We start from the raw sequence: 57,671 nt of genomic DNA on the forward strand, positions 1-57,671 counted from the left end.
GCGCCGAGCAGTGCGGTCGCGGCACCGGCCGGTTGTACCTGCGCGTCCTCGGGGTAATACACGGCCGCGCACACGTCGCGGGTAAGTGCGGGCTCGGCCGCGGCCAGCTGGGCCGTGTCCAGGTGCTCGCACTGCACCCCGGCACCGCGCTGGCCCTGGGCGAACGCGGCCAGGGCGGTGGCACCCGCGTCGGTGGTGGCAACGACGATGCCGCCCTTGGGTTCCCATTCGACGGCCGCCGCGTCGTGCGGTTGCCGCTCGGCGATCCGCGCGAGAACGGTGGGCCACAGTCGCCGGGACAGTTGGGCGAGCGCCAGTTCGGGTCCCGGTCCCTTGTCGGAGACGAGCACATTGCCTTCGCCGTGCGCGGTGGTGCCCGAGGCGACCCCGCCCCGCTCGCAGACGCGGACCGAGGCACCGGCGAGGGTGAGCTGGTCCGCGAGCGCGCACCCGATCACACCGCCGCCGATGATCAGGACGTCTGTTCCCCGCAGGGGAGTGGCGCGGGGCGGGGCTGCCGTCATTGTGCGCGTGCTCCGTTCACCGAGCGCGGCACCGAAAGCGGGTTTTCCGTGCGCAATTCGAGCGGCAGCAGATCCTCGGGCACCGACTGGTAGGTCACCGGCCGGAGGAAACGGGAGATCGCCGCGGTACCCACCGAGGTCGCCGTCGGTGCGGTCGTCGCCGGGTAGGGCCCGCCGTGCTGCTGCGCATAGGTCACCGAGAGTCCGGTGGGCCAGCTGTTCCACAGCACGCGCCCGGCTGCTCCGACCGCGGCGGCGGTGAGTGCGCGGGTGGTGTCGTCGACCTGGTCGCCGAAGATGGAGACGGTCAGCTGACCGTCCACCGAGCGAGCCAGTTCGAGCAATTCGGCGGTGTCCCGATAGCTGACGAGAAGCGTTGCCGGGCCGAACATCTCGTGCATCAGCGCATCGCGGTCGGCGAGCACCGTGCGCGCGGTGGTGGCGAGCAGCAGTGCCTCACCGGGCCCGCCACCGGCTAGCAGTTCCACGTTCGGGTGCGCGCGGACCTGCGCGACGGCACGCGCGAAGCCAGCGGCGATGTCCTCGTTGAGCATGTCCCCGGTCGGTACCGGGTTGCTCCGGATCAGCGCGGCCAGCTCGCTGAAGACCGGTGCCTCCTCGGGGATTGCGACCAGTCCGGGCTTGGTGCAGAGCTGACCCGCGCTGGCGCTCACCGCGGTCAGCAGTCCCGCCGCGATCTCCGTCGCCCGCGTCCGCGCGGCCGCCTCGGTGACGAAGACCGGGTTGATGGAACCGAGTTCTCCGTAGAACGGGATCGGCACCGGCCGACGGGACGCCAGGTCGTACAGCGCCCGTCCGCCCGCGGTGGAGCCGGTGAACGCCGCGGCGGCGATCGCAGGATGGGTCAGCGCCTGCACTCCGGCGTCCCGACCGAAGACGAGTCCGAATGTGCCACCCGGAGCGCCATATTCGCCGAGCGCCGCATCGACCAGGCGGCCGACCGCGCGGGAGAGCGCGGGATGCCCTGGACTGGCTTTGACGATCACCGGGCACCCCGCCGCGAGCGCCGACGCGGTATCGCCGCCCGCGACGGAGAAGGCGAACGGGAAGTTGCTCGCCGCGAAGTTGACCACCGGGCCCAGTGCGATATTCATCCGCCGCAGGTCGGGTCGCGGCGCACCCATCGGCCATTCGGCGTCCGCGGTGTCGATGCGCACGTCGAGGAAGTCGCCGTCGAGCACCAACTGCGCGAACAGGCGCAGCTGGAAACTGGTGCGCCGCAGCTCACCGGTCAGCCTCGGTTCGGACAGGTGCGTCTCCCGCATCGCCGGCGAGATCAGCTCGGCGGCTTGTGCGTCGAGCCGGTCGGCGATGCCGCGCAACACCCCGGCCCTGCTGGTCAGTGTCATGGCCGCCCAGGGGACCGCCGCCGCTGCCGCCGCGGTGGCAAGGGCATCGACCTCGTCGGTGGTGGTGTCGCGAACGGATTCGACCGCGCTTTCGGTCATCGCTGGCTCCTCGTCTTTCGTCTGCACCCGATGATCTACCGACTGCTTACCGGTAGCCCTTGGCGAGCACGTCGCGGGTGTCCTCGGTGAGCTTCGCGATCAGCTCGGGCGCCAGCGGAACCCGCGGCGGGCGGCACTTGCCGCCTTGCTGGCCGGCCAGGTCCATCGACAGCTTGATCGCGTGCACGAACTGCGGCTTCGAGTCCCAGCGCAGCAGCTTGTGCAGTTCGCGGTACAGCGGAAGCGCCTTGTCCAGGTCCCGGCTGACCGCGGCGTTGTACAGCTCGACCGTGGCCCGCGGGATGGCGTTCGGGTAGCCCGCGACCCAGCCGACCGCGCCCGCGATGCCGAGTTCGAGCAGCACGTCGTCCGAGCCGACGAGCACATCGAGTTCGGGTGCGAGTTCCTTGATCTCGTAGAAGCGCCGCACGTCGCCGGTGAACTCCTTGACTGCGACGATCAGGCCCTCGCCGTGCAGTTCGGCCAGGATGTCGGGGGTCAGGTCGATGCGTGTGTCGAACGGGTTGTTGTACGCCACGATCGGCAGGCCGACCGCGGCCACCGTGCGGTAGTGATCCAGCACCGAGTCGCGCCCGCCGCGATAGGTGTTGGGCGGCAACAGCATCACCGCTTGAGCCCCGGCCGCTGCGGCCTGCTCGGCCCACTTGCGCGCTTGCAGCGCACCGTAGGCGGCGATGCCCGGCATCACCGTGAAGCCGTCCGGTGCGGCCGCGACGGCGGTGGTCACCACCCTGGCCCGCTCCTCGTCGTCGAGGGTCTGGTACTCGCCGAGCGACCCGTTCGGGCTCACCCCGTGGCAGCCGTTGGCGGCCAGCCACTGCACGTGCTGAGCGTAGGCGTCGTAGTCGACCGAGTAGTCCTCAGCGAACGGCAGGGTCGTCGCGACCAGGATCCCGTGCCAGGGCTTGGTGCCGGCTGAGGTGATCGGTTCGGACATGTGAAGCCTCCATCTGCGCGAATGTCCGGGCGGGAGAACCAGACCGGATGTCATGTGACGTGTGACATTGCACAAAGTAACGGAGTGATGGTGGTCACGCAAGAGTTGGGGAGTGATTGGGGACACGTGGCGGCTCGGATGGAAGTTCTTGTAGCCCAGCTCCTTCCATCCGCCTGCGGGACGACGGACGGTGCGGCTGATCGATTCGCGATCAGCCGCACCGGGTCAGAGCTGGGTTTTGTTCGAGCGTGTGCGATTACTTCGACACGGGCGTGACGGCGATCGGTGGGATGGCGTCCACGCAGGAGGTCGGACCGGGGGTGCCGGTGCGGACGAAACGGTTGACGATGCCCGCGATGCAGCCGGTGGGTTCCAGGTCGGGCACGTGGCCGGTGTTGGGGACCGACAGGAAGGTTGCCTGCGGGAACCCGGCCGCTACGCGTTGGCCGTTCGCGTCGGGGGTGATGGCGTCGAGGTCACCGGAGAGCACCAGCACCGGGACGTTCGGCAGCGCTTCGCGAGCGTGCACCGGCTGCGGGCGAGTGAACGCGGGCCACCGGATGCAGGCGTCGCCGCCGTCGCGTTGTCCGGCGCTGAATCCCGCGGCGCTGAAGGCGCCGACGCCGCCGGGGCCTGCCGCGGCGAGACCCTCGCGGTATTGCCGCTCCCGCTCGGGCAGGGCCGATTCGCGTGACCAGAGGTTGGGGTAGTCGTTGCAGGCGACGGTGAGGTAGAGGTCGATGCTCTCGGCGGTCGGCTCGGCGGCGGCCCGTTCGGCCCACTGCCGCAGCGCGGTGTCGTCGCCGTTCGCCGCCGTGTGTAGCGCGGCGGGCAGCATGCCCAGCAGGGTGGGTTGTTGCGGATCGGCGCCGACGCCGGTGGTCGCCACCTCGAAGGCTAGGGTGGCGAGCTTGCTTTCGCTGAGCTGCAAGGGATTCGGGCCGGTGATCGAGAGGGGAGTGGTGGCCAGTCGTTGGGCCACTGTGCGCAGGTCGGCGACGGCGGTCGCGCCGTCACAGGCTCGGCTGCGGTCGCAGATCCGTTGTAGCGCAAGCGATACCGCCTCCGCGTTGGGCCGCGACAGGAGGTCGAAGTCCGGCGGGTAGGCGCCGGACAGCACGATGGACTGCACATGGTCGGGGTGGCGTTCGGCATAGACCGGCATCAGGTAGGTGCCGTAGGAAATGCCGTACAGCACCAGCTTCGGGATGCCGAGCCGAGCCCGCACGGCGTCGAAATCATCGGCCGTCGCCGCCGAGGTGTATCCCGCCGCACGCGCACCGAGTCGTTCGCCGCACGTCGCCACCGTCTGCTGCTGGTAGTCGCGGGTGCCGAGCTCGTATCCGGCTTCGTCGGCGCCGCAGTCCACCGGGCTGGACAGGCCGGTGCCGCGCGGGTCGATGAGCAGCAGGTCGTGATCGTCGAGCAGCTGCGCGGCCAGCTGGGTGGCCTGTGCGGCGTGCGAGATGAGCGGTACTCCGGGACCGCCCGGATTCGGGGTGACGGTGCCCGCGGCGGGCACGTCCAGGTTGCTGCGCCGGATCAGCGCGTAACTCACTGCGACAGTGCCCATTTCGGGTCGATCGGCCACCAGCGGCCGTGACTCCACGCCGCACTGGACCTGATGCCCGGGCACCGTCGGGCACCAGTCGGGACCGGGCGGCGGTGCACTGTCGCTGCCGCATCCGGTGACCAGCGTCGCGGCGGCCAGCGCGGCCAGCAAGCCCGCGAGCGACCGCATTCCCTTGCGCATCATCGAAATTCCCTTCGTTGGAACATCTCCCGTATTCAGCGGAGTCGAGAGGAATCCTGCGTGCCGGACGTCAACGCGCAGCGAGGCCCGCGACAAAATCACGTAAGAATCCGGGCCGACCCGAACAGCGCCGCACCCTCTCTCGGGATCCGCACTGCCTACGGGCGCCCGGAGTCGGTGCGGATCCCGAGAGGGAGTGCGGGAATTCTGCGCACTCGGCGGACGGGTGATGGCGGTCACGAAGGGGGTGCTGGATCCGGCGGATTCGCTACTGGCCAGCAACAATGTCGGCGTGACCAGATCGAGCTCGCCAGTGCCTGCCGCGTCCGTGCTTGTTGTCGAGGACGACCCGCATGTGCGCAGCACGCTGGATCAGTTGCTTCGCTTCGAGGGGTATCGCGTCCATCTGGCCGCAGACGGGCAGCAAGCCCTGGAGATGCTCGAGGAGATACAGCCGGAACTGGCTGTGGTCGATGTGGTGATGCCGCGGCTGGACGGACTGTCGCTGTGCAGGCTGCTGCGCCGCCGCGGTGACCGGCTGCCGATTCTGGTGCTCACCGCGCGGCACCAGGTCGGTGATCGGGTGGCCGGGCTGGACGCGGGCGCGGACGACTATCTGGCCAAACCGTTCGCGACCGATGAGTTGCTGGCCAGGCTGCGGGCGCTGCTGCGCCGCAGCACCCTGGATGAGGACGCCACCGTGCTTTCGGTCGACGATCTGACGTTGCATCCGGCGACGCGCGAAGTTTTTCGCGGGCAGCGGCCGATCGAGCTGACCAAGACGGAGTTCGACGTGCTCGAACTTCTGCTGCGCAATGCGCGAATCGTGTTGTCCCGCAGTCGGATCTACGAGCACATCTGGGGTTTCGACTTCGACACCGAGTCCCGCTCGCTCGATGTGTACATCGGCTACCTGCGGCGCAAGACCGAGCAGAACGGCGAACCGCGGTTGATCCACACCGTCCGCAACGTCGGCTACGCCGTGCGGCCCGCCTGATGTTGCGGGCCAGGATCACCCTCGTCGTCATCGTGGCCGTGGTGGCCGCGATCGTCGTCACCCTCGCGACGTCCTACCGCGGGGTGTCCGAGCTGGTCGCCGAGCAGATCGACCGCAGCCTCAACGACCGTGCCGACGCCGTGCTCGCGGTGCTGCCCGCCGTGCTGCCCGAGCGGTCCGACACCATCGAGCAACTGCTGTCGGCCGACGGCGCCGCCCACCCGCTGATACCAGGGCACGTGTCGCTGCCGGTCGCCGAGGCCGACCGCGCGGTCGCCAGAACCGGCAGCGGCACCGCCGAATACAACATCGAGCTGGACGGAATGCCCTACGGCATCCTCACCAAGCCGCGCCCCGGCGGCGGCGCGGTGATGGTGGCGCAGCGGTACCAGGAACCTGAACGCATCGACAACGAATTCCTTTGGCGCACAGGTGGTATCACCGCTATCGCGGTGGCGCTGTCGGCGCTGCTGAGCTGGCTGGCCATCGGCCGCATCCTGCGGCCGGTCCGGCGACTGCTCGCGGCCACCGAGCAGATCAGCTCCACCCAGGACCTGTCGGTGCCGCTGCCGCCCACCGGCCGAGACGAAATCGGCAGGCTCACCGGATCTTTCGATACGATGCTCGGCGCGCTACGCCGCTCCCGGGCCCAGCAGCAGCGGCTGGTCCAGGACGCCAGCCACGAGCTGCGGACCCCGCTCACCTCGATTCGCGGCAGCGCCGAACTGCTGCAACGGGCGCGGGGCCGACTCGACCACGACGACGAGACCCAGGTGCTCGATACCTTGGTCAAGGAGTCCGCGGCGCTCGACGCATTGGTCGCCGAACTGGTCGAACTCGCCACCGACCAGCACACCGCCGAAGAACCCACCGAGGTGGACCTGCCCGCGCTGGCCGAGGACTGCGCGCAACGTTTCCGGCACCGCAGCGGGCGCGCCATCACCGTCACCGCCGACGATCCCACCCCCGTACTGGCGCGGCCGCGGGCACTCGCGCGGTGTGTGGACAACCTGCTCAACAATGCGATCAAGTTCAGCCCGCCGGACACCCCGGTGGAGGTGCGCATCCGGCACACCGAGGTGACGGTGCGCGACCACGGACCGGGCATCGCCGCCGACGACACCACCGCGATCTTCGATCGGTTCTATCGCGCCGCGAACACCCAGGGCACACCGGGTTCCGGGCTCGGTCTCGCCATTGTCGGAGACATCGTTGCCGCACACCACGGCACCGTTTTCGCCGAGCCTGGACCCGGCGCGCGCATCGGCTTCCGGCTTCCGCCGATCGGGCCGTCCAGCGCGCACCGTCGCCGTCGGGGGTGAGGGTCAGTCCTTGCGTCCGATGGCGCCGTAGATCACCAGCCGGGTGGCGGGCAGGCGCTCGTCGAGCCATTTCTGCACCGGCGCCACACCCGGTTCGATCAGCTCGAACCCGTCGAAGAACCGCGCAGTCTGCTCCCGAGATCGGTAGACGACCTGGGATGGCGTGGCGTTCGTGTCCTCCTGCGACTGACCGATGAAGTCGGGATGAGTCTCGTTGGAGCCGTGGGTGATCGCGAGATAGCTGCCCGGCGCCATCATCTCACGAAACGCGGCGACGATCCCGGCCGGGTTCTCGTCGTCCATCACGTAATGCAGCACGCCGATGATCAACACGGCGACCGGTTGGTCGAAGTCGATCCCGGCTTCGAGCTGCAGCCGATCGATGATCGTCGCCGGTCTGCGAATGTCGGCCTGCAACGCCGTCACGCCGGGCGCATGGGCCAGCAGCGCGTCGCAATGCGCGTGCACGACCGGGTCGTTGTCGACGTAGGCCACCCGGATCGACGAGTCGATCTTGCCGGCCACCTCGTGCACGCTGGGAGAGGTCGGAATGCCCGCGCCGAGATCGATGAACTGGCGGACACCGGAATCGGCGGCCAGCTGCACCGACTTCACCAAGAACTGCCGGATGTACCGGGCCAGGGTTCTGGTGTCGGGGGCGATGGCGAGCATGCGTTGCGCGACCTCGCGGTCGATGTCGTAGTTGTCCTTGCCGCCGAGTAGATAGTCATAGATCCGGGCCGAGCTCGGCACCTTCGGGTTGAGTCCTGGTGCTCGATCTATGTCAGACAAGGTTTCCTCCCGATCCTCGACCATAATCGTAGCGATCATCATCACTGGATGGTGCGTCTGGACGTGGTTCGACCGGCAGCGATGCGGGCCGGGTAGCGCGCTCGCGAATCACTCACTCGCCGTTAGTGTATTGGCTCGCGCCATCAGTTCGTCGGCCATCGGCCGTGATCTGCGGCCGAGACCGCAGGCGGTGGCTACGCCGTCGACCGGCCGGCCGAGTGCGTGCTCGATGAGCTGCAAGGTCTGCCGCTGCTGCGCCTCGGTCGGTAGGTCGTGCACCAGGCCCGCATAGAAGGCGGTGCCCTCGCGCAGCGCCAGATTGCCAAGGGGCGCATAAAATTTCGGCTCGGTGGACGGTGGTTTGTCGCCCGCCGCGAACGGTCCGTGAATATATTCCAGGGTCCGGTCCGCCGGCCAATGCCCGACGACCGAGTTGGCCAGATCGACCAGCGGTCGAGCGGTGCGCAGGGTGGCCCTGGCCTTGTTGTTCAGGCTACCGAGGCACAGGTGTACGCCGATGCGGGTGCCCGGCGGGGCCGCCGCCGCCAGTTCGGCGATGCCTTTGCCCAGGCCGAGTGCACGGTTGACCAGTCGGTGCAGCGGCTGGGTCGCGGCCATCAGCACCAGCTCCGCGGTGGCTTCGAGCTGGATGACGACGTCGTCACCGGCCAGCGCGCGGATCGCCACGATGTCGCGCACCGTCGCATCGGTGAAGGCCTTTTTGTTTCGCAGTAGTCCGGAAACACCCATCGCGACGAACGCCATGGTGAAATCGGTCGGCATCCCGATCTGTAGCGCCAGGCCGGGTAAATCCCTTGCCGCGCGCAGCGAGGCGAATATCGGTACCGCTTCCTCGGCCTCGCGGAGATATCCGAGATCCATCATGTGGCCGGTGAGCTTCTTGCCGCCTGCGGCGCGATAGATAGTGCGGTTCCGGCTGGTGTCCCACTGGCCGGGTTTCTTCGACTCCAAAGCGCCTTGCGTTACCAGATCTTCGATGATCGGGCGAATGTAGAACTCGTAGCGTCGCGTCTCGCCGGTGGGCAGTGTCCGTAGTCGTGATCCCGCGCTGTCGAGCATTGCTCTCATAGCTTCATCAGTGCTCTCAGCCGGAAAACTTCCTACGAAGTGCACCGCTCGCGTACCCATGGGGCGGATACTAGACCGACGGTTTGCTGTGTGCGCTCCTCGATACGAGTCGTTGCCCTTCCGTTACGACCTACGCTGGGGCGGGTGCGCAGGCGATCCGCGTTACCACATGATCGCTGCGAATCCCGCTGCCGGGGGCCATCATTCGCCGAGTGCTGGTGGACACGCCGACGGCACACGCCGAGGAGGCGACATGGTGGCGCGGTTTACCAAGTGGGGCAATGTATCTCCGTCGGTGTGGCCGACAGTGGGGATCTTCCCCTAATCTCGTTGATAGGTATTGCGCATGGATCAGTTCGCGGGTTAGCCTCCGGGTTGATGACTCAACAATGGGTGCCACAATGGTTACCCTCGTGTATCTCCGAGGGGAGAGCGTCGCGTGCGGGCTTCGATCTGGTTATTTGTCGTATCAACAATCCTCTGTCTCACGCCGGGCATTGCCCGTGCTGATCACCCCGCGTTATCCGAAAGATGCACTGCGATTTCCTTTCCGGTGCCACCGACCGGAAATCTAGCCGCCGACTTGTGTATGCCGGCCACGCCGACGGACATCATCATGGTGTTGATGCCGGGCTCCAATTACAACCACACTTACTGGGATTTCCCTTACGCCCCAGAGACTTATAACTTTCGGCGCGCGATGAATGCCGCGGGGTACGCGACACTGGTGGTCGATCGGTTCGGCAACGGAGACAGCACTCGGCCGCCGAGCGCGTCGCTGACCGCGACCGGTTCGGTGCAGGCCCTGCATCAGCTCGTCGGCGCGGTCCGGCAGGGGCTGCCCGGTGTGCAGCCGTTCCGGAAGGTGATCACCGGCGGGCATTCGCTCAGCTCCGGCGTCGCGGTCATCGAGGCCAGCACCTATCACGACGTCGACGGTGTGCTGCTGACCGGGTTTTCGCACAGCCTGAACATGGCCGGAACGCTCAGCGTGGTCGGCACCTACTATCCGGCGGCGCAGGATCCGCGCTTTGCCGGGCAGGGATACGACCCCGGCTATCTGACCACGCGGCCCGGCACGCGTGCCTACGATTTCTACGGCGAGGGGAATTACGATCCCGCGGTGCTCGCGACCGACGAGGCGACCAAAGAAGTCTTCTCGCTGACGGAGTATCCGGACGGCTTGACCTCCACCCTGCCGCCGACAACCAACTTCATCGACGTACCGGTGCTGGTCGTCAACGGAAGTGCGGATCGGTTGTGCCTGAACACATGTGCCAACAACGCGGCCCTGGCCGCCGGTGAGGCACCGTATTTCAGTCCCGCCGCCAAGTTGCGCACCTATGTGCTGCCCGGTAGTGGGCATTCGGTGAATATGGCGCGGAACACCGCCGAATACCAAGCGGCTGTGAAGGATTGGATGTCCTCGATGTTCAAGTGACTAGCTGGTCGGCCACGAACTGTGCGTGGGTTCGTGGCCGACGAACCGGGCAGCGCCGCTCACGCGCTGGGCTCAGCGCCCGATCCGTTGCCCGGCTCGATGCGCGGGTCCGCGAAAATCTGGATATCGGGTCCGTAGGTATTCACCCGAGCCGCCGCCGCATCGGTCACCCGCAGGGCGTACAGCCCGGCCTCGGGGTCCACGGGGACCAGACCGAAGGCGATATCGACGTCGTCGACGGTGAGCTTCAGCTCGCGCAGCGCGGCGGTCAGGGTCGCCTCCCGGGGGAGCCGAATGGTGAGCAACGGCATGCCCCTACGTTACGCGCGGGACGTGGTTCGTTTCAGTTCCGCGAGGATCGCGGCCGCGTCGACGACGCCGTACCCGTAGTCGTAGTTGTAACCCCCGGCCTGCGCGGCTGCGGTCCGCTGCACCAGCGCCCGCAGTTGGGCGGGCGGCAACTCGGTGGCCGACCATTCGGTGCGGATGGCCGCGACCAGACCCGCCGCGACCGGGCACGCCGCGGAGGTGCCGGTGTCCGGGTCGGTCGCGCCGAAGGCCGTCGACCCGAGGAAGTGGGTGTAGGCGCAGACATCGGGCTTGCGTGCGGTCAGGCGGCCCGGCCCCTGGGACGAGTAGCCCACCCGCTGGCCTGCGGTGTCGACGCCGCCGATGGACAGGACGCTCGGATGCGAGTTGGCCCCACCGATCGGCTTGTCCTTGTACGCGCAGCGGCCGTCCGGGCAGTCCCGCCCGCAGTTGCCCGCGGCGAAAAGGACGTCGGCGCCCGCGGTTTCGAGCGAGCCGACGATCACGTTGAACGGGTGCGCCGGATTGTCGGAGTAGTTGCCCGGCTGCCCGACCGGAAAATCCCAGCTGGGGGAGAACGAACCCCAACTGTTGCTGATCACCAGGGCGCGCGAGGCGGCAGGCTGATCGGTGAGCACCGTGCGCAGGTGGGCGTAGGCGGCCAGCGCGTCCGACAGCAGCCCCTCCATCACCGTGCCGCCCGGTCGCTCGCTCCGCAGCACCGGGATATCGATCAGCGCGGCCTTCGGCGCGCCGATCAGCGCGTCGAACGCGCACATCGTGCCGTGGTCGACGGGGAACTCGCCCGCAGTCCCGCTGACCCCCGGCGGGTTCCAGCTGCGCGCCTTGTCGATCGTCACCGGCCGGCCGCGCACCTGCTTGACCCGTGCGGCATTGATGCCGGTGTCGACGATGGCCAGTGCCACCGACTTACCGTCCAAGCCCGCGGCCGTCAGATCGCCGTGGTGCAGCAGGGTTTCGACGTCGTGCCAGTTGCCGACGGCGGGCGTGTCGCCACAGGTGAGATTGGTCTGAATGGCGGGATCGGCGAATACTCCGGTGACGCCGGGCGAGGCAGACAATTGCGACAAACTTTCCGCGAGGACGTCGTCGTCGATTACCCCGCGCACCACCACCGACGCATTGTCCGGTTGCAGCGCATAACTCAACTGATCGGATTCGGTCACGGCGGCAACACTTTTCGGTATCGCCACGGGAGCGAAGGAATGATCGAGCTCGATGCCGCGCAGATGCCCGGCAATGTCGGCGGAGGCGACCGGAACCGCGCGATCGGCCACTGCGGTAATCAGATCGACGGAAGGGCGAAGCTGAATAAGTACGCGCATGCCCGACATAATGCCGCCCTCCGGCCCGAAGTTCGCGTCGGCCACGCCACATACGGCCGAACTCGACACGACTGTCCGGGCCGCCACGGCGAGAACCGCAAGCTGCCAGCAATTTCGCCGAACAGGGTGTCATATATCACAATACGCCGCCCGCGACGCCCGATGACGCCCCTAATCGAACCCTAGGGGCAGCATGTGGGTGGGTTCCGAAGCGAACGTCGCGCATCGTTTCCGCTAGTCATAGCCAGAAAGGCTGTGGTGCAAACATATTGACGCCTGGGCGGCTGGGAAACCCTCTGCTAGTGCATCTTTCGGTGCCGGGACACTGTCACGTCACCTTGACGATCGCTAGTCTCGGAGGGGTCGCCGACCGCCGCTGGATCCCATCGGCCGGAGCGGCAACCACGTTCGACCAGTGCATCTCGATATTTGATGGGACGGTTTGATGAAATCACGAACATTCTCGGGCTTATCGGTAGTGGCCGCTATCTCGGGTATCACGGCAACGATGGTCGGTGCCCCCGCCGCCTTCGCCGCCCCACCCGCGCCGTCGGACAAACTATGCACCATGTCCTACCCGGTCCCGGCGGGCGACTTCACCACTCCGGCATCCAGCGATGTATTCGCGATCTCCAGTAACGGCACGCTCGATCTGAAGCTCCAGACGAACGCGGGAACGGATAACGCCTACGAACAGAAATTCTCCGTGGTCTGGGCGAATATCGACACCGGCAAGAGTGGCGTGGCGGATACCTCCGCCGTGGTGAAAGGCCCGGAGAACGTCCTGTCCATCCCCGCAGTCGAGACGAAACCCGGCCGACTTGCCTTGACCCTCAGCGTGTTCAACCATGGCGAGGGCCAGAACTACACCAATGGCGAGTGCAGCGTGGAGTACCAGGCGCAGTAGCCGAACGGCCCGGCCGATGGTCGGCCGGGCCACTCGGGTCGAGGTTCAGTCGGCCTTGATCTCGCTGCGGTCGCCGCTCCACAGCGTGTGGTACTTGCCCGGCATATCGATCCGCTCGTAGGTGTGCGCGCCGAAGTAATCACGCTGGGCCTGGGTGAGGGCGGCCGGCAGACGCTCGGCGCGCAGGCCGTCGTAGTACGCGAGCGACGACGCGAAGGCGGGCACCGGGATGCCGAGCTGGACGGCGGCGGACACCACGCGGCGCCAGCTGTCGATCGCGTTCTCGATGGCTTCCTGGAAGAACGGGTCCAGGATGAGGCTCGGCAGTTGCGCGTTGGTGTCGTAGGCGTCCTTGATGCGGTTCAGGAAGCGGGCGCGGATGATGCAGCCGCCGCGCCAGATGGTGGCGAGGTCGCCGGGGCGCAGGTTCCAGTCGTATTCGGTGCTCGCCGCGGCGATCTGATCGAAGCCCTGGGCGTAGGCGACCACCTTGGACGCGTACAGCGCGCGCTCGATGTCCTTGGTGAACTGCTCGACGTCGGTGGGCTTGTCGGCGAGCCGGCCCGCGGCCAGTCCGACGGCGGCGCGGCGCTGGCCGGTCGCCCCGGACAGCGCGCGGGCGAACACCGCCTCGGCGATGCCGGTCACCGGGACGCCGAGGTCCAGCGCGGCCTTGACGGTCCAGCGGCCGGTGCCCTTCTGCTCGGCCGCGTCGAGGATGACATCGACGAGCGGCTTGCCGGTCTTGGCGTCGACCTGGTTGAGCACCTCGGCGGTGATCTCGACGAGGTAGCTCTCCAGCTCACCCTGGTTCCAGCCGGTGAACACGTCGGCGATCTGCTTGGCGTCGAAGCCGAGCGCGTCGCGCAACAGGTGGTAGGCCTCGCCGATGAGCTGCATGTCGGCGTACTCGATGCCGTTGTGCACCATCTTCACGAAGTGGCCCGAGCCGTCCGGCCCGATGTGCGTGCAGCACGGGGTGCCGTCGACCTGCGCGGCGATCGACTCCAGCAGCGGGCCGAGCACCTCGTAGGACTCCTTCGGCCCGCCCGGCATGATCGCCGGACCGTTCAGCGCGCCCTCCTCGCCGCCGGAGATGCCGGCGCCGACGAAGTGCAGGCCGCGTTCGCGCAGCGACTTCTCCCGGCGGATGGTGTCGGTGAACAGGGCGTTGCCGCCGTCGATGATGATGTCGCCCTCGTCCATGGCGGCGGCGAGTTCCTCGATCACCGCATCGGTCGGATCGCCGGCCTTGACCATGATCAGCACCCGGCGCGGCTGCTGCAGCGCGCCGACGAACTCCTCGATCGTCTCGGTGCGGACGAAATCGCCCTCGTCGCCATGCGCCGCGAGCAGCGCGTCGGTCTTGGCGATGCTGCGATTGTGCAGTGCGACGGTGTGTCCGTGCCGGGCGAAGTTGCGCGCGATATTGCTCCCCATCACCGCGAGGCCGGTGACCCCGATGTGGGCGCGTGCGTTCGATCCCGCCGAAGACGTCATGCTGAAAAGGCCTTTCACTCGGCGCGGACCCGGCCGCGCTCCACCGACTTCTCGACTTGTGAGCGTGCTGCTGATCGCCCTGGCAAGCGGTGCGCACCGAAGCCGCAGGTAGCGGGCCCGGTGGTTCCGCTTGTGTCGCAAGAGAACCTGTCGTCCAACCTACATGGGTGCCCTGCCGGGCCCGTCGGGTCGGCCCCGGTTCGAGTGGCTCGACGTTCGTGCAGGTCACCGTGGTGGCGAGGTGTGCAAGGGGCCTTGGCATAGGATCGCCGGGTGCCCCTACGTCGCTGGATAGTCGCGTTGACGGTGTTCACCACGGTCGCCATGACCGCGGGCTGCGGCGACGGGGGAAAGCCCGCCGCAGGCCCGGTCGAGGTCGGCGTTCTGGTCATCACGATGTTCGATCCGGAGACCGAACCGTGGTTGCAGCGGGAGTCGTTGCCGATCACTGTCGAGGTGCCGACCGCGTATAAACCGGTGCACTGCAACGCCGACGGACTGTGCGTCGCCGAGACCGGGCAGGGCAAGACCAATGCCGCGGCCACCATGATGGCCCTGCTGGACAGCCCGAAACTCGACTTCACGAAGGCCCACTTCCTCACCGTCGGCACCGCGGGCGCGCCGCCGGACCAGGTCACCCTCGGCTCCGCGACCTGGGCCCGCTGGGTCGTCGACTTCGATCTGGGCAACCACCTCGTGCCCGCCGAGGCGCCGAGCCTGCCGCACGGCTACCGACCCGTCGAGAACTACAACACCGCCGCCTACCGGCTGAACGACGAGCTGATCGACACCGCCTTCGGCCTGACCGAGCACGCCACGCTGGCCGACAGCCCCGAGGCCGCCGCCGAACGCGCGCTGTTCGGCCAGGCGGGCCGTAAACCGTCGGTTGCCAAGTGCGACACCATGACCGGCGACGACTGGTTCTCCGGCAAGGAACTCTCCGACACCGCCCGGCACATCATGGGTGTGCGCACCAATGGTCAGGGCAACTACTGCACCACGCAGATGGAGGACAACGCGACGGCCGCCGTCCTGGACCGGCACGGTTATCTCGACCGGTACCTGGCCCTGCGCACCGTGAGCAATTTCGACCAGCCGTATCCGGGGCAGACTGTGCTCGACCATCTCGAGCAGCAGTCCGCGGGTTTCCGTCTGTCGCTGGACAACGGTTACGCGGTCGGGCGCACGGTCGTCGACTACTTCCTGAAGAATCGATACCAACCGGCGCGCTGACCCGGTGGTGGCGGGCCGCTGCCCGGCGCGGGTGCGGGCGAATGTGAGCTGCACCCGCCCGTCTTGTCTGTAAAATTAAGTTAGGCTAACCTCATGTTTGCGCTGCGCAGCGCACAATCGACTCGTCAGGTCGAGGGGTTTCCAAGCAACGCAAGGGATATCACGCACATGAGGAAGATCGGCGCGGCCGCATGAACCGAGCTGCTCATCGCGAACGAATCGCTGAGGTGCTCGATCAGGGCGCGGGTGGGGCGAAGGTGCCGTACCCGGTCGGGCTGCGCGAAGCGACGGTACGGGACGCGCGGATGGTCGGCGCCGGCCTGCTCCGGTTGACCTTCGCCGGGCCCGAGCTGGCCGGCTTCGAGAGTCATGCGCCCACCGAGCACGTCCGGCTGATCTTCCCCGACGCCGACGGCACGCAGCGCCTGCCCGAGCAGGTCGATCTGTCCCTGAAATGGCCACGCCCGCTGCCACTTTCGCGGGAGTACACGGTACGTCGCTACGACCCGGTCGCCAACGAGCTCGACATCGACTTCGCGGTGCATCCCGGCGGGCACGCCGCGGAGTGGGCCGTCGCCGCGACACCGGGGACCAGCGTGTACATCGCGGGACCGCCCGGGGGACTGGTGGTGCCGTTCACCTACGACCGCTATCTGCTGGCCGGGGATATCACCGCACTGCCTGCGATCGCCCGCTGGCTCGAGGCGCTGCCGTCGGACGCGGCCGGGTGGGCGTTCGTCGAGGTGGCGGACGCCACCGAGGAGGTCGAGCTGCTCGCCCCCGCAGGCTTCGAAGTGCGGTGGCTGCATCGCGGGGCCGCGGCGCCGGGGACCTCGGATCTGCTCGAGCGTGCCGTGCGCGCGGTGCCGATCCCCGAAGGCGAGCGGGTGTATGCCTGGATCGCCGCCGAGGCGGGGGTGGTGCGGCCGCTGCGGCGCTGGGTGCGCGAGGTACTGCGCGCCGAGCCCGGTGACGCCGAGGTGACGGCCTATTGGAAGCGCGGCGAGCCGGACTTCGACGAAGACCACGAGGAAGCCGACGCCTAGCGGCGCAGGCGACTTCGGCACGACCCGCCTGCCACCGAGGTGACTCGGCGGCAGGCGTTTGAACGTAGGTGGCTCGAGATTGAGGAATGGGTTGTGACGGTTACTCCGGTGGATGAGCACGCAGAGCTGGCGCTGACCGGAGCGCAACTCGGCATCTGGAACGCTCAACGCCTCGAACCCGAAATGCTCAGCTATCTGGTCGGTGAGGTGCTGGAGATCGCGGGCACCGAGCCCATCGACCTCGCGGCGCTGCAGACCGCGATCCGGCGCACCATCGCCGAAACCGACACCATGCGCCTGCGTTTCCGCGACGGACCCGAGGGGCCCCGGCAGTGGATCACCGACGCCGAGCCGGAGCTGCGCAGCACCGTGGACCTGCGCGACGAGCCCGATCCCACCGCCGCCGCGCACCGGATGGTCGCCGCGGAACGGCAACGGGCCGCGGAGTACTGCCGCGTCATGGTCGATCGCCAGCTCTTCAGCTACACGCTGCTCCGGCTGTCCGACACCGAGGTGTGGTGCGTCCAGCTGTACCACCACTTGATCATCGACGGCTATAGCACGGCCATGGTCTCGCGCCGGGTCGCCGCCCACTACACCGCACTGGTGCGCGGAAAGACGGTCGCTCCTGTCAAGTGGGGAAATATCCCCACTCTGGTCGCCGAGGAGGCCGCGTATCTGGCGGGCCAGGAGGTCGAGCGCGACCGGGAGTACTGGCGCGACCTGCTGACGCCGCTGCCGTCCCTGGACGGACGCGGTAATCCGCCCGACGGCCCCGCAGAGCGGACCAACGAGGCGCGTGCCGTGCTCGACGCCGAATTCATGAAGCGCGTCAACGCGATCGCCGAGGCGTCGGGCACCACCTGGGCCGACGTACTCGTCGGCTGCTACGCGGGCTTCGTGTACCGGCTGATCGGCGACCCCGACGTGGTGATCGCCCTGCCGGTGATGGCTCGCGTCGGCCGCACCGCCCTGACCACGCCGTCCATGGCGGTCAATGTGCTGCCGCTGCGGTTGGCCGTGTCCAGCCACGATCGTCTCGCGGAACTGAGCAAGCGGGTCGCCGACGCGCTGCGCGGCGTGCGCGCGCACCAGCGTTACCGCGGCGAGAACCTGGCTCGCGAGTTCACCGGTGCGCTGCTGCACGGCATCGGGATCAACCTGAAGGCGTTCGACGTCGCTCTCGATTTCGCCGGTGCCGTCGGCACTTTGCGCAATGTCGCGGGTGGTCCGCCGGAGGATCTCGGGCTCACCGTCACCCCGCTGTCCGGCGGGCGGCTCCAGCTCGGGTTCGAGGTCGACGCTCGCTCGGTCAGCGACGACGTGGTGCGGCGGCGGATGGCCGCGCTGGTCCGGATGCTCACCGAACTCACCGACGGGATGGACCGGCCGATCGGCCGGATCACGCCGTACCCGCCCGAGGACGGCGCGCGCGTGCTGGCCGGCCGGGCGAGCGGACCGCTGGCCGGTGCGCCGGAAGAACTGTGCGCCGCGCTCGATCGGCTCGTCGCCGAGCAGCCGGACCACATCGCCCTCGTCAGTGGCGCAACACGACTCACCACCGCCGAACTCGGCAGCCGAGTGCATCGGCTGGCCCGGTATCTGCGTGGCAAGGGCGTCGGTCCGGACGACATCGTCGGTATCGCGCTGCCGCGCACCGCCGACCTCGTGGTCGCGATGCTCGCCGTGCAACATGCGGGGGCGGCGCACCTGGTGCTGGACCCGGAGCACCCGGCCGAGCGGCTGCGCGACATCGTCGACGACGCGTCCCCGGTGCAGGTGCTCGCGGATGCCGCCCTGGTCGAGGTGCTGTCCGGCGGGTCGCGGCCGACGCCGATCCGGTTGTTGGACACCGAGATCCAAGAGCTGATCGGGCAGCAGGCGGACGGCCCGCTGACCGAGGCGGACCTGGCCGCCCCGCGCAACGCCGAGCATCTGGCCTACGTGATCTACACCTCCGGTTCCACCGGACGGCCCAAGGGCGTGCTCGTGCGCTGCGGTGGCGCGGCGCATCTGCTGCACCATCACCGGTCGACCATCTATGCCGCCGCCGCGGCGGGTGTGGGCGGCGGGCAGCTGCACACGGCGCACACCGCGTCCTTCTCCTTCGACGACTCCTTCGACCAGTTGCTGTGGCTGCTGTGCGGGCACCGGATGCACCTCTACGACACCGAACTGCTGCGCGACGCCGCCGCCCAGGTGGCGGCGTTCGCCGCCGACCGGATCGACGTGGTCGCCACCACGCCGTCGATGGCCGCGGCATTGATCGACAACGGCCTGCTCAGCGCGGAGCACCGCCTGCAGCTGCTGCTGCTCGGTGGCGAGGCGGCCTCGCCCGCCCTGTGGGAGTCGATCGTGCGCTCAGGCGTGCCGTCGCGAAACATCTACGGCCCCACCGAGGTAACCGTCGACGCGATCAGCGCACCGGTGACGGGCGCGGACCCGTACATCGGCATCCCGCTGGCGGGGACCAGGACATACCTGCTGGACAGCGCATTGCAGACGGTGCCGGACGGCGAGATCGGCGAGCTGTACCTGGCCGGCCCGCAATTGGCCCGCGGCTATCTCGGGCGGCAGGTGCTGACGGCCGAGCGGTTCGTCGCCGATCCGTTCGGTGCGCCGGGAGATCAGATGTACCGCACCGGAGATCGCGCCCGCTGGGTGCCGGGCCACGGGTACGAATACCTCGGCCGCGGCGACAATCAGGTGCAGCTGCGCGGGTTCCGGGTGGAGTTGGGCGAGGTCGAGGCGATCCTCGGCGCATTGCCCGGTGTTGCCGCAGCGGCCGCGATGATCCGGGACACCGCCGGTCACGCCCAACTGGTCGGGTACCTGGTACCCGCCTCGGGGCAGCGGATCGCCGAAGCGGCCGAGCTACGCCGCACACTCGCGCAATCGGTGCCCGATCATCTGATTCCGTCGGCCATCGTGGTGCTCGACAGACTGCCGATCACCATCAGCGGAAAGCTCGACCGCGCGGCATTGCCCGCGCCGCCACCGGTGGTTTCCACCGGTCGTGTGCCACGCACCGAGCAGGAAAAGGCCCTGTGCGACGTGGTCGCCGAAGCGCTCGGCAGACCACCGGTGAGCGTCGACGACGACTTCTTCGGCCTCGGTGGCGACAGCATCACCGCGATCAGTGTCAGTAGCCGTTTGCGCGCACACGGGCTGATGGTCCCGCCGAAAGCACTGCTCGCCCAACGTGATCTCGGCTCCATCGCCGCGTCGGCCGAACGGATCGACGGCGCAGCGATCGTAGTCGCGGCCGACGAAGCGACGGGTGCGGTCGCGCTGCCGCCGATCGTGCGCGCGCTGCTCGACGCGAACTCGACCAAGCAGGCAATCGATGGGTATGCCCAGTGGACCGCGCTCGGTCTGCACGAACGGCTCGCCTTCGACGACCTCGTCGCCGGGGTACAGGCCATGCTCGATCGCCACGATGTGCTGCGCTCGGTGCTCGAGCTGCGCGGACCGGAAACGACACTGACCATCGGCGCGGTCGGCTCGGTTCGCGCGGCGGATCTCGTCGTCGAGACCGCCCTGCGGGAGTCGGACGACATCGCCGCGCTGGCCGAGGAACTCGCGCAACAGCTGGACCTGGGCCGCGGTCATTGCCTGCGCGTGGCGCTGGTGCGTACCGCGCAGGACACGCCGGATCGACTGATCCTGGTGGCCAATCACCTTGTCGTGGACGGGGTTTCCTGGCGGGCGCTGCTCCCGGAGCTGTATGCGGCCTGCACCGCGGTAAGCGAACAGCGTGCGATCGAGCCGACCCGCAAGGGTAGTTCGTGGCGGCGCTACGCCACCCTGCTGGCCGAGGCGGGTGCGGACGGTACTCGCGGATCGGAACTCGACTACTGGCAGGCGGCACTCGGCGCGGACCCGGTGGCGCCGCTCGGCACGCGTGCGCTCGACCCGAGCCGCGATCGCGCCGAAAGCGCCGTGCGCACCCACACTTTCGCCGCGCCGGTGCTCACCGACGCGCTGCTCAGCACCCTGCCCGCGGCCTATCGGGCCCGCACCGACGAGGTGCTGCTCGCCGCGCTGATACTCGCGGTGAACTCGTGGCGGCACAGCCGAGGTGAGGCGCTGGAGGCCGGTCGGCCGGTCACCGTCGAGGGACATGGCCGCGACCCGCTGACCGCCGACACCGATTTCGCGGACACGGTCGGCTGGTTCACCAGCGAATACCCGATCTGGGCTCCGGCAACCGGAATCGACACCGCGGCAGGCCTGACCGAAGCGCTCGCCGGTGGCGCGGCGGCCGGACGGCTGTTGCGGGCGGTGAAGGAGGCCAAGCGCGCGGTCCCCGACGGCGGCGTCGGCTACGGCGTGCTGCGGTACCTGGACCCGAGGACCGAACCGGTGCTCGCGGGCAAGGCCGCGCCCGAACTGCTGCTCAACTACCTCGGCCGGTTCGCCGCCGCGCCCGGCACCGGTTGGCAACTGCCGGAGCAGGACCCGTTCTCGGTGTTCGAACCGAAGACGAAGGCGATGTCGGACGTGCTCGCGCTCAACGCCTTCGTGCACGAGCAGGGCGCGCCGAGCCTCGCGGTGGAGTGGACCGCGGCGGGCGATGTGCTCGGCGCGAGCGAAGTCGCCGAGCTGCAAGAGCATTGGGGACTCGCACTCGAAGCCTTCGCCGCGCACGCGGTGCTGTTCCACGGCGGCCTGACCCCCTCGGATTGCCCGGAAGTGCCTGCCACGCAAGACGCGATCGACGAGCTGGAGGCGGTGCACGGTCCGCTCGCCGCGCTGCTGCCGCTCTCGCCGCTGCAGGAAGGGCTGCTATTCCACGCGATCCGGGACGGTGCGGCCGACGTTTACACCCTCACCGCGCGGATCGACCTGACCGGCCCGCTCGATGCGCAGCGGCTGGAGCGCGCCTTCGATGGCGTCGTGGCCCGACACCCTAATCTCGGTGCGGCGTTCGACTATGCGGTCTTGGAACAACCGGTCCAGGCCATCCCCCGGGCGATCGAGGTGCCGTGGCGGCAGGTGGATCTGTCCGCGCTGCCCGTGCGGACCGCGGTCGCGGCAGCCGAGCGGCTGGAAGCCGAAGCAGCCGAACACCATTTCGTGGTCGATCGGTCGCCGATGTTGCGCGCCTTGCTGATTCGACTGCCCGGCGATCAGCACCGTTTGGTGCTCAACGCGCACCACCTGCTGACCGACGGCTGGTCGACGCCGATCATCCTGCGTGAGCTGCTCGCGCTCTATCACGACGACTACTCCGCACTGGCCACGCCGACCCAGTACCGCGACTACCTCGCGTGGATGGCGGGCCGGGACCGCGACGCGGTGCGGGCAGCCTGGTCCGACCGCCTCGCCGGGCTCACCGCGCCGAGCATCGTCGGTACCGATTCGACAGGCGCGCAGGACTTTCGGCAGCGCACGGTGCCGTTGGCCGAGACGCACGGCGCCGAGCTCGCCGCGCTCGGGCGGCGTCGCGGCTTGACGGTGAACACCCTGGTGCAGGGCACCTGGGCGCTCGTGCTCGCGGAACTCACCGGCCGTACCGACGTGGTGTTCGGCGCGACGGTATCCGGTCGCCCCGCCGAGCTGCCCGGCGTCGAGGGCATGGTCGGTTTGTTCACCAACACCATTCCGGTCCGCTGTAGCTTCGCACCGGAGCGAGCGCTGCTCGACCAATTCGCCGAACTGCAGGAAACGCAGTTCGCCATGCAGGAATTCGAGCAGGCGAGCCTCGCCGAGATCGAGCATGCCGCCGGGCTCGGGCAACTCTTCGACACGCTGGTCGTCTTCGAGAACTTCCCGAATTCCGATGCACAGCAGCCGGACTCGCACGAGCTGCGCATCGCCGGGTTCCACAATCACGGCCTGACGCACTACCCGATCACGTTGCTCGCGCCGCCCGGTGACCGACTGGAACTGGTGCTCTACCACAATCGCGCCGCCATCGCGGACGCGACGATCGCGCGCATCAGCGACCGACTGGCGGAGATCCTGCGCGCGCTGGTCGACGCTGAGGACACCCGCGCAGACGAGCTCGTGGACATGTCCGGCTGGGCCGACCCGATCGAGACCACACCGGTCCTGCCGGAGCCGACGCGGCGTCCTCGGGCGCTCGACGCCGCCGTGGCCACCGATGACGCTGTGCTGGAAGCGATCCGCGAGGGCGTGGCGGCGGTGCTCGAGGTCGAGGCGGTCGGTGCCGACGAGGACTTCTTCGCACTCGGCGGACATTCGCTGACCGCGATGCGGCTGGTCGGCCAATTGCGCAGGGCCGGTCTCCGTATCGTCATCACCGACGTGTTCGACGCGCCGACCGCGCGTGCGCTCGCGACGCGCGCGCAGATCGATCAGCAGCGCTTCGCGGTCCGGCACACCACCGCCGACGCCGAGACACCCGGTGACGCAACGGCATCCGTCGATCTCGAGGTCGCGCCGAGCGATGGCCCGGCGGCGCTGCTGTCCCCGGCGCAGGAACGACTGTGGTTCCTGCACCGGCTGGAAGGACCGTCGACCACGTACGACGAGGCGAGGGTCGTGCGCGTGCACGGCACCCTGGACACCGACGCGCTCGCCGCGGCGTGGCGTGACGTGCTGGCCCGGCACCCTGTGCTGCGCACCGCGTATCCGTCGGCCGCCTCGGGTTCGGCGACCATGCTCGAGCTGCACGCCGACGAGGCGTCCGGCCTGGACATCCGGGCGGTGAGCGCCGAAGGCGCGGACACCGCGATCGCGACCTGCCTGGCCGAACCGGTGGACATCACCGGCGCCGCGCCCGCCAGGGCGACCCTGCTCACGGTGGCACCGGACGAGCACATCCTGATCGTCGTCGTGCACCAGATCGCCTTCGACGCGGCGTCGCTGCGTCCGCTGTTCGGCGATCTCGACCTCGCCTACCGGGCCCGCCTGAACGGCGCCGCGCCGCAGTGGGATTCGGCCGCCGACTACCTCGGCTACGTGACGCGTGAGCGCCACCGGGAGGACGAGGGCGCCTACGCCGACCAGTTGGCGTACTGGCAGCAGCAGCTCGCCGGCCTGCCGGTGGAGCTGGAGCTGCCGTTCGATCGCCCGCGTCCGGCTCGTGCGGGCTATCGCGGATACACCGCCGTCCGGCCGCTGACCGACGAAGTGCGCACGGGGATCACCGAATTGAGCGCCGAACACGGCGTCAGCCCGCTGATGGTGCTGCAGGCCGCGGTCGCCGCGACGTGGTCGGCCTTCGGTGCGGGCCGCGATATTCCGCTGGGCAGCACCGTCTCGCACCGCGACAGCGCGGACAGCGGCGACACCGAATTCGCGGACACCATCGGCCATTTCAGCAACACCCTGGTGCTGCGCTGCGACCTGACCGGGCGGCCGAGCTTCGCGGAGCTGCTGCGGCGGGTGCGCGCCACCGCGCTCGACGCACTCGCGCACCAGGACGCACCGTTCGAGCGGGTGATCGGCGCGGTGTCCCCGCCACGGTCGCTGGCCAAGCATCCGTTGTTCCAGACGATGGTCGGTTACGAACCCGCGCCGAACCTGCCGAGCCTGGGTGGGCTCAGCGTCGAGCCGTCGGAACCTGCCACGACCGCCGCACGGTTCGATGCCGCGGTGTGGTTCGCGGAGGCACAGGAAGGCCAGTCGGCGCTCCTGCGGCTGGTGGCCGATGCCGACCTGTTCGATCCCGCCACCACCGATGCGCTCCTCGACGGCGTGCTCGCCACGCTGGACCGGGTGGTGCGCGACCCGGCGGCCGGAATCTTCGATTCCCCACTGCATCAACCGGATCCGAGTCGTGATCCGGTCCGGCGCGTGAAGACCCCGCCGGGTGTCGCGATGCGCTTCGCCGAGCAGGTGCGCCAGCACCCCGACGCCGTCGCGTTGATCAGTGGCACGCAGTCGGTGACCTACGCCGAACTGGCCACGCGGACCGAGGAATTGGCCGCGCGGCTGCTCGCCGCCGGTGCGGGTGAGGAGCAGGTGGTCGGGGTCGCGCTCGCGCGCACGACCGATCTGGTCGCCGGCCTGCTGGCCGTGCTGCGCGTCGGCGCCGCCTACCTGCCGCTGGACGTCGACTATCCGGCGGACCGGCTGGCGTACATGCTCGCCGACGCGACGCCGGTGTGCGTGCTCACCAGCTCCGATCTGGCCGATCGACTCCCGGCGCGGCGACCGGCGCTGGTCCTGACCGACGACGAAACCGGAACGGCCGCACCGGCGATACCGGAGCCGCAGCCCGCAGGCGCGCAGCTGGCCTACGTGATCCATACCTCCGGTTCGACCGGTCAGCCCAAGGGCGTGCTGGTCACCACGGCCAATCTCGCGGCCTTCGCCGAGACGGTGGGCGACGGCTGGATCGAGCCCGGCGACCGCATCGTCGCCGTGACGACGGTGTCCTTCGACATCGCCGTGCTCGAGTTGCTGCTGCCGCTGACCGTCGGCGCGACCGTGGTGCTCGCCGATCGCGCGACCGTGCGTGACCCGGATGCGTTGCACGCGTTGATCACGGACAGTGCCGCGACGGTCGTGCAGGCCACCCCGTCGCTGTGGCGGGTGCTGGTCGAACACGAGGACGCCGCTCGGCTCGGCACGGTGCGGGCACTCGTCGGCGGCGAGGCCTTGCCCGCGGACCTGGCAGCCGACCTGGTCGCGCACTGCCGGTCGGTGCGTAATGTCTACGGCCCCACCGAGGCAACGGTCTGGGCTACCGCCAGTGATCTGCGCGAAGGTGATCCGGTCACCATCGGTGCGCCGTGGGACGACGTGCACGTACGGGTGCTCGACGAACATCTGCGAGCGGTATCGGACGGTGTCGCGGGTGAGCTGTATCTCGGTGGCGCGCAGGTGGTTCGCGGATACCTCGGCAAATCCGCGCTGACCGCGGCGCGGTTCGTGGCCGACCCGGAAATGCCGGGTGCGCGGCTGTACCGCACCGGCGATCTGGTTCGCTTCCGGGCCGGGCGGCTGGAGTACCTGCGCCGCATCGACGATCAGGTGAAGGTCCGCGGGTTCCGTATCGAACTCGGTGAGGTCGAATCGGCGCTGCGGGGCGCCGCCGGGGTGGCGAGGGCCGCCGCCGCGGTGCGGGCGGACAGCGCGGGGACCGGCCGGTTGTTCGGCTACGTGGTCGCGCAGCCGGGCGCACAGCTCGATCCGGCCGCGGTGCGCGCCGAGGTCGCGTCGCTGCTGCCCGAATACATGGTGCCGCAAGCGATCACGGTGCTGGACGCGCTGCCGCTGACCCTCAACGGCAAGGTGGACCGGGCCGCACTGCCCGAACCCGCGCGTCCACGCGCCGCCCGCCGGGCACCGCGCACGGCGGGCGAGCGCACCTTGTGCGCGCTGACCGGCGAGGTGCTCGGCATCCCGGCTCCTGGACCCGACGACGCCTTCTTCGCGCTCGGCGGCGACAGCATCCGGTCGGTGCGATTGGTGACCGCGGCCCGGCGACACGGCTTGCTGCTCAGCGTCGCGGACGTCTTCGAACACGCGACCCTCGGCGAACTGGCCGCTGCCGCAACGCAAGTGCCTGCCACGGCGGGAACCGCCGCGGATCTGGTCACCCTGGACGACGACCAGCGCGCACGCCTGGATGCACTGTGCCAGGGATGGCAGGAGGTGCTGCCGCTCGGCCCGTTGCAGGAGGGCATGTACTTCCAGTCCGTGGTCGACAGCGCGGACGGTACCGACGCCTATCACATGCAGGCCCGGTTCCTGTTCGCGCCGGAGCAGCCGCCGCGGCTGGAGATGCTGCGCGCGGCCGTGGACGCGGTGCTGCGCCGACATTGGAATCTGCGCGCCGGGTTCACCCACGCCGGATTCGCGGCGCCGGTGCAGTTCGTCCCCGGCGCGTGGGAAACTCCGTGCCGCGAGGTCGATCTCACCGCGACACCGGCGGCCGACATCGATGCGGCGGTGGCGGCACTCGCGACCGAGGAGTACAGCGCGCCCTTCGATTTGGCCGCACCACCACTGCTTCGGCTGCTGCTGGTCCGGCTGCCGGACGGCGCGAGTCGCGCGATCTTCACGCTGCACCATCTGGTGATCGACGGCTGGTCCATCTCGCTGATGTTCACCGAGCTGTTCACGCTGTTCGAACAGGCCGAGGGCAGCTCTCCCGCCGAGCTGGACGCCGTGCTCGCACCCGCGGCCGACTTCCGGGACCAGCTGCGCTGGGTGGCCGGGCTGGACCATGATGCGTCCGAAAAGGCGTGGCGCGCCTACCTGTCCGACCTCGCGCAGCCGACGTTGCTCGGCTCCGGCGCGGCGTCGGCCGTGCCGCAGCCGATGCGCAGTCTGATCGAGCTCACGCCGCAGACCTCCGCCGCACTGCGGGCGCTGGCGGGGGAGAGCCGGGTCACGCTGTCCACCGTGGTGTCCACCGCGTGGGGATTGACGTTGCGGGCGAGCACCGGCATGGACGACGTGGTGTTCGGCTCGACCGTGTCGGGTCGTTCGCCGGAGGTGCCGGGCTGGGAACGGATCATCGGGCTGGTGCTCAACACCGTTCCGGTCCGCGTCCGGGTGCGGCCGGGCGAGCCGCTGGTCGAGGTGCTGCGGCGGACGCTGCGCGAGCAGGGTGCGCTGGCCGAGCACCAGCAGCTCGGGCTCGGCCGAATCCAGCGCGCGGCAGGTCATCCGACGCTGTTCGACACCCTGTACGTGTTCCGCAATCTGCCGCGCGGCGAGGGCGCCGAAGACGTCTTCGCGCGCAACGGCGTCGTCTCGCGGGCGGCGCTCGACGGCACGCACTACGCGTTGACCCTCGATGTCGACCCGGGTGCCCCGGCCGATCCGCTGCGCATCGCGCTGGAGCATCGGTCGGACCTGGTGCCCGACGATCGGGCACAGGAGATCCTCGACCGCCTGGTCGGGATCCTGGAACTGCTCGCCGCGCCGGACACGGTCGCGGGCCGCAGTGTGGTCGCCGATGCCGCTGTGCCGGTGGCCGATTCGCCGGAGTTCACCCCGGAGCGGGTACCGGTGCCGCTGCCGGGAGAGCCCGGCGGCAGCGTCGACGCGCTGCTGCGGGAACGAGCCGCCGCCACGCCGGGCGCCATCGCCCTGGTGTGTGGTTCCGTCGCGCTCACCGCCCGGGAGATGGACGACCGGGTGGACCGGATGGCGCGACTGCTGGCCGGCCGCGGTGTGGGCCCCTCCGATGTGGTCGCTTTGGCCTTGCCGCGCATCGCCGATCACGTGGTGGCGATCTTCGCGGTCATGCGCACCGGCGCGGCCTATCTGCCGCTGGACCTGACGCATCCGCCCGCCCGGCTGCGCGGCCTGCTCGCGGACAGCGGGGCGGTGGCGCTGGTCAGCACCACCGAGCATCAGCACAGTGTGCTGGTCGGGCACGGCGGGCCGCGGGTGCGGCTGCTCATCGATCGGCCGGTGGTCGCCGCGGTGCTCGACGGCGTGGTGGCACCGCCCGCCGTGCCTGCTGCGGCGGTGGCCGGACCGAGCAGTGCCGATCAACCGGCCTACGTCATCTACACCTCGGGCTCGACCGGCCGTCCGAAGGGTGTCGTGGTCGGGCATCGCGGTCTGACCACGATGTACCACAACCACCTCGACGAGATCTTCGGTCCGACAGAGCGTTTCGCGGCGCGCGGCAGGCTGCGCGTCGCGCACACGGTCTCGTTCTCCTTCGACATGTCCTGGGAGGAGCTGTTCTGGCTGCTGGCCGGGCACGAGGTGCACGTCATCGACGAGCAGGCCCGGCTGGAACCCGCGGCCCTGGTCCAGCACTACCGCGAGGTCGGCATCGACGCGGTCAACGTGACGCCGTCCTACGCCCGCGAGCTGATCGCGGCGGGGCTGCTGGAGGGCTCGCACGTGCCCGCCCTGGTGCTGCTCGGCGGCGAAGCAGTGCCGTTGGACCTGTGGACGCTGCTGCGCGAGCATCCCGACGTCCTGGGCTACGACCTGTACGGACCGACCGAATTCACCATCAACGCCCTCGGATCGCCCGCCGCGGGCAGTCCCACACCGTGTTTGGGCAGGCCGGTGCGCAATGCGCAAGCGCGCGTGCTCGATTCGGGCCTGGCGGAGGTGCCGGTCGGCGCGCAGGGCGAGCTGTACCTGTCCGGTGACGGCATCGCGATCGGCTACCGCGACCGGACCGGGCTGACCGCGGGCACGTTTGTCGCGGATCCGTTCTCGCCCGACGGCGGCCGGATGTATCGCACCGGAGACCTGGTGCGCCGCAGGCCCGATGGTGAGCTGGAATACCTGGGGCGCGCCGATCATCAGGTCAAGGTGCGCGGCGTGCGCATCGAACTGGCCGAGGTGGAGGCGGCGCTCGCGGGGCTGGCCGGTGTGCGGCGGGCCGCCGCGAAGGTGGTCAAGGATGCGACCGGCCTGGCCCGGCTGATCGGCTACGTGATCCCGGAAACGGATTGGGTACCAAGGGATCTGCGTCCGGAGATGCGGGCTCTGGTGCCCGCCGCGCTGGTGCCTGCCGACGTGGTCGTCATCGAGGCGATCCCGCTGACCCCGAACGGCAAGCTGGACCGTGCGGCGCTGCCGGAACCGCAGCGGCGCACGGTCCGCCAGGCGCCGCGCTCGGCCCGCGAGCGTGCCGTGTGCGCGGTGTTCGAGCAGGTGCTGGAGCGGACCGAGGTGGATGTCGAGGAGAGCTTCTTCGATCTCGGCGGTGACTCGCTGCGGGCCATGCGCCTGCTCGGTGCGCTGGATCGGGCGCTCGGCGTGACGATCTCGCTCGGCACGCTCACCGCACGGCCGACGGTCGCCGAACTCGCCGCATTCCTCGACGGCGCCGATGTCGTTGCCGCAGGGCCGGACTCGCCGCTGCTCAGTCGCGATCACGTGGTGGTGCTGCGGGACGGTGGCGCGAAGGCTCCGCTGTTCTGTGTGCATCCGGCGGGTGGATTCGCCTGGCAGTTCCTGCCGTTGGCCGGTCGGCTGGCGGGCGACCGGCCGGTGATCGGATTGCAGTTGCCCTCGCTCAGTGGTGGCGCGGCCGCGAACTCGATCGAGGAGCTGGCCGAGCGGTATGTCGCCACCGTGCGCGCGCATCAGGCCACCGGGCCATACCACCTGCTCGGCTACTCGTTCGGCGGCAACGTGGTGCACGCGATGGCGGCGCGGCTGGCCGCGGCGGGTGAGTCGGTCACCTTCACCGGGCTGATCGACACCGCACCGCCCGGCCGCTCGGTCCGGCAGGCCGCTCGCGAAATCGACGGCCTGGTAACGGGATTGGCACCGGAGGTCCTCGCACAAGATCCCGGACTGCCTGCCGCACTGCGGGCCGGATTCGACGAGTGCGGGCGCGTGCTCGAGAAGTCCTCGGTGCCCGAGTATTCCGGCTTGCTGACGCTGTTCACCGCCGACCGGCCGTACCCCGGCGGCCCGGCCGCGCCAGGACACGCGCTGGCCGACGGCTGGCGGACGCTCGGCCTGGACCCGGAGGTGCACCACCTCCCCTTCGACCATGCCGGACTCGTGACGGCGGCCGGGTGGGCCGAGCTCGTCCCGCTGCTCGACCGAGCACTCGACCTGGAAATGTTTTCTACCCAAGGAGATCGATGAAGTCAGCAAGAACGTCCGGTACCCGGGGCAGAATGCGGCGCGCCGCCGCGTTGCTCGGCGGTCTGTCCATGGCGCTCACCCTCGTGGTCGGCTGTTCCTCGGGCACCGACGATGCCGCCGCCGCGGAACAGACCAGGACGATCACCACCGATCGCGGCCCGGTGACCGTGCCGGGTCAAGCCAAACGCATCGTCGTGCTCAGCGGCAGCATGGCCGACTACCTGTATGCCATCGATGCGCCGGTGGTGGCCACCGACACCAGGATCATCGGTGTGACCAACCTGGACGGCGGCTTCCCGCCGCAGTGGGCCGAGAAAGCCAGGTCGCAGGGCAGCAAGCCGTTGCCCGCGGGCGCGGAGCTGAACATCGAGGCGGTGGCCGACGCGAACCCGGATCTGATCATCGGTGGTGGTCAAGGCATCACGGCCGTGCAGGCCGAGAAGCTCTACGACAAGCTCACCGCGATCGCGCCGACCGTGCTGGTGCCGCCGAAGGTGACCAACTGGCAGGAACAGCTGCGGCTCATCGCCGACGCGACCGGTCGGGCGGACAAGGTGCCCGCGCTGCTGAAGGCGTACCAGGACAAGGCCGCTCAGGTAAAGGCGTCGGCCAAGATCCCCACCGGCAAGGTGGTCTACATCGTCTCCGTGGCCAACAAGGTGCCGTACCTGGTGCCGCAGACGGCCGCACTGCCCGTCCAGTTGGCCGAATTGGGCTTCGACGCCGACGACGTGCTCGCCAAGGCAGGCAACCCGCCGCTGTTCGGCTCGGGTGACTCCTTCGAGGTCAGCCTCGAGCTGATCGACCGGATCGCCGACGCGCCCAACGCCATCGTGATCCCGGTCGGCGGCCCCGGCGCCGCCGAACTGGCGCAGAACCCGCTCTACGCGCGGCTGCCCGCGTTCCGCGACGGCAAGGTCATCGAGTTGCCCACGACCAGCTACCGGCCGGACTACCACAGCGCGCTGAACACGCTGGACGTCATCGCGAAGAAGCTCGGCTGACCTTGCTGCGCCGATTCGTCATAGATATCTCGCCGCTGCGGGACAGCAGGCCGTTCCGGTTCATCTTTGCGGCCAGGCTGATTTCGCTGCTCGGCATCGGGCTGCTCATGGTGGCGCTGCCGGTGCAGGTGTACCAGCTCACCGGCTCGAGCCTGCACGTCGCGGGAGTGTCGGTGGTGACCGCGCTGGCGATGTTCGTCGGCAGCCTGTCCGGTGGTGTGCTCGCCGATCGGCACGATCGGCGGCGCACCATCCAGCTCGCACGTTCGCTGGCTGGCCTCGGCTTCGTGATCCTCGGCGTCAACTCGTTGCTGGATCACCCTGCGCTGTCGGTGATCTACGGCGCGGCCGTGCTGGACGGTGTGGCGGGCGGGGTGAGCGGTTCGGCGTTGATGGCGCTGACGCCTGCCCTGGTCGGCAGGCATCGGCTGGCCGCGGCCGGTGCGCTGATGACGCTGACCACCGAGTTGGGCACCGTGGTCACCCCCGGTTTGGCGGGTGTGATCATCGCGGCGAGCGGTGGGGTATCGCTGACGTACTTCGTCGCGGCAGGCGCTACGGCGCTCACCGTGACGTTGTTCCAGGAGGTGGGTGCGCATCCGCCCACCGGGACGGTGCACGAACCGCCGCTGCGGGCGTTGCTGACCGGGCTGCGTTTCGCCGTCACCCACCAGGTGGTGCGCGGGACGCTGCTCGTCGGGCTGGCGGTCATGCTGGTCAGCGGGCCGATGGTGCTGCTGCCCGCCTATGCCGACACGGTGCTCGGCACCGGGCCCGCGGTCCTCGGCCTGCTGTACGGCGCGCCCGCGGCGGGTGCGCTGGTCGGGTTGTTCACCAGCGGCTGGACCGGCGGGGTGCAGCGCAACGGGCGGGCATTGCTGATCTCGGTGGTGCTGCTGCCTGCCGCGTTGATCGTCGTCGGTGCCGGTGGCACCACGCTTTTCGCGGTACTCGGGTTGGCGGGCTTCGGGCTCGGCCGTGCGGTGAACGACACCTTCCGGTTCGCCGTGCTGCAACAGCACACCCCCGACGACCTCCGCGGCCGAGTGTCGAGTCTGTGGCTCGTACAGGCGGTTTCGGGCACCGCCGTCGGTTCGCTGGTGGCCGGAGTGCTCGGTAATTACTTCGCCGCGGATACTGCGCTGCTCGTCTACGGCTGCGGCGCAGCGGTTTTCGGGGTGCTGCTGTGCGCCGCGCTGCGCCCGGTCTGGACGGCCACCGCGATCGCCGACCAGCCGGTCGGCGATCGCCGCGACTGAGGTGGGCGGGCCGGGTCGGGTTGCCCACCTGGCGGACTCGGGCCGAGCGATCCCTCACACTCGGCGCGATGGGGCTTCGAGCACGGCGAGATAGGTTGTCGCGGCGTCGGTTTCGGATGCACCGAGGCGACGGTAGAGGTCGATGGCGTTGCGCAGGTGGGTGCTGGCGGTGGCCGCGTCGCCGAGGGCGGCGCGGCAGCGGGCGGTGCCTTCCATGGCGCGGGCCTGTTGGATTCGGCTGTCGATGTCGCGGGCTACCTCCAGCGCGTGGGTGAACATCGTCAAGGCCTCACCCGGCTCGTCGGCCGCCAACAGCGCCTTCGCGGTGTTGTTCAGTGCCTCGGCTTCTTTGACGCGGTAGCCGATGTCCCGGAACAGGGCCAGGGCTTGCCGGGAGAGGTCGGCGGCCTGCTCGTGATTCCCGGTTTCCCGGCAGACGGTGGCGAGGTTGGCGAGGGCCTCGGCTTCGCCGAGGCGGTAGCCGGTCTCGCGGAACAAGGTCAGCGCTTGCCGAGAGAGGCTGGTGGCCTGCTCGTGGTCGCCTGTTTCCCGGCACACGGTGGCCAGGTTGTTGAGGTTGATGGCTTCGCCGATCCGGTCACCGATTTCCCGGAACTGGTTCAATGCCTGGTGGATCAGATCGGCGGCCTGCCCGTAGTCCCCGGTGTCGCGGCGCACCAGGCCGAGGTTGCTGACGGCGTTGGCTTCGCCGAGGCGATAGCCGATTTCCTGGAACAGAGTCGCGGCGCGCAGCAGCAAGTCGGCGGCCTGCCCGTAGTCCCCGGTGTACCGGCGCACACTGCCGAGGAAGCCGAGGGCGCTGGCTTCGCCGAGGCGATGACCGATCTCCCGGTGCAGGGTCAGAACTTGTTGGAACAGGTGCGCGGCCTGCTCGTAGTCGCCGTTGTCTCGGCGCACGCCGCCCAGGCTGGCGAGGGTGTTGGCTTCGCCGAGGCGGTAACCGGTGTCTTGGTACAGGATCAGGGCTTGCCGAAGTAGCTCGGCAGCCTGGTCGTGGTTCCCGTTCCGCCACTGCGCAATGCCGAGGTTGCGGAGCGCGTTGGCTTCGCCGAGGGGGTGGCCGGCCTCCCGGTACAGGGCAAGCGCTTGCCCCATCAGGTCGGTGCGTTGGTCGTACTGCCCGGTCCGCCACTGGGCGATGCTGAGGTTGGTGAGGGCGTTGGCTCGGCTGAGGTGGTCGCCGAGGTGTTCTGCGGCTTCGGCGGCGCGTTGGTGTAGCCGCAGGGCCGTTGGCCATGGTCCTTCGCGCTCGAGCAATTCCGCGAGTGCTTCGGTGAGCGCGATCATCTGCGCAGGATCGTGCTCGGCGGTGTATTCGAGGCAGGCGAGCAGGTTGGTTCGTTCCACCCGCAGCCACGCCAGCGCGTGCGTCTCGTTGCCGAATTCCGGCAGGACGGCACCGGTCAGGCCGGAGGTGTGCGGGTCGTCAGTGGGGTCGGGCCTGCGGGTCAGCCATTGGTCCGCCGCTGCGGCGGTGCTCAGGTAGTAGTCCAGCAATCGCCGCACCGTCGCGGTGCCGTCGCTCAACGACGCGGCGAGGGCGCGCGCGTATTCGCGCACCAGGTCGTGCAAGCAGTACCGACCGGGGGTGGTCTCCTCGATGAGGTGGTCGGTATAAAGAGCATCGAGTTCGGTTCGTGCCTCGGCGAGCGGTATGTCGTTCAGCGCGGCGACGGCGTAGGCGTCGAAGTCGGTGCCCGGGTGCAGGCCCAGCGTGCGGAACAGCTGCTGCCTGCCGGATGGCAGGTTTTCGTATGAAGCGGTGAACGCGGCACGAACCGCGCGTTGACCGGCATCGAGTTCACCGAGCCGGTCCTGGGCGGCGCGGAACTGTTCGGCCAGTCCGGTGAGCGTCCACACCGGATGGTGGGCGATTCGGCCGGCCAGTAGCACGATCGCCAGTGGTAAGTACCCGCACAACTGGACGATCTCGGCGACGGCCGCGATGTCGTCGCCCTGTGGGTTGCGTTGCGCCAGTCGGCAGAAGAGGTCTTTCGCCGTGTCGGGATCGAGGGTGTCCAGCGGCAGTGGCAGGGCGCTGTCGAGGGCGATGAGCCGGCGGCGGCTGGTGATCAAGGTGAGGCATTCGGAGCCGGTTGGCAGCAACGGTTCGATGTGGTCGTGGTCGCGGGCGTCGTCGAGTATCAGCAGCACTCGCTTGGCGGCGACGCGGTCGCGCCACAGGTCACGGCGTGCGTCGAGGGAGTCGGGAATGTGGCTTGGTGCGATGCCGAGGCCGGTGAGCAGGGTGGCCAGCACCTCGGCGGGGTCCGCCGGCTCCTGTCCGGGGGTGTGGGTGTTCAGTTCGACGAAGAACCTGCCGTCGGGAAACGAGTCCGCCAGCAGGTGTGCCGCACGGGTGACCAACGCGGTTTTCCCGACGCCGGGCATGCCGTCGACGGTGTGGATGGTGACCACCCGGCCCGGCTCTGCCGCATCCAGGATCCGATTCACCTCGACGTCGCGCCCGACGAAGGTGGGGACGTCGCGGCGCAGCGAGGTCAGCACCGTGGGGCGTACGGGCTGGGTGCTGGCCGCCTTCCACAAATGCCGCCACGCCGACCGGTTCGACAAGGGCGCGGGGACGGGACCGGATGCTTGCCGAGCCAGCGAAATCAATGTCACCAGAACCGGATCCAACGATTCGAAGCGGGAGGGCACATTGCGGCCGGTCCGCCAATCGCTGATGCGCTGCATCAGCGAGCGATGGCTCTGTACGGGTGTGCGGGTGGCCTTCATCCGTGCCTCGGTAGCCATCGCTACCCGCTGCAAGGTGGGATTGCCTGCGGCCTCCCAGAGTTCGGCGAACCTGGTCACGAAGAGCGCCCGTGGCGAAGGGTCTTCGCCGCCACCCCCGTTCCGACCGGTCTCGCTCGTCTCACCGCACACAACAACACACGATAAGGGGTCAGGTTGCGGCCGCCTGCGCGGCGAGGGCGGTGCGCAGGGAGCGCCGGCTGATCTTGCCGACACCAGTCTCCGGGAAGCTGTCCACCACCTGGAGCAGATCGGGAATCTTCCAGGTGGCCACGCCGCGCTCGCGCACGAACTGGCGGATCTGGCTCAGCGCGGGTGGCGTCGCCGGGTCGGTGGCCAGCACGAATACGCAACTGCGCTCGCCGAGCCGCTCGTCGGGCACCGAGACGACGATGGCGTCCCGAATCAACGGATGATCCAGCAGATGCGCCTCGATCTCCTCGGCCGAGATCTTCTCGCCGCCGCGGTTGACGCGGTCGCCGAGCCTGCCCTTGACCACCAGGTTGCCGTCCGCACGCAGGTTGACGACATCGCCGGTGCGGTACCAGCCGTCCTCGGTGAACGACGACGCGTTGGCCGCGGGATTGCGGTAGTAGCCGCGAATCGTGTACGGGCCCTTGGTGATCAGCAGACCATCGGTGCCGGGCGGGACGGGGTCGCCCGTCTCGTCGACGACCGCGACCTGATCGTGGTCGGACATCGGGCGGCCCTGGGTCGCGAGCACCACGTCTTCCGGATCGTCGAGCCGGGTGTAGCAGACCAGGCCCTCGGCCATGCCGAACACCTGCTGCAGGGTGACGCCGAGGGCGGGGCCGATGCGGCGGGCCAGCTCGTCGGGGCAGCGGGCGCCACCGACCAGTAGCACCTGCAGGCTCGAAATATCGTGTGCGCTACCGGCTTCCGCGCGTTCGACCCAGAGCCGGGCCAGCGGCGGGACCAGACCGGTGATGGTGACGCCGAACCGTTCGATCGCACTGAACGCCGCGGTGGGGGAGGGGTCGGCGGCCAGTGCTACCGTGCCGCCCGCGTACAGCGCGCCCAGAATGCCGGGCGAACTCATCGGGAAGTTATGGGCGACAGGCAAAGCCGCCAGATAGACGCTGGTGCTGTCGAGCCGGCAGAGTTCGGCGCTGCGACGCACGCTGTAGAGGTAATCGTCGTGTGTGCGCGGAATGAGTTTCGGCGTACCGGTGCTCCCGCCGGAGAGCTGCAGGAACGCGATCCCGTCGGCGGCCACCGCAGGCAGCTCGCGCGAGGCGGCCCGCAGGTCGTCCAAGGCGTGCGTGCCGTCGGGCACCGCGGTGCCGTCCTGGTCCGGAACGACGATCAGGTGCCGCAGGTCCGGGGCCTGCTCGCGCAGGATCGCGGCGAGGCCCGCGTGATCGAACTTCTGGTGGTGATGGCAGGTGACCATCGCCACCGCGCCGCTGGCCTGCGCGATCGGGACCAGCTCGGACTGCCGGTGCGCGGGCAGGCAGAAGACCGGCAGCGCACCCGCGTAGAAGAGGCCGAAGATCACCTCGACGAATTCGGCGATGTTGGGGAGCTGGACCAGAACCCGGTCACCAGGCTGGATGCCGAGTTCGAGGAATCCGGACGCCAGCGATGTGGCGCGTGTCTCGAGTTCGGCGTACGTCCAGCGATTTCGGTCGTCTACCACGGCAATCGCGTCCGGCGTCGTGCCCGCGCGGGAGCTCAGCAGGTCGCCGAAGGTCTCGCCGGACCAGTACCCCAGTGCTCGGTAGGCCTCGACTTCTGCTGCGGGCCAAGGGGTTAGGTCGGATTGGGACGGCACTATCGAACTCCTTCTAGCCGAAACGTCGATGGTTTACTTATCTGAATAATTAAGGTTAGGCTAAGCATATGTCTAGGGAGAGTAAAGCCGGTGGTGGTGTGATAATCACCGGCGCCGCCGGTGGTATCGGCCGGGCGGCGGCGGAAATCTTCGCGGCCAGGTCGGCGGCACCGGTGGTGCTGTGGGATCACGATGCGGCGGTGCACGGCACCGCCGGCGAGATCGGTGCGACCCGGACCGAGAGCATCACCCATGCCGAACAGGTCGATGTGACCGATGCCGACTCCGTGGACCGCGCGTTCGCTGCCGTTATCGATCGTATCGGTCCGATCGACGCCGTGGTACATGCGGCGGGCGTCCTGGAAACCGGTGCGGTGTCGGAATTGACCGGCGCGCAATGGGATCGGTGCCTGGCGGTGAACGCCACCGGGACGATGAACGTCACCCGGCGGGCCGCCGCGGTGCTCGCCGCGAACGGCGGCGGCTCGATCGTGGTCGTCACCTCGAACGCGGCGACGACCCCTCGGGTCGGCATGGCCGCCTACGGTGCGTCCAAGGCGGCGGCGACGGCCTTCGCCATGGCGCTCGGCCTGGAGGTGGCCGCCGCAGGTGTCCGGGTGAACGTGGTGTCACCGGGCTCCACCGACACGCCCATGCTGCGCGGCATGTGGACCGAGGACGCGGCCGAATTGTCCGCCGCCGCCCGCGATCACGTCCTGGCGGGTGACCCGGCGAACTTCCGTCTCGGCATCCCGCTGCGCCGGGTGGCACAGCCCGAGGACGTCGCCGAGAGCATCTACTTCCTGACATCCCCCGGTGCCCGGCACATCACCATGCACGACCTGCGCGTCGACGGCGGCGCCACCTTCGACGCGTGAGCGTCCCCATCATCGAACAGGAGAAAAGACCGTTGGCCATCCCGCCGATAGCGCCGTATTCGATTCCGGCGCGCGAGGACGTCGAGGCGAATCAGGTGCCGTGGTCGCTGGATCCGTCGAGGTCCGCGCTGCTGATCCACGATATGCAGCGCTACTTCATCGACGCCTACCAGCCCGACCTCGACCCGATCGCGACCGTCACCGCGAACATCGCGCGCCTGCGCGAGCAGTGCAACGCCGCAGGCGTTCCGGTGATCTACACCATGCAGCCCGGCGACCAGCATCCCTCGCGCCGTGGCATTCTCGCGGATTTCTGGGGCAGCGGACTGAGTAACGGCCCGTCCGCCGAGATCATCGGCGAACTGGCACCCGGCCCGGCCGATATCCAGGTCACCAAGTGGCGCTACTCCGCTTTCCAGCGGACCGACCTGCGCGAGTTGCTCAACCACTACAACCGCGATCAGCTCGTCATCACCGGCGTGTACGCCCACATGGGCTGCATGCTCAGCGCCGCGGACGCGTTCATGAACGACATCAAGCCGTTCGTGGTGCTGGACGCGACCGCGGACTTCGGGCGCGATGAGCACGTGATGGCCATGAACTACGTCGCGCGCCGCTGTGGCGCGGTGACCACCACCGACGCGCTGGAATTCGCGCTGCGGCAATCGAATGCGGCCTGATCAGGCTCTGGAAATCTCGAGGAGAAACATGAGCGAGCCGGTTACCTTCGGCCGCCAGGACGTGATCGCCGATGTCGCGGCCGCGTTGGGTGTGGCACCACACGAGGTGCCCGAAGACGCGGATCTGACCGACGCGGGCCTGGATTCGGTGCGGCTGATGTCGCTGGTCGAGAAGTGGCGTTCCGGTGGCGCGGAGCAGGCCGACTTCGCGACCCTGGCCGCCGAGCCGGTGCTCAGCGCCTGGCTGGATGTTCTCGTACCCGCGGATCCGGCATGACCGGTCGCTCCGTGGACGAGATCGTCGACATCGCCGGGATCGGCTTCGGGCCGTCGAATCTGGCGCTGGCCATCGCGATCGAAGAGCACAACCAGGATCTCGCGCCCGGACAACGACTGACGGCGGGGTTCGTCGAGGCGAAGGAACGCTTCGAATGGCACCCCGGGATGCTGCTACCGGGCGCGACGATGCAGATCTCGTTCCTCAAAGATCTTGTCACGCAGCGCAATGTGCGCAGTCGATACAGCTTCCTGAACTACCTCAAGGAGCACGACCGGCTCACCGATTTCATCAACCTGTCGACGTTCCGTCCGACGCGACTGGAATTCCAGGACTACTTGCGTTGGGCCGCACGGACGGTGGATGTCCAGGTCGACTACGGCACCAAGGCCGTCTCCGTCACGGCGACCGGCGATTGCTTCGAGATCCGGCTCAGCGGCCGGGCCGAGGGCGTGCTGCGAGCCCGGAATATCGTCGTGGCGGTGGGCCTTTCGGCGCGGCTGCCGGACGGTGTCGCCGCCTCGGAGCGGGTGTTCCACAGCCATGGGCTGCTGCCTCGGCTCGCGGCGCTGCCGCCGTTGCGGCACAACAGGTTCGTAGTGATCGGCGCGGGGCAGAGCGCGGGCGAAGTGGTCGGCCACCTGCACCAGACCTACGGAAGCTCCGCTGTGCATGCCGTTTTCGGCAAGTACGGGCTCAGTCCCGCGGACGACAGTCCTTATGCGAACCGGATCTTCGATCCCGCCGCGGTGGACGATTTCTACTCCTCGTCGCCGGAGCTGCGCAAGCAGTTGATGAGCTATCACCGCGGCACCAACTACTCCGCGGTGGAGCCGGCGCTGATCGAGCAGCTGTACGCACACGAGTACGCCGAGCGGGTGGCAGGCACCCGGCGGCTGTTCATGCACGGCGCCTCGGCGGTCACGGGCATCGATGATTCCGACGGCGCGGTGCGGGTCGACGTGACGCACGGCCCGACCGGGCTCACCGAGACGCTGGTCTGCGATGCGGTGGTGTGTGCCACCGGGTTCCGCCCCGGTGATGTGCGCGGTCTGCTCGGCGAGCTGACCGGGTCCGTGGCCTTCGAGGAGGCCGGGCCGCAGGTGACGCGGGACTACCGGTTGGTGCCGACGGCGCCGCTGCCGGGCGACATCTACCTGCAGGGTGGCACGGAACACACCCACGGTCTTTCGTCGTCGCTGCTGTCCAATATCGCGGTCCGGACCGGTGAGATCGTCCGCTCCGTCGCGCGGTCCTCGGCTGCGGGCGCGCGCGCCGAATGTGCCGCTGAGCGGGCCGGAAGGTAGCCCCGACAGCTGCGCCGCGGGTCCTCGGCCCACGGCGCATCGGATAACCCGATGTCCGCTCGGGCATTTGGGGGCGCCACTGCGCGCCGGGGGTGTCGCGGACAGAGAAAACGTACCTGTTGACAGGTTTAGGTCTGCCTAACCTAAGCTCAACGCATCCCGACCACACCTGAGAAGGAAATAAGAATGTTGATGAGGAACTTTGCTGCGACGGCCTCGCTGCTGATCGCCGCGCTAGGCGTCACGGCCGGTACGGTCAACGCGGCGCCGGCCGCGGAGGCCGACGCGCCGATCAATTTCACCGCCGAGACCACCGACACCCAGGCCATCGTCTCCCTGGACGCGGGCTCGCTCGTCGTCGAGGACGGCGCGCTGAAGATCAAGGCCGCCAACGGCAATGTCGTCGCGGGCACCCCGCTGCAGTTCCGGCTCGACGACTTCACCTTCCCGATCGCCGCGGACATCTCCGGCCGCACCGCGAAGCTGACCCCGCAGCTGGACATGGGCAAGGCCGTCTACACCCCGGTCGCCCTGCCCTTCGAGGACAAGGCCCCCTGGAAGACCGAGTACGACCGTGAGCAGGCTGCCTGGAGCCGGATGACGGCCACCATCAGCCTCGGTGCCAGCATCGCGACCCTGGTCGGCGGCCTCGGCGGCGCGGCCGTCGGCTGTGTCCTCGGCGGCGTCGTCGGCGGTGCCGTGATCGGTGGCACCATCGTCGGCCTGTTCGGTCCGTTCCTCGGTGGTATCGCCGCGGGCTGCCTCGCCGGTGCGGCCGCCATGGGCGCGCTCGGCACGGTCGCAGGCCAGATCTTCATCACCGCTCCGGTGGCGATCGGCGCGGCGATCCAGTACTTCACCACGATCAACCAGCCGTTCAACCCGCCGGCTCCGGCCAAGTAGTTCCGGCTGACTCCACAGATATAGGTCAGGCCCCGCTTCGGCGGGGCCTGACTTGTTTCAGCGCTTGTTGCCGGAAACAGGCGTGCGGGCGGCCGTTACGAAGGCAGCGGGCCGACCGGCACCGGAGTACGGTGCGACACTTCGGGTTCCGGGCGCCGGACCTCCAGCAGTCCTGCCGCGCCGAACTTCCGGACGAGTTCCGAGTCGCTGATGACCTCGAGGAACTTCTCCACATGCATCGACTTGTCGCGCGCGTGCACCGTCAATTCCCGGCGAATCGGACGGGACAGCCGAATGATGGACAGCAGCCGGGCCGATCCGTGCAGTGCCATCTTCGGCACCAGCGCGACGCCGACGCCGTGTTCCACCAGGCTCAGCGCGGTGGTCACATCGGGGGCGCGGACGGCGAATCGGACATGCACGCCCGCCCGGCCCGCCTCGCGCGACACCGTGTCGGTGAGATCGGAGTTCGCGCCGCACCGAATCCACGGCGCCTCGACCAGTTGTTTCCACGAGCCGTCGAAACTGCTGCGCTGACTGGGATGGCAAACGACGACGAGTTCCTCCTCGCCGAAGCAGTGCACGACCCGCGAGCTGGTCTGCTCCAGCGGTCCCACGGCGAGATCGAGGGCGCCCTCTTCGAGCGTCGCGTTCAGCTCGCGCAGGTCGGTGAACGCCCTGACCTCGATGCTGTCGATATTTCGTTCGTGGCGCATCCGATAGATCAATGGTGGCAGCAGCTTCTGGGCGATCGTCGGCGTCGTGCCGACCGTCATCACGCCGTCGCCGAACGTCTGCCCCATGGCCATGGCCTGCCGGGCGGATTCGACGACATCGGAGGCCTGGGCGAAGAACTCTCTGCCGAACTTGGTGAGCCTCGACCGGCGCGACCGGGGATCGAACACCTTCCGGCCGAGCGAGGTCTCCAGCGCGTCGATCTGTTGCGACATCGCCGAGGGAGTTATTCCGAACCGCCGCGCGGCGGCGGACAGTGAACCCAGCTGCACTGCGTTCACAAAGTAATCGAACTGTCGGAGCGTGATCGTATTGGAAGTAAGCAAGGGGTAATCAGACATCGGCAACCTTTGTATCGAGCCGTCGGCTCATCCGCAGCACCTTCGGTCCATCACTGAAAATTAAGTGGCATTCCGTCACCGAGTCATGGCACGCGCCGGTCGACACGGACCGGCAATCACATCACATTCTTTCGTTAACTGTGCGTTCATCCGCGAATTGTGGCGATGCCGGAATGGCTGCCATCGAGGTGTTGCGCCGACTTGTGTGCAAGCAGTATCTACTGCGGCGACTGCTACGTCAAACGTTACGCCAAGCTAAACCTCCGTGTAACCCAGATCACATTGTTGCTTCAATTGCATGACTCGGCCACGTCCCGACCTGGGTCGATTGCGGACGAACGTTCCGTCTGCAACTGATGGCGTACGACCTTCCTTCGGGCTCGCAGGATGCACGTCACGGAACCATTTTGACCACGAAGGGCCTTGGTTAGGTGCTGATTCAAGGAAAATCTCAAGGGATATTAGCCCGCCTAACAACGCCTGCTGGGGAGCCGTTATCAAGACCCCGTCGGAGCGTCTCGGTGATTCGACAGTAGGCGTCGAGCCAGGTTGCTGCGAGCCGTGCTGTGATCCGGTGGTGATCTGCTGAAGCAGTTCCTGTGATATGGCTGTGATCGGGTATCGAGTGCGACTGTTAATCGGACCTTGATTCGATGTAAGAATGTCCGTTCTGCTTGTTGGTCACACCCGCCGAGTTCTACGCTCCGAAATGGAAGCCGACAGCCCGCAGTACCGCGTAGATGACCGCAGAGCGGCGGTCGAACGGCTCCCGACCGGCAGTTCGGACCAGGTCGTACCCAGCGGTGGGCTGTCGGCTTCGCCAGCGATCCAGCATTTCGAAGGAAGGCATCTGATGGGGAAGCACAGCGCGCCGCGAAATAATGTCGTTCCCGCGCGACTGGCGGTGCTCTCGACGGCGACACTGATCGGCCTGGCGGTCTCGACCCAGGGCGGCGCCGGGCAGGCCATCGCGGCGGGGACCAACACCGCCGCGGGCGCAGGTGATGACGTGTGGATCGCCCCGCCGAAGCAGGTGGTGTCGCCGGCGGTGGTGCCCGCGACCTATCAGCAGCAAGCACGACCGAACGTCGCCGCGCCCGTCCGGGCCGAGCGACCGGCGCCGCGCAGCGAGCGTCCGGCGCCCAAGCCGGGCGGCACCGCGAAGCCGGGACCGGCGCCGAAGGGTGACGGGTCGCCGCTGGCCACCCTCGTGGACTCGCTCGCCACGGGCAGTGCGGCGTTGCCCGCACCGCTGCGCACCGTGCTGGAGGCGCTGGCCAAGGAGGTCGGGCCGGTGCTGGCGAAAGGCTTGATCCAGTTGATCACCAGTAACAACGCGCCGAGCCCGAAGGGGCGGCACGCGGCACCCGCGCCTGCCGCGCCTGCTGATGATTACGCCGAGGACGCCGACTCCGATCTCGTCGGTGACTCCGATGCCGCCGACTCCGATGTCGTCGACAACTCTGATGCCGCCGGCGACGCCGAGGAGTCCGGTGACTCCGATGCCGGCGACGGCTCCGATGGGACCAGCGTCGGCATCTACTCCGGTGCGGCCGGGGATTCCGGGGACGCCGAGACCGCCGACGCCACCGGTGACTTCGAGGACGCCGACGACGCAGAACTCACCGGTTACTCCGAGGGGCCCGACGGTGCCGGTTACGCGGAGGACGGCGATGACACCGGTTACACCGAAGACGGCGACGACACCGGCGTCGCTGATTACACCGACGTCGTCGACGATGCCGACGCCGACGCCGACTGGAAACCGCTCGCGCTCGAGCCGAGCCCGGTCGGCTGATATTTGTTCTAAAATTTCGACAACTCTCGAAGGAAATTGTGCGTTTCTCCCCCGCTACAATGCTGTCTTTTTCCACCGCTGTCGGCTTCTCGGCGGTCGCGTTCTGCGCCGTTGCCGGAGCACCCGCCGCGCAGGCGGCGCCCGAATCGCAGGCTCCCGCCGACGCGGTGGTCAGTCTGACCAATAATGAACGTGCCAAAGCGGGCTGTCCCGCTCTCAAAGTTGAAAGCCGTCTTACCCAAGCAGCGCAAGGCCATTCGGAGGATATGGCCGCGGGTAACTTCATGGATCACAACTCGTCGAAAGGCGATCCGGGGGATCGGATCCGGGCTACCGGTTATCGGGCGCAGACCTGGGCGGAGAACATCGCCGCCGGTCAGCGCAGCGCGACCGAGGTGGTCAACGCGTGGATGAACAGCGCCGGGCACCGGGCCAATATCCTCAACTGCGGCCTGCGCGATATAGGCGTCGGCTATGCCAAGAGTGGCAACGGCACGCCCTACTGGACGCAGAACTTCGGCACCACCAATGGATCTCAGGACGAGAAGCCGGCCGGTGGGGACAAGCCGGGTAAGCCGGGCGGCGGGGACAAGCCGGGCGGCGATAAGCCCGGCGGCGGGGACAAGCCCGGCGGTGGAGATACACCCGGCGGGGACAAGCCCGATACGCCTTCCGACGGCGACGGTAATCCGCCCTGCGATCAGTGGAATCCGTGGGGTGACGGTTCGGACAATGGCGACAATTCGTCCTGGGACCCGTGGGGCGACGGATCCGACAATGGCTCGGACAATGGCGACAATTCGCCCTGGGATCCATGGGGTGACGGTTCCGAGACCACGCCCGATAGTGGCGAAGCGTCCTGGAACCCCTGGGGCGATTCGTCCTCGGACCCGTGGGCCAACGCCGAGGCCAACACCGGTGAGTCGTCCTGGGATCCCTGGAGCAACGGCTTCGACAAGCCGGCGAACAATGCGACCTGGGACCCGTGGAGCAACGGCTTCGACGAGATCCTCGGAAAGCTCGTAGGCAAGGGCGCCTGGTAGCCCGCCACCCCCAGCGGTGCCGCCGGACTCGACGAGGAGTCCGGCGGCACTTTTTTGTCAGCTGTTGGGTGGGGTGCTGGTGCAGGTCGGGTGGGCGGTGTCGTCCGGGTCCAGCGCGTTCAACACGAGCTGGGCCACCACCTTGTCGTAGGGCAGCAGGAGATGGTCGGTCAAGTCGCCGGGGCAGTAATCCTGGACGACGTGGTTGGAAACGCTCGGCCCCTGCACGATTCCGCTGGAGTACGGCACCACGAACTCGTCGTGCTCGGTGACGATGTTGGTGTAGGTGACGCCGGGCACCGTGCTGCCCGCGGTGGCGAGCTTGCGCAAAAACTCCGAGCCGGTCTGAATCTGCAAGCAGGCGGCGCAGACCGGGTCCACGACGGCAGTCAGCGCGGGCGTCAGCCGCAGCCGGGCGGCCAGCGCGGTGAAGAGCGCACCGAACCCGAGCGAGCTGGTGCCGTTCCAGCCCGGCCCGATCGAGATGAAACGGTCGATCTTGTTCGCGCCACCGAGGAACTTGGCGTAGTAGTCGGTGACCAGGCTGCCTTCCGAGTGCGCGACGATATCGACGCTCTGCGCGCCGGTCCCCGCCCGCACCTTGATGATGAAGTCGCGCAGCTGCTGTGCGCTCTGCTCGATCGGCAACAGCCCGCCGAGCGCGCCGAGCGGCCCGGGCATTCCCGGGATCGCGCCGTAGCTCAGGGCATACACGCAGTAGCCGTTGTTCGCCAGCAACGGCGCGAGCGCACCCCAATCCAGGCGCACCGTCTCCGGCCCGCCGTGCACCAGCACAATCGGATTGGGATGCAGCGCAGTGGGTTTGCAGGTCCAGTCGTTGGCGCCGACCGGCGCGGCACCGGGGTGGTCCATCTCGGCGTCCACCGCGTCGCTGAACAGGTAGGAGACGGGATACGGCGGTCGCGACCCGGCCGGACCGTTCGGCTCGCCGGTGGCGGCGGGCGCGGCCACCATCCCGGCGGCAATCGCGGCAATAGTCATCGAGACAATCGGATTACGGCGCATAACCTGGGCCCCTTTCTGCGAATCAGTCCAGACCCACCAGCTATCCGCGAAGTGACGACAACAGAACACCTCGGTGGACATCTTGTTGTGTTTGTCTCCCGCTTGTCGACGTACATCACCGTGGCTTCAGATGGTTAAGCGCGACAACAGGTTTGAGCGCAAATTCGCGCAGCATAGGCCGTCAGGAACCGAGGAAGGCGAGTAGTTCGTCGGTGACGAACCGAGGGTTCTCCTCGGCCAGCCAATGCCCGGCCCGCGGCACCTCGACCGCGCGGGTCACCGTAGCAATCCGCGGCGCGACGGTCGCCATGGTCGAGTCGACCAGTCCGGCGGCGGTCAGCACCAACGTCGGTGTGCTGATGGGCGACGCCGCGATATTGGCGGCGACATCCTGGTCGAGGGTGCGATACAACTCGAACCCGCCGTGCAGCACCTCGGGACGCCGGTAAGTCCGGGTGTACTCATCGATTTCGGCGTCGGTGAACGGCGACGCGGCACCCGAACCGCCGAATGCGGTGCCGCCGAAGGCGACCTGCGGATAGAACAGGCTGAGGTACTCGCGCACATCGTCGCCGACCACGGTCTCGGGTACTTGCCGCTGGGAGTGGAACGCTATGTGCCAGCTCATATCCCGATACTGCGCACCGCTGACCGCGGGCCCCGGCAGCGGCAGGTCCAGATAGCCGAGTTTGGTGATGTCCCGAGGGAATTGGACGGCGTACTGGAATGCCACCGCCGCGCCCAGGTCGTGCCCGACGACCTTGGCATCGCGCAGCCCGAGCTGCTCGGCGACGAGGGTGTGAACGAAGCGGGCCAAGGTCGCCTTGTCATAGGAAGGCGGCGACCCGGTGCTGTCACCGAGACCCGGCAGGTCGAGGGCGTACACGGTGTAGTGCTCGGCCAAGGCGGGCATGATGGCGCGCCACTCGAACCAGGTCTGCGGCCAGCCGTGCAGCAACACCAGGGCGGGGCCGGAGCCGCCGGTGACGTAGTGCATGCGCACGCCGTCGACGTCGGCGAACTCGTGCCGGAAGGTGCGGTTGAACTCCGCGTCGTCGCGGGTGGCGGCGTCGAAGCCGGACGCTTGTTGTGCGGCCACCGCGTCGGCTGATGTTGCCGGGTCTGTGGTGGATCCGCACCCAGTGATCAGCACGAGCGCGGCCGCGGCGGCAGCGATCAGGCGGGCAGGATGTTTCGGATGATGCATGGGTGTCTCTCTGCTACAAAAGGTTTCAGCGCCCGGTGGCGCCGTCGATGAGTTCACGCAGGATGTCGGCGTGCCCGGCGTGCCTGCCCGTCTCCTCGATCATGTGGGTCAGCGTCCAGCGCCAGGCCGGCGCGGCGCGGCGTCCACCCGGCCGTGGGCCGGGTGCGATGAGGTCGGCGCAGGTGGCGATGGCCTCGTTCGCCGCGGCGTTGGTCTGCCGGTAGGCGTCGAGGAGTTGCTCGGCGCTCTCGTCGGCCGCCGGGTGGAGGGTGGCCGCCCAGTCGGTGACCGGCTGCTCGAGCAGCCAGTAGCGCTCGACCTGGGTGAGGTGCTTGATCAGGCCGAGCAGATTCGTCCCGGAGTCGACACCGGGGGTGCGGATCTGCGGTTCCGGCACACCGTCGGCCTTGGTGAGTACCGCGTCGCGCAGGTAGTCGAGAAAGCCGAGCAGCACCTCCTTTTCGCCGGGGCCGGTCTGCGGCGGGCCCGCGTCGCGGCGGCGTCGTGGTGTGGGCATGGCCGGTCCCTCCGTTCAGGGCGAAAGTCGTTGGGGGTCAAGGCGTAGTGCGGCGGATGATCAGGACGTGGTCGACGACGGTCGCGGTCTGGCCACCGGGGCCGGTCGCCCGCCGACGCGGCATATCCGCGCGCTCGATCGACCATTGCGTGGGATCGAGGGCCAGTTCGGCGGACACCTCGTCCGGGGTGGGGTAGTCGACGTCGGGATCCTGGTTCCACGACCACGGTGCGGTGGAGCCGTGGTCGACGACCAGGAGGCGGCCGCCGGGGGCCAGTGCGTGTGCCGCGGTGCGCAGGACGCGCGCCCGGCGCAGCGCGAACGGCGTGTGGAAATACTGTGCGGACACCAGGTCGAACGTGCCCGCGGGAAAGTCCTCGGCCAGGTCGACACACTGCGCGGAAATCATGGTGTGCAGGTCCAGCGCCCGGGCCTTTTCGGCGAGGCGCCGCACCGCGGTGGCCGCGATGTCGACCGCGGTGACCTGCCAGCCGCGCGCGGCGAGCCACAGCGCGTCGTCGCCGGGTCCACAGCCGAGGTCGAGCACGGTGCCGGGGGTGAGTGCGTCCGCGATCTCGGTGAGCACGGGGTTGGCCCGCCCGGTACGGATGGGCAGTGGCGTGCGGTAATGCTCGTCCCAGAAGCGGGCGGCGTCGGTGTCGGTGGAGTGCGTGCCCATGCGTTCACTGTGGCTCCGGACTGCCTGTGATTGCACGCAAACTTGCCGTCTCGGCAAGATGGGGGCATGGCCGACGACATCGACGACGTACTGGATGCGGTCGGGCCGCGGCTGCGCGCACTGCGCAGGCAGCGCGGCATCACCCTCGCCGAGCTCGCGGCGAAGACCGCCATCTCGGAGAGCACGCTGTCCCGCTTGGAGAGCGGGCGGCGGCGGGCCACCCTGGAGTTGCTGCTGCCGCTGGCCCGCGCCTACGACGTCCCGATCGACGACATGGTCGGCGCGCCACGCACCGGCGACCTCCGGATCCACCTGCACCCGATCCATCGCCACGGCATGACGTTCATTCCGCTGAGCCGCAGGCCCGGCGGCACCCAGGCCTACAAGATGCTCATCCCGGCCAGGAAGCAGCCTGCCGAGGTGACGCTGAAAACGCACAGCGGTTTCGAGTGGCTGTATGTGCTCAATGGAAACCTGCGTTTGATCGTCGGCGAGCAGGACATCACGCTGCCGCCCGGTGAGGCCGCGGAGTTCGACACCTCGCTGCCACACTGGCTCGGTTCGGCCGACGGGCAGGCGGTGGAGCTGCTGATTCTGTTCGGCTTGCAGGGTGAGCGCGTGCACGTCCGCCCCCGGCACGAGTGAAAAGGCAAGGTAGACAACGTGACCGACCGTGACGAAGAACTCGCCAGCCGCGCCAGGGGCTGGGACGAGGCGGTGACCGGGTATGAGTCGTACTACGTCCCACGTTTCGCGCCATGGGTGGCCGCGGCCGTGCGTGCGGTCACCGTCGACGCCCTGCCGTCGGGGCCGATTCTCGTCCCGTGCTGCGGGACATTTCCAGAGCTGGACGCGCTGGTCGAGCAGTTCCCGGACCGCGAGCTGGTCGGCATCGACCTGTCCGCGGGCATGGTGCGCCGGGCTCGCGAACGCGCCGCCCCCTACCCCCAGGTGAGCGTCGTAGAAGGGGACGCCTCGACCCTGGATTCCCGTTGGACACAGCGGTGCGCGGCGGTGGTGTCGGTCTTCGGACTACAGCAACTTCCCGAACCCGACCAGGCGATCCGATCCTGGGCGGCCGCGCTACGGCCCGGCGGTCGGCTGTCAGTTGTCTTCTGGCCGACCGCAACTGAGACCGAAGGCCCGTTCGCCCTGCTCTCCAAGGTCTTGCGCGCCGAGGTACCCGCAGGCGACAGATCCTGGGAACAACGCCTGGCCCCCACCCTGACCACACAGGGCACCCGCATCGCACGCGACGAGCACATCTCCTACCCGATGTCCCACCCCGACGCGGCAACATTTTTCGACACCCACACCACCTCCGGCCCCCTGCGCCCCCTGGCCACCGCCCGCGGCGCCACCTTCATCGCCCAGCTACGCGACGAATTCCTCCGCCGCGCCCCGTCCGGCGAATGGCACCATCACCCCCGCGCCCGCCACCTCGTCGCTGACGCCTGACCGGCGCTATCGATCGGGTCGGACTCAGCCGGCGAACAACCCTGTGTCGCCGAAGGCCAAGTCGGCGAAGCGTTCGCCGATGCGGCGGTGCGTGGCGGGGTCGGGGTGCAGGTGGTCGGGGAGGGGCAGCTCCTGGACATCCTGCTCGCCGTAGAGCGAACGGCCGTCGAGGTAGTGCAGGTTGAGGTCGTCGGCCGCGCGCTGCTTGGTGATGCGGGCGAGTTCGTCGCGGATGATGTTGAGGGTCAGTCGGCCGGTGGCGCGGTCCGCCGGGTCGCCGGTGGCACGGAAAGTTACTCTCTTGCCGTCGAATTCGAGGGCGCCCGGACCGGGCGTGTCCTCGTGGATCGGGCAGAGAATGGGGGAGACGACCAGCAGCGGCGTGCTCGGGTGCCCGTCGCGGATGGTGTCGAGGAAACCGTGCACAGCGGGCCCGAAGGCGCGTAGCCGCATCACGTCCGAGTTGACCACGTTGATGCCGATCTTGATGCTGATCAGATCGGCGGGGGTGTCGCGGATGGCGCGCGCGACGAACGGATCGAGCAGGCAGTTGCCGCGCAGGCTCAGGTTGATCAGCTCGACCTCGCCGCGGGTGGCGGCCAGGGCGGGCCAGGTGGCCGTCGGGCGGTCGGCGTTGGCACCGTGACTGATCGAACTGCCGTGGTGCAGCCACGTTTTGCGGCCACGGTCCGGCGTCGGCTCGACCGGTGCGTCGGTGCGCAGGGCGACCAACTCGGTGATTTCGGTGTGCGGCAGCCAGATCTCGATGTCCTTCGGATCGGCGGACAGTCCGTCGAAGCGGAGGGTGCCAGCCGAGCCGGCCTCGGTGACCTTGGCCTGGGTGGCAATGTCGACTATGTGGCGGGTGCCGCCGGGCACGCTGCCGCGACCGGCCGGACGGCCGTCCACGAGCAGTTCGTACACGCCGTCCGACGGCGCCGGGGCGCCTCGATAGACGGTCCGAACCGGCAGCGTGTCCAGCTCGATGACGGTCGCGCTGGTCCGGAAGGCCAGCCGCACACCGGCGGGCTGGGCCTCGACCATTGCCAGATAGTCGTCGGGGAACTGCTTGCGCGCGCTCGCCGGAAGGCGGTGCGGCAGCAGTCCTTTCGTGGTGCGCTCGAAATCGATTGCGCCATGGATGATTTCGGGTCGAATGGGGATGGTGATCATGGGAGTGTTCCTTAGGGAGGTCGCGGCGGCTACAGCGCCAGCCGGTACGTTCGGCGGGCGGTTCCCGCGAAGAGCTCGGCCAGTTCGGTATCCGAGGCGCCGGCGGCAAGCCGTTTGAAGGCGTTCCACAGCGTCGCGTATCGGGTTCCCATTTTGTCGACGGGAAAGTTGCTTTCGAACATGCACCGGTCCGGACCGAAGGCCTCGACGCAGGTGTCGAACCACGGACGCCACAGTGCGGCAAGCTCTTCCGAGGTCGGCGGCGTCGCGGCGGTGCGATAGTCGAAGGCGGCGGCGGTGGCGAGCAGGCCACCGAGCTTGCAGACGACGTTCGGTCGTCGCGCCACCTCGCGGATGCCACGCGCCCAGGTGGCGAAGTGCGCCGCCCGGTCGGTGGCATAGGGTCCGAAGCCGAGAGGTGCGCCGCAGTGGTCGAGCACCAGGCGCAGCTCGGGAATCGCCTCGGCGAACTCGGCGGCGTCGGCGAGTTGGGGGGACAGGATCCACAGGTCGAGCGTCAGGTCGCGGTCGGCGACCACGCGGGCGCACTCCCGCACCGCCGGTTCGGCGAGCATGTGCGGCCGACTGCCCGGATGGCTGAGCTCGAGGTCCGGGCTCGCGTCCCAGCTCGCCGCGAAGCGGAGACCGCGGAATCGGCCCTGGGCCGCGGCGAGGTGATGCTCGATGACGTTGTCGACGATGTCGGCCCCGAGGGCGAAGTCGGCCCGCCCGACGATTCCGGCGGCGACCCTGGTCGGACCGCCCGCTGCGTCGTCGGCCGCGGCCAAGGTGGCGATGCACTCGGTCTCGCCGACCGGTCGCAACTCGGTCGGCCCGTCGGTGCGGTACGCCGACATGCACTCGATGTGGACGGTACCGATGACGTTGTGCCCGCTACCGGTGTCCGCCGTGAATTCTTCTAGTAGATAACGGAATCCAGGGTGGTACCAGAGGTGATGGTGCGGGTCGATGATCGGCAGGTCGGGCAGCAGGATCTGCTCCGGCCGCTGCCGCGCGAGCCAGCTGTCGTCCGGCGGGTAGATCCGGCCGAACTCCGTCGGGCGCGTCGGCGGGGAAACCGGGGCGTTCATCGTGGAGGTCTCCCTTCGGTCGCACTCGCTGGCTGATTTAACAAGTAGGTACGCTAAACTACCTAGAGACATTAGGCAAATGCTTTAGGTCCTTGGTCGATGAGGAGAACGGTATGGCACGCGCACGGATGACCGACGAGAGCTTGATCCAGGCGGCGGCGGAACTGGCCGACGAGATCGGCTTCGACAACGTGACCGTCTCGGCGCTGGCCCGCCGTCTCGGCGTGAAGGACGCGAGCCTGTACTCCCGCCTGGAGAACGCGCGTGACCTGCGGGTGAAGGTGGCGGTGCTGGCGCTGGCCGAACTCGCCGACAAGGTCGCGGACGCGCTGGCCGGCCGCGCGGGCAAGGACGCGCTGGTCGCCTTCGCCAACGCCTACCGCGACTACGCGAAGCAGCATCCGGGCCGGTACGCCGCGACGCAGCTCGATCTCGACCCGGCGACCGCCGCCGCCAGCGCGGCCATGCGGCACGCGGAGATGACCCGCGCGATCCTGCGCGGTTACCACCTGGCCGAGCCCGACCAGACCGACGCGATCCGCCTACTGCACGGCACCTTCTACGGCTACGTCAGCCTGGAAACCACCGGCCGCTACGACAGCCACCCGCGAAATGTCGAGGACTCCTGGTCACGGGCCTTGGATGCCCTCGACGCGGTGCTGCGGAACTGGCCACCGGCCTGACCGCGACTACCGGGCGTGCAGTTGCTGCCAGAACTGGCCGAGGGCCGCGGGATCGGCCCGGATGCGATCGCGGAAGCGTTCGATGAAACGTAGTTCGGCTTCGAGCAATTCGATCCGGTAGTGGTATTCGATCTGGAACAGCGGTTCGACGTCGTCGTCGGCGGCGTGCACGAACGCCCGCCGGTTCACCTGCGGCGCAACAGCACTCCCCGGATGAAGGCCGCCTGGCCCGCGTGCTGGATGTCGTCATCGACGACACTGATCAGGCGGACGCCGAGCGTCACGGGCGGATCCCACTGGGTGTCGACCACACGGGGGAGGTCGGCGTCGGTGAGCCGCGAGACGTATTCGATCGTCTGGGCGTGCACCGCGTCGTAGTAGCCGAGCAGCAGATCCGCCGACGCGGCACCGAGCTGGGCCACCTCGTCCGGGCTGTCGCCGTAGCCGGTTGCCGTGTCGTCGAACGGCAAGCCGAAGCGCTCGGCCCAGCCCGCCGCCGTCCACACCTGTTCGATGTCCGCGACGTCGGCGATGTGGTCGTCTTGGACGCGGGTGAGATGCCAGATCAGCCAGGCGATGGAGTTGGCACCCGGATCGAGCCGGGCGGCGAGCTCGTCGCGGGTCAGGCCGGACACCGCCGCGTGCACGTGCTCCTGGACTCGGCCGAAGGCATCGATCAACAAGTCAGCGCTGGTCATGATCGGGTCCAATCGTGGGGGAGTGGTGCATTGTTCCCGCCTGGGTACCCGGGGCCCGGCGATCGAAGCGGCGGGTGCGGGCTCCGCGGACGCGCATGTCACCCATCGCCATGAATTCCGACGGAGCAGCTTGTCAGGTGCACATGAATTCTTTGCATCGGCGTGCGCACGGATAGACCGATACGGTCGCCGTCATTACGCAGGACGAATGACAGCGGCAGGCTGAACAAAGCAAGAGTGTGCGATGTTCGGGTAATGGACGGTAAACACAGGAAAACCATTCAAGGAAAACTGAACGCGCTTTTAAGTCGCCCTGAAAGGCGGGGCGTTCCATTTGCGCCGGCGCACCCATGGGCCACTATGCTGGCCAAATCGCCTGGCCAGCACGCTCATTCCCGCTGGCTGCGACCCGATCGCCATTGCGGGCGAGGCACTGTGAGCACAACTGTAATCGGATGTAAGAGCGGGCATGTAATCTGCGACACTTCCACCCCGGCTCGCCCGCGACAAGAAGCGAGCCGATGACTATTGTCGTTTCGCGCCCGTGAAATGCAGTTCGCCGGACACCTGAAAATTATCGCGATGCAGTGGAGGTACAACCCAGTGGGTAGACGACTTTTTCGGCAGGCAACCGGTGGCCCGAAACTGAGACCGATTCTCGCGGCCCTCGGTGCGCTGACGATCAGCGCGGTCATGGCCGCCGCGGGCACCGGCACCGCCAACGCCCAGCCGATCTATCCGATTCCGGACCCGGATCCGTTCTACGCCGCCCCGGCCGACATCGCCGCCAAGGCCCCCGGCGACGTGCTGGACGCCCGTCCGATGCCGCCGCTGTTCTTCTTCCCCGGCGCCTCGGTCACCCTGATCAAGTTCCGCTCGACCAACTCCCTCGGCAAGCCGATCGCGGCGACCACCACGGTGGTGACCCCGATCGGGCACCGGGCGGACGCGCCGCTGCTGTCCTTCCAGCACATCATCAACGGCCTCGGCACCCAGTGCGCGATCTCGCACTCGCTCTACGCCAACGACCCGAACTTCATCGTCCCGTTCGCGCCGATGTTGAACGTCGCGCTGCTGCGCGGCTGGTCCGTCGCGCTGCCCGACCACCTGGGTCCGAACAGTGCTTACGGCGCAGCGAAATTGGGCGGCCAGATCACCCTCGACGGCATCCGCGCCGCGCAGCGGCTGCCGCAACTCACCCTCGGCAAGAGCCCGGTGGCGCTGTCGGGCTACTCCGGCGGCGGCATGGCGACCGCCTGGGCCGCCGCTCTGGCGCCGAAGTACGCGCCCGAGCTGAACATCGTCGGCGCCGCCGAGGGCGGTGTCCCGATGAACCTGACGACGATGGGCTGGGCCATCGGGCACAACCAGCACCCGGCGTTCGGTCTCGGCATGGCCGCCGTGCTCGGGATGGAGCGGGAATACCCAGACCGGATCCCGATCAGCAGCGCGTTGAACGAGAAGGGGCTCGCGGCGGCCAGGTCGATCGCGAACAGCTGCACCAACGATCTGCTGGCCCGCGGTGTCGGCCACAGTCTGCCGGAATACGCGAAAGACCTTGTCCTCGCGCACGACCCGAAGGCGTGGGCGGTGGCCGACGAGAACAGTGTGGAGCTCTACGACGGTGTGCCCGAGACGCCGATCTTCGAGTGGCATTCCCCGCAGGACAATGTCATCCCGCTGGATGCCATTGCGAACACGATGCACCGGTACTGCCGCGCCGGCGTGCGAGTGGAGTCGGAGATCTTTCCCAGCCCCGACCATCTGACCGCCGCCGTCCTCGGCTTCCCCTCGATGCTCAACTGGCTCGACGGCCGTTTCGACGGCAGGCCCGCACCGAGTAACTGCGCATAACCACTGAACCATGACCGACGGGACATGGTGACGGGACGCCCCAGGGCTACCGCCACCGTGTCCCGTTGCTCGTTCCGGCCGCCCAGCTCCGGTCTAGAAATGTATGAGACAGACTGTTACGGTTAACCTGTGTCACATTAACCTCGACTGGATATGAGGTAGACGTCATGGCTACAAAGTCGGCAACGGCGCCGTCTCGGACCGCGGCGCACAGTGCGTACGCGGGGATCCTGACGACGCTCTCCGAAGGTTCGGTGAACAAGCACTTCGATCCGTACACCGAGATCGATTGGGACGCCCCCGAGTGGGCGGTCACCCCGAACGATCCGCGCTGGATCCTGCCGCCGGACAGCGACCCGCTCGGCGCGCACCCGTGGTATCTCGCGCTGCCCGAGCAGCGCAAGATCGAGATCGGCATGTGGCGGCAGGCCAACATCGCGAAGGTCGGCCTGCAGTTCGAAGAGGTGCTGATCGGCGGCGTGATGAACTATCTGTTCGCCGTGGTGCCCAACGGATCGGCCGAATTCCGGTACCTCAACCACGAGGTCGCCGAGGAGATCAACCACACCCTGATGTTCCAGGAGATGGTGAACCGGATCGGTGCGGACGTGCCGGGCATGGGCCGGATCATGAAGGTGCTCGGACCGCTGGTGCCGCTGCTCGGCCGGTTCTTCCCGACCACCTTCTTCGTCGCCGTGCTCGCGGGCGAGGAGCCCATCGACCACGTGCAGAAGCAGGTGCTGCGCGCGGGTCAGAACGTGCACCCGATCATGCGTGACGTGATGCGGATCCACATCGCCGAGGAGGCCCGCCACATCGCCTTCGCGCACGAATACCTGCGCCACCGGGTCCCGAAGCTGGGGCGCGTGCAGCGTGGCACGCTGTCGCTGGCCTACCCGATCATCATGTTCATCGCCTGCGACCTGATCGTGAAGCCGCCGCGCTCGCTGTTCCGCGAGTTCGACATTCCGCTGAGCATTCGCCGGGAGTTGTTCTGGCGCAGCCCCGAAGCCCGCGCGCGCCGACGCGACTTCTTCGGCGAGGCCAGAATGCTCGCGGCGGACATCGGCCTGATGAACCCGGCGGCGAAGCTGACCTGGCGGCTGCTGCGGATCAACGGCGGACAGTCCAGGTACCGCGGCGAACCGGTGCGTACCCGCTCGTGAGTGCGCGGGACTCGGCGCTCAGCCCCAGGCGCGCCGAGTCCCCGGCATCCCGGTGCGCCCCTGCGCATCCGGCACCACACCGAGCACCTGGTGCAGTCCGAGCCCGCCGTCCTCGAAACCCAACGCCGATGCCGCCATATAAAGCCGCCAAATTCGGGCGCGCCCCGCACTGGTGAGCGAAACCGCTTGGTCCCAAGCGCTTTCCAGGTTGGCTACCCAGGCGCGCAACGTCAGCGCGTAATGCTCGCGCAGTGCTTCGACATCGCGTACCTCGAAGCCCGCGCGCTGCATCGCCAACGCGACCTCGCCGACATCGACCAGCTCACCGTCCGGGAAGACGTAGCGGCCGACGAACGAGTTTCTGCCCATCACCGATCCGCCCGCAGAGGAGATCGCGTGATTGAGTAGTCGGCCTTCGGGCCGGAGCAACGCGCGCAGGGTGTCGAAGTACGCCGCGGCGCGCTTCGTGCCGACGTGCTCGAACATGCCGATCGAGGAGATGGCGTCGAACTCCTCGCCACGCAGATCGCGATAGTCGGCCAGCCGGATCTCGACGTCCGCGGCCAACCCCGCCTCGGCCACTCGCGCACGCGCCAGCTCGACCTGCGCACTGCTGATCGTCACGCCGACCACCTGCACGCCATAGGTGGCCGCCGCGTGGATCGCCATCGAACCCCAGCCGCACCCCACATCGAGCAATCGCATCCCGGGCCGTAAACCGAGTTTGCGGCAGATCAGATCGTGTTTCGCGCGCTGGGCGTCTTCCAACGACACGCTCGCGTTCGCACCACCGCTACCGTCGTCGTCCGCCGCGGCGAATCGCGCGCACGAGTAGGTCATGCTCGGCCCGAGTACCAGCCGATAGAAGTCGTTGCCGACGTCGTAGTGATGGCTGATCGCCGCCGCGTCACGGCGTTTCGTGTGCAGCGGCCCGCGCAGTGGACGCACCTCCTCGGGCGGTGGCGTCGGCCGCCGCCCCAGCGCGCCGAGCTGCCGCGCCGCACCGATGGCCTGCCATGCCGCACCGAGACCCAGCGCGGCGTCGCTCGGCGCGGTCGAGGCCAGCGCTCGAAGAATCGCGAAGATGTCCCCGTCGAGGTCCACCAGGCCGGACACGTAGGCGCGGCCG

42 protein-coding genes (2 of these 42 running past the window's edge) are annotated in these 57,671 nt (G+C 68.5%); 21 read left to right on the plus strand and 21 right to left on the minus strand.

Annotated features, from left to right (window positions below; genetic code table 11):
* The 4 genes from IBX18_RS15910 to IBX18_RS15925 all read right to left on the minus strand — a co-directional run.
* Nucleotides 1-524: the start of an FAD-binding oxidoreductase gene (locus tag IBX18_RS15910; protein ID WP_194834441.1), read on the minus strand. Its footprint begins 694 nt before the window's first position; the window shows 524 of its 1,218 coding nt (coding positions 1-524); its start codon is at nucleotides 522-524; its stop codon lies off the left edge, out of view.
* On the minus strand, nucleotides 521-2,020 hold the full coding sequence (locus IBX18_RS15915; RefSeq protein WP_306796279.1) for an aldehyde dehydrogenase (NADP(+)): 1,500 nt from the start codon (nucleotides 2,018-2,020) through the stop codon (nucleotides 521-523). The genes IBX18_RS15910 and IBX18_RS15915 overlap by 4 nt, the downstream gene beginning before the upstream one ends.
* Nucleotides 2,021-2,039: 19 nt before the next feature.
* The gene (locus IBX18_RS15920; RefSeq protein ID WP_194834443.1) at nucleotides 2,040-2,951 is read right to left on the minus strand and encodes a dihydrodipicolinate synthase family protein; all 912 of its coding nucleotides are present in this window, start codon (nucleotides 2,949-2,951) and stop codon (nucleotides 2,040-2,042) included.
* 256 nt (nucleotides 2,952-3,207) lie between these two features.
* Nucleotides 3,208-4,707: an alpha/beta fold hydrolase gene (locus tag IBX18_RS15925; RefSeq protein ID WP_228541248.1), complete on the minus strand. Its 1,500-nt coding sequence runs from the start codon at nucleotides 4,705-4,707 to the stop codon at nucleotides 3,208-3,210.
* A gap of 226 nt (nucleotides 4,708-4,933) precedes the next feature.
* Here IBX18_RS15925 and IBX18_RS15930 point away from each other — a divergent pair, with 226 nt between their 5' ends.
* Both IBX18_RS15930 and IBX18_RS15935 read left to right on the plus strand, forming a co-directional pair.
* On the plus strand, nucleotides 4,934-5,701 hold the full coding sequence (locus tag IBX18_RS15930) for a response regulator transcription factor (RefSeq protein WP_194834444.1): 768 nt from the start codon (nucleotides 4,934-4,936) through the stop codon (nucleotides 5,699-5,701).
* Complete coding sequence (locus tag IBX18_RS15935) at nucleotides 5,701-7,023, plus strand: HAMP domain-containing sensor histidine kinase (RefSeq protein WP_194834445.1); 1,323 nt, start codon at nucleotides 5,701-5,703, stop codon at nucleotides 7,021-7,023. Before IBX18_RS15930 ends, IBX18_RS15935 begins: the two co-directional genes overlap by 1 nt.
* A gap of 3 nt (nucleotides 7,024-7,026) precedes the next feature.
* Here the strand turns inward: IBX18_RS15935 and IBX18_RS15940 are convergent, their stop codons facing one another.
* Both IBX18_RS15940 and IBX18_RS15945 read right to left on the minus strand, forming a co-directional pair.
* Nucleotides 7,027-7,857 (minus strand): SAM-dependent methyltransferase, encoded by an 831-nt coding sequence (locus IBX18_RS15940; protein WP_228541249.1) that lies wholly within the window; start codon nucleotides 7,855-7,857, stop codon nucleotides 7,027-7,029.
* Between the two features lie 66 nt (nucleotides 7,858-7,923).
* On the minus strand, nucleotides 7,924-8,904 hold the full coding sequence (locus IBX18_RS15945) for a hypothetical protein (protein ID WP_228541250.1): 981 nt from the start codon (nucleotides 8,902-8,904) through the stop codon (nucleotides 7,924-7,926).
* Between the two features lie 625 nt (nucleotides 8,905-9,529).
* Here IBX18_RS15945 and IBX18_RS15950 point away from each other — a divergent pair.
* The gene (locus IBX18_RS15950) at nucleotides 9,530-10,345 is read left to right on the plus strand and encodes an alpha/beta hydrolase (protein ID WP_228541251.1); all 816 of its coding nucleotides are present in this window, start codon (nucleotides 9,530-9,532) and stop codon (nucleotides 10,343-10,345) included.
* Nucleotides 10,346-10,404: 59 nt separating this feature from the next.
* Here IBX18_RS15950 and IBX18_RS15955 read toward each other — a convergent pair whose 3' ends face one another.
* Together IBX18_RS15955 and IBX18_RS15960 are read right to left on the minus strand one after the other, a co-directional pair.
* Nucleotides 10,405-10,656 carry a hypothetical protein gene (locus tag IBX18_RS15955; protein ID WP_147140756.1) on the minus strand — a complete coding sequence of 84 codons (252 nt, stop codon included), beginning with the start codon at nucleotides 10,654-10,656 and terminating at the stop codon, nucleotides 10,405-10,407.
* A 9-nt stretch (nucleotides 10,657-10,665) separates the two neighbouring features.
* Entirely contained in the window at nucleotides 10,666-12,087 is a 1,422-nt protein-coding gene (locus tag IBX18_RS15960; protein WP_306796280.1) for a S8 family serine peptidase, read from the minus strand.
* A 481-nt stretch (nucleotides 12,088-12,568) separates the two neighbouring features.
* On the opposite strand from IBX18_RS15960, the gene IBX18_RS15965 reads away from it, so the two are divergent.
* A complete protein-coding gene (locus IBX18_RS15965; RefSeq protein WP_194834448.1) occupies nucleotides 12,569-12,907 on the plus strand; it encodes a hypothetical protein in 339 nt (112 codons plus the stop codon).
* A 45-nt stretch (nucleotides 12,908-12,952) separates the two neighbouring features.
* On the opposite strand, the gene gndA is transcribed toward IBX18_RS15965, so the two are convergent.
* Nucleotides 12,953-14,407, minus strand: a complete 1,455-nt coding sequence (gene gndA / locus IBX18_RS15970) for an NADP-dependent phosphogluconate dehydrogenase (RefSeq protein WP_194834449.1) — start codon at nucleotides 14,405-14,407, stop codon at nucleotides 12,953-12,955.
* A gap of 273 nt (nucleotides 14,408-14,680) precedes the next feature.
* Between gndA and IBX18_RS15975 the strand changes: the two genes are divergently transcribed.
* The 5 genes from IBX18_RS15975 to entS all read left to right on the plus strand — a co-directional run bounded on the left by IBX18_RS15975 (nucleotide 14,681) and on the right by entS (nucleotide 32,455).
* On the plus strand, nucleotides 14,681-15,640 hold the full coding sequence (locus IBX18_RS15975) for a purine nucleoside permease (RefSeq protein WP_194834450.1): 960 nt from the start codon (nucleotides 14,681-14,683) through the stop codon (nucleotides 15,638-15,640).
* A 191-nt stretch (nucleotides 15,641-15,831) separates the two neighbouring features.
* Nucleotides 15,832-16,686, plus strand: coding sequence for a siderophore-interacting protein (locus tag IBX18_RS15980; RefSeq protein ID WP_194834451.1), 855 nt, complete (start codon nucleotides 15,832-15,834; stop codon nucleotides 16,684-16,686).
* A 108-nt stretch (nucleotides 16,687-16,794) separates the two neighbouring features.
* Nucleotides 16,795-30,192 carry a non-ribosomal peptide synthetase gene (locus tag IBX18_RS15985; RefSeq protein WP_306796281.1) on the plus strand — a complete coding sequence of 4,466 codons (13,398 nt, stop codon included), beginning with the start codon at nucleotides 16,795-16,797 and terminating at the stop codon, nucleotides 30,190-30,192.
* On the plus strand, nucleotides 30,189-31,196 hold the full coding sequence (locus IBX18_RS15995) for an ABC transporter substrate-binding protein (RefSeq protein WP_194834452.1): 1,008 nt from the start codon (nucleotides 30,189-30,191) through the stop codon (nucleotides 31,194-31,196). Before IBX18_RS15985 ends, IBX18_RS15995 begins: the two co-directional genes overlap by 4 nt.
* Before the next feature lie 2 nt (nucleotides 31,197-31,198).
* On the plus strand, nucleotides 31,199-32,455 hold the full coding sequence (gene entS, locus IBX18_RS16000; RefSeq protein ID WP_228541252.1) for an enterobactin transporter EntS: 1,257 nt from the start codon (nucleotides 31,199-31,201) through the stop codon (nucleotides 32,453-32,455).
* Nucleotides 32,456-32,509: 54 nt separating this feature from the next.
* On the opposite strand, the gene IBX18_RS16005 is transcribed toward entS, so the two are convergent.
* A complete protein-coding gene (locus IBX18_RS16005) occupies nucleotides 32,510-35,293 on the minus strand; it encodes a tetratricopeptide repeat protein (RefSeq protein ID WP_194834453.1) in 2,784 nt (927 codons plus the stop codon).
* A 91-nt stretch (nucleotides 35,294-35,384) separates the two neighbouring features.
* Nucleotides 35,385-37,028 carry a (2,3-dihydroxybenzoyl)adenylate synthase gene (locus tag IBX18_RS16010; protein WP_194834454.1) on the minus strand — a complete coding sequence of 548 codons (1,644 nt, stop codon included), beginning with the start codon at nucleotides 37,026-37,028 and terminating at the stop codon, nucleotides 35,385-35,387.
* Nucleotides 37,029-37,096: 68 nt separating this feature from the next.
* Between IBX18_RS16010 and IBX18_RS16015 the strand changes: the two genes are divergently transcribed.
* The 5 genes from IBX18_RS16015 (at nucleotide 37,097) to IBX18_RS16035 (ending at nucleotide 41,073) form a co-directional block, all read left to right on the plus strand.
* Nucleotides 37,097-37,906: an SDR family oxidoreductase gene (locus IBX18_RS16015; RefSeq protein ID WP_194834455.1), complete on the plus strand. Its 810-nt coding sequence runs from the start codon at nucleotides 37,097-37,099 to the stop codon at nucleotides 37,904-37,906.
* 32 nt (nucleotides 37,907-37,938) lie between these two features.
* Entirely contained in the window at nucleotides 37,939-38,586 is a 648-nt protein-coding gene (locus IBX18_RS16020) for an isochorismatase family protein (protein WP_194834905.1), read from the plus strand.
* A gap of 28 nt (nucleotides 38,587-38,614) precedes the next feature.
* On the plus strand, nucleotides 38,615-38,863 hold the full coding sequence (locus IBX18_RS16025; RefSeq protein ID WP_194834456.1) for a phosphopantetheine-binding protein: 249 nt from the start codon (nucleotides 38,615-38,617) through the stop codon (nucleotides 38,861-38,863).
* On the plus strand, nucleotides 38,860-40,170 hold the full coding sequence (locus tag IBX18_RS16030) for a lysine N(6)-hydroxylase/L-ornithine N(5)-oxygenase family protein (protein ID WP_194834457.1): 1,311 nt from the start codon (nucleotides 38,860-38,862) through the stop codon (nucleotides 40,168-40,170). Before IBX18_RS16025 ends, IBX18_RS16030 begins: the two co-directional genes overlap by 4 nt.
* A 186-nt stretch (nucleotides 40,171-40,356) precedes the next feature.
* On the plus strand, nucleotides 40,357-41,073 hold the full coding sequence (locus tag IBX18_RS16035; RefSeq protein WP_194834458.1) for a hypothetical protein: 717 nt from the start codon (nucleotides 40,357-40,359) through the stop codon (nucleotides 41,071-41,073).
* Between the two features lie 95 nt (nucleotides 41,074-41,168).
* Here the strand turns inward: IBX18_RS16035 and IBX18_RS16040 are convergent, their stop codons facing one another.
* Entirely contained in the window at nucleotides 41,169-42,149 is a 981-nt protein-coding gene (locus tag IBX18_RS16040) for a LysR family transcriptional regulator (RefSeq protein ID WP_228541253.1), read from the minus strand.
* An 853-nt stretch (nucleotides 42,150-43,002) separates the two neighbouring features.
* Here IBX18_RS16040 and IBX18_RS16045 point away from each other — a divergent pair.
* Nucleotides 43,003-43,947 (plus strand): hypothetical protein, encoded by a 945-nt coding sequence (locus IBX18_RS16045; RefSeq protein WP_194834460.1) that lies wholly within the window; start codon nucleotides 43,003-43,005, stop codon nucleotides 43,945-43,947.
* Nucleotides 43,948-43,985: 38 nt separating this feature from the next.
* Entirely contained in the window at nucleotides 43,986-44,990 is a 1,005-nt protein-coding gene (locus IBX18_RS16050; protein WP_306796282.1) for a CAP domain-containing protein, read from the plus strand.
* A gap of 57 nt (nucleotides 44,991-45,047) precedes the next feature.
* Here the strand turns inward: IBX18_RS16050 and IBX18_RS16055 are convergent, their stop codons facing one another.
* From IBX18_RS16055 to IBX18_RS16070, 4 genes are all read right to left on the minus strand, one after another.
* Complete coding sequence (locus IBX18_RS16055; protein WP_194834461.1) at nucleotides 45,048-45,992, minus strand: alpha/beta fold hydrolase; 945 nt, start codon at nucleotides 45,990-45,992, stop codon at nucleotides 45,048-45,050.
* A 205-nt stretch (nucleotides 45,993-46,197) separates the two neighbouring features.
* A complete protein-coding gene (locus IBX18_RS16060) occupies nucleotides 46,198-47,223 on the minus strand; it encodes an alpha/beta fold hydrolase (protein WP_194834462.1) in 1,026 nt (341 codons plus the stop codon).
* A gap of 25 nt (nucleotides 47,224-47,248) precedes the next feature.
* The gene (locus IBX18_RS16065; protein ID WP_194834463.1) at nucleotides 47,249-47,740 is read right to left on the minus strand and encodes a DinB family protein; all 492 of its coding nucleotides are present in this window, start codon (nucleotides 47,738-47,740) and stop codon (nucleotides 47,249-47,251) included.
* Between the two features lie 37 nt (nucleotides 47,741-47,777).
* Nucleotides 47,778-48,419 carry a bifunctional 2-polyprenyl-6-hydroxyphenol methylase/3-demethylubiquinol 3-O-methyltransferase UbiG gene (locus IBX18_RS16070; protein ID WP_194834464.1) on the minus strand — a complete coding sequence of 214 codons (642 nt, stop codon included), beginning with the start codon at nucleotides 48,417-48,419 and terminating at the stop codon, nucleotides 47,778-47,780.
* Nucleotides 48,420-48,485: 66 nt separating this feature from the next.
* On the opposite strand from IBX18_RS16070, the gene IBX18_RS16075 reads away from it, so the two are divergent.
* Both IBX18_RS16075 and IBX18_RS16080 read left to right on the plus strand, forming a co-directional pair.
* Nucleotides 48,486-49,064: a helix-turn-helix domain-containing protein gene (locus IBX18_RS16075; protein ID WP_194834465.1), complete on the plus strand. Its 579-nt coding sequence runs from the start codon at nucleotides 48,486-48,488 to the stop codon at nucleotides 49,062-49,064.
* An 18-nt stretch (nucleotides 49,065-49,082) separates the two neighbouring features.
* Complete coding sequence (locus IBX18_RS16080; RefSeq protein WP_194834466.1) at nucleotides 49,083-49,877, plus strand: trans-aconitate 2-methyltransferase; 795 nt, start codon at nucleotides 49,083-49,085, stop codon at nucleotides 49,875-49,877.
* Between the two features lie 24 nt (nucleotides 49,878-49,901).
* On the opposite strand, the gene IBX18_RS16085 is transcribed toward IBX18_RS16080, so the two are convergent.
* Both IBX18_RS16085 and IBX18_RS16090 read right to left on the minus strand, forming a co-directional pair.
* Nucleotides 49,902-51,050 carry a GDSL-type esterase/lipase family protein gene (locus IBX18_RS16085; RefSeq protein WP_194834467.1) on the minus strand — a complete coding sequence of 383 codons (1,149 nt, stop codon included), beginning with the start codon at nucleotides 51,048-51,050 and terminating at the stop codon, nucleotides 49,902-49,904.
* Nucleotides 51,051-51,079: 29 nt separating this feature from the next.
* On the minus strand, nucleotides 51,080-52,141 hold the full coding sequence (locus tag IBX18_RS16090) for an amidohydrolase (RefSeq protein ID WP_194834468.1): 1,062 nt from the start codon (nucleotides 52,139-52,141) through the stop codon (nucleotides 51,080-51,082).
* A gap of 113 nt (nucleotides 52,142-52,254) precedes the next feature.
* On the opposite strand from IBX18_RS16090, the gene IBX18_RS16095 reads away from it, so the two are divergent.
* The gene (locus IBX18_RS16095) at nucleotides 52,255-52,824 is read left to right on the plus strand and encodes a TetR/AcrR family transcriptional regulator (RefSeq protein WP_194834469.1); all 570 of its coding nucleotides are present in this window, start codon (nucleotides 52,255-52,257) and stop codon (nucleotides 52,822-52,824) included.
* A 6-nt stretch (nucleotides 52,825-52,830) separates the two neighbouring features.
* Here the strand turns inward: IBX18_RS16095 and IBX18_RS16100 are convergent, their stop codons facing one another.
* Both IBX18_RS16100 and IBX18_RS16105 read right to left on the minus strand, forming a co-directional pair.
* The gene (locus IBX18_RS16100) at nucleotides 52,831-53,013 is read right to left on the minus strand and encodes a hypothetical protein (protein ID WP_194834470.1); all 183 of its coding nucleotides are present in this window, start codon (nucleotides 53,011-53,013) and stop codon (nucleotides 52,831-52,833) included.
* The gene (locus tag IBX18_RS16105) at nucleotides 53,010-53,522 is read right to left on the minus strand and encodes a DUF664 domain-containing protein (protein ID WP_194834471.1); all 513 of its coding nucleotides are present in this window, start codon (nucleotides 53,520-53,522) and stop codon (nucleotides 53,010-53,012) included. Before IBX18_RS16105 ends, IBX18_RS16100 begins: the two co-directional genes overlap by 4 nt.
* Nucleotides 53,523-54,215: 693 nt before the next feature.
* Here IBX18_RS16105 and IBX18_RS16110 point away from each other — a divergent pair.
* Nucleotides 54,216-55,376, plus strand: coding sequence for a lipase family protein (locus IBX18_RS16110; RefSeq protein ID WP_228541315.1), 1,161 nt, complete (start codon nucleotides 54,216-54,218; stop codon nucleotides 55,374-55,376).
* A 167-nt stretch (nucleotides 55,377-55,543) separates the two neighbouring features.
* Nucleotides 55,544-56,542 carry a diiron oxygenase gene (locus tag IBX18_RS16115; RefSeq protein WP_194834473.1) on the plus strand — a complete coding sequence of 333 codons (999 nt, stop codon included), beginning with the start codon at nucleotides 55,544-55,546 and terminating at the stop codon, nucleotides 56,540-56,542.
* A gap of 18 nt (nucleotides 56,543-56,560) precedes the next feature.
* Here the strand turns inward: IBX18_RS16115 and IBX18_RS16120 are convergent, their stop codons facing one another.
* A protein-coding gene (locus tag IBX18_RS16120) for a cyclopropane-fatty-acyl-phospholipid synthase family protein (protein ID WP_194834474.1) crosses the window boundary here: on the minus strand, nucleotides 56,561-57,671 show its 3' portion. It continues 194 nt past the right edge of the window; only the last 1,111 of its 1,305 coding nucleotides appear in the window; its start codon lies beyond the right edge, outside the window; the stop codon is at nucleotides 56,561-56,563.

The organism is Nocardia sp. XZ_19_369, assembly GCF_015355715.1.
Lineage (GTDB): Bacteria > Actinomycetota > Actinomycetes > Mycobacteriales > Mycobacteriaceae > Nocardia.

Bases quoted from the DNA above. Each gene is read 5' to 3' on its own strand.
- IBX18_RS15920 (WP_194834443.1), bottom strand. From the start codon at position 2,951: ATGTCCGAACCGATCACCTCAGCCGGCACCAAGCCCTGGCACGGGATC.
- IBX18_RS15925 (WP_228541248.1), bottom strand. From the start codon at position 4,707: ATGATGCGCAAGGGAATGCGGTCGCTCGCGGGCTTGCTGGCCGCGCTG.
- IBX18_RS15930 (WP_194834444.1), top strand. From the start codon at position 4,934: ATGGCGGTCACGAAGGGGGTGCTGGATCCGGCGGATTCGCTACTGGCC.
- IBX18_RS15935 (WP_194834445.1), top strand. From the start codon at position 5,701: ATGTTGCGGGCCAGGATCACCCTCGTCGTCATCGTGGCCGTGGTGGCC.
- IBX18_RS15940 (WP_228541249.1), bottom strand. From the start codon at position 7,857: ATGATGATCGCTACGATTATGGTCGAGGATCGGGAGGAAACCTTGTCT.
- IBX18_RS15945 (WP_228541250.1), bottom strand. From the start codon at position 8,904: ATGAGAGCAATGCTCGACAGCGCGGGATCACGACTACGGACACTGCCC.
- IBX18_RS15950 (WP_228541251.1), top strand. From the start codon at position 9,530: ATGCCGGGCTCCAATTACAACCACACTTACTGGGATTTCCCTTACGCC.
- IBX18_RS15955 (WP_147140756.1), bottom strand. From the start codon at position 10,656: ATGCCGTTGCTCACCATTCGGCTCCCCCGGGAGGCGACCCTGACCGCC.
- IBX18_RS15965 (WP_194834448.1), top strand. From the start codon at position 12,569: ATGTCCTACCCGGTCCCGGCGGGCGACTTCACCACTCCGGCATCCAGC.
- gndA (WP_194834449.1), bottom strand. From the start codon at position 14,407: ATGACGTCTTCGGCGGGATCGAACGCACGCGCCCACATCGGGGTCACC.
- IBX18_RS15980 (WP_194834451.1), top strand. From the start codon at position 15,832: ATGAACCGAGCTGCTCATCGCGAACGAATCGCTGAGGTGCTCGATCAG.
- IBX18_RS15995 (WP_194834452.1), top strand. From the start codon at position 30,189: ATGAAGTCAGCAAGAACGTCCGGTACCCGGGGCAGAATGCGGCGCGCC.
- IBX18_RS16015 (WP_194834455.1), top strand. From the start codon at position 37,097: ATGTCTAGGGAGAGTAAAGCCGGTGGTGGTGTGATAATCACCGGCGCC.
- IBX18_RS16025 (WP_194834456.1), top strand. From the start codon at position 38,615: ATGAGCGAGCCGGTTACCTTCGGCCGCCAGGACGTGATCGCCGATGTC.
- IBX18_RS16030 (WP_194834457.1), top strand. From the start codon at position 38,860: ATGACCGGTCGCTCCGTGGACGAGATCGTCGACATCGCCGGGATCGGC.
- IBX18_RS16035 (WP_194834458.1), top strand. From the start codon at position 40,357: ATGTTGATGAGGAACTTTGCTGCGACGGCCTCGCTGCTGATCGCCGCG.
- IBX18_RS16040 (WP_228541253.1), bottom strand. From the start codon at position 42,149: ATGTCTGATTACCCCTTGCTTACTTCCAATACGATCACGCTCCGACAG.
- IBX18_RS16045 (WP_194834460.1), top strand. From the start codon at position 43,003: ATGGGGAAGCACAGCGCGCCGCGAAATAATGTCGTTCCCGCGCGACTG.
- IBX18_RS16055 (WP_194834461.1), bottom strand. From the start codon at position 45,992: ATGACTATTGCCGCGATTGCCGCCGGGATGGTGGCCGCGCCCGCCGCC.
- IBX18_RS16060 (WP_194834462.1), bottom strand. From the start codon at position 47,223: ATGCATCATCCGAAACATCCTGCCCGCCTGATCGCTGCCGCCGCGGCC.
- IBX18_RS16065 (WP_194834463.1), bottom strand. From the start codon at position 47,740: ATGCCCACACCACGACGCCGCCGCGACGCGGGCCCGCCGCAGACCGGC.
- IBX18_RS16070 (WP_194834464.1), bottom strand. From the start codon at position 48,419: ATGGGCACGCACTCCACCGACACCGACGCCGCCCGCTTCTGGGACGAG.
- IBX18_RS16075 (WP_194834465.1), top strand. From the start codon at position 48,486: ATGGCCGACGACATCGACGACGTACTGGATGCGGTCGGGCCGCGGCTG.
- IBX18_RS16085 (WP_194834467.1), bottom strand. From the start codon at position 51,050: ATGATCACCATCCCCATTCGACCCGAAATCATCCATGGCGCAATCGAT.
- IBX18_RS16090 (WP_194834468.1), bottom strand. From the start codon at position 52,141: ATGAACGCCCCGGTTTCCCCGCCGACGCGCCCGACGGAGTTCGGCCGG.
- IBX18_RS16095 (WP_194834469.1), top strand. From the start codon at position 52,255: ATGGCACGCGCACGGATGACCGACGAGAGCTTGATCCAGGCGGCGGCG.
- IBX18_RS16105 (WP_194834471.1), bottom strand. From the start codon at position 53,522: ATGACCAGCGCTGACTTGTTGATCGATGCCTTCGGCCGAGTCCAGGAG.
- IBX18_RS16110 (WP_228541315.1), top strand. From the start codon at position 54,216: ATGGCCGCCGCGGGCACCGGCACCGCCAACGCCCAGCCGATCTATCCG.
- IBX18_RS16115 (WP_194834473.1), top strand. From the start codon at position 55,544: ATGGCTACAAAGTCGGCAACGGCGCCGTCTCGGACCGCGGCGCACAGT.